Source organism: Gordonia paraffinivorans (assembly GCF_900683595.1).
Taxonomy (GTDB): domain Bacteria; phylum Actinomycetota; class Actinomycetes; order Mycobacteriales; family Mycobacteriaceae; genus Gordonia; species Gordonia paraffinivorans.
In genome coordinates, this window is the sequence record NZ_CAACYD010000006.1 from 1,204,921 (window position 1) to 1,262,591 (window position 57,671).

The window sequence follows — 57,671 nt, forward strand, 5'->3', positions numbered from 1 at the left end:
GCGGCGGGTCTGCCCTGGTAGGTGATCTGCCCGGAGCCGACGACGGCGACCTGGGCGGGGACGAGGTGGGCGGCGGTGCAGCGCCGGAGCGCGGCGACCGAACCGAATGGAGCGCCGTCCTGGCGTCCGATCACCGACAGCGCCGAGGCCGAGGAACCCGGGTCGAGCGTGTCTGCGGGTGAGGTGCGCTGGGCCAGGGTGGGTGGCGCCGGGTCGGTGGTCGGCGACATCTGGCGGACGAGGCCGAACGTGCCCGCGGCGACGACCACGACCGCGGCAGCCGCGAGCAGCATCGACAGGACGCGGCTGCGCCGTCGGGTATCGAGGTCGACGGGTGCCGGGATGGCCTCGGGCGCGGGAGTCGTGCCCTGTGGACATGCGGGCAGAGAGGACAGGGTCGCCTGGATGCCGGAGCGCACCGAGTCAGGGATGGAGGCCGGTTCGGGCGGCAGGCCTCTCAGGTCGTCGACGGTCCGGTCGAGCGCCGCCAGGATCCGCTGGGCCTCGGGATCGTCCTGGATCCGAGAGCGGATGTGCTCGGCAGCTCGCGCGGACAGTCGTCCGGCGTGGAAGTCGGCGAGTGTCTCCGCCGAGTACGGGGGCTCGGGTCGTTCACCGAAGTCGGCGTCGTCAGTTCCCCGCGGGGTCATGGTCTCAGTCTTCCATTCCGGATTCGGGCGGCGGTGGCTCGTCGGTGTGTTCTCGGTACTTGGACGCACGCGGTGCCGATCCGGTTCCCTGGAATCTGCGTTTTCGCGGAATTTTCTGTAGCGGAGAAGATTACGAGTTGTCCGGTGCTCGCAGATGTCCGAGCACCTGCGCCAGCCGGAGACGCCCGCGGGCGCATCGGCTCTTGATGGTTCCCTCGGCCACGCCGAGCATTGTCGCGGCCTCGGCCACCGAGTAACCTTCGATGTCGACGGCGACGATCGCCTGGCGCTGCCCCTCCGGGAGCACGTGCAACGCCCGTCCGATGGACACCGACAGATCGATGGACGAGATCTCGTCGGTGGGGTCGGCGATCGACAGGTCATCCCACTCCGGCAGCGGGATCGTCCGGCGGGAGTTGTTGCGCCGGATCCGGTCGAGACAGGCGTTCACCACGATGCGGTGCAGCCAGCTCGTGACCTTCGCGTCGGACCGGAAGTCGGCCGCCGTGCGGTGGGCGGCGAGCAGCGCATCCTGCAGCCCGTCGGCCGCGTCCTCCGGGTTGCGACTGGTCCGGAGGGCGACCGACCAGAGATAGTCGATATGCCGGTTGATCAGATCGGTGAATGCGTGTTGATCGCCCGCTGCGTGAGCGCGTAGCAATTGCTCGTCGGTGCGCAGATCCACTGCTTCTGTCCCCCCGGCCATTCGCTGAGACTAACCGAGAAGTCAGGGCGGCCGGCGACACGCGACCGATTGTGAACAATGGCGGCAGAAGTGTGGACAACGTTCTGCCGCAAAGCCATCGACGCGATGCCCTCGGTTATGGTGTCACCGATTCTGGGGACATGGGGTGTTCGAAGACGACTGTATGGCCTTCGTGGCTAGCCATCTCCGCGGTGCCTTTCACGGTGTCGCGACGATCCTGCCGAACACATTCCGTGGCGTGACATCCGCTCGGCAGCGAGCGGCCTCGGCGGCGGGAGATCTCGTCGGCGGACTCGACGCGGTGGATTCCATTCGCGAACGTCGTGGTTCGGGTTCCCGTGCCGGCGGATCGAACCGCCGGTCGCGCGAGCGGCTGGTATCGCACGTCGTAGTTCGCACCCGGGTCCGGTTCGCGCGCCGAAAACCACTCTGGTGCTGTGTATTTCGTCCGCTGCACATCGACTACGCCGTGATCATCGACATCGCGACGAAAATCGGCTGTCGGCACATGATCGAGCTGTCGATCTACGACCGGCGGGTGGTCCAGCTGACATCGTGGATCGCACAGGAGTCATCGCGATCCTGAAAGGTGTTGTCAGAACGAGGATCAGCACTATCGGCGAGATACGACGGGGTCCTTCGTGTCCGTCGCCCTCGCGGAGCGTCTCCCGTTCAACTTTCAAATCCGTTGCACGGAGTGATGTTTCGATCACAAAGATCTGCACCCATGTCGTGCACCGGGCGAGGGCGTCCCGGGTCAGGACAGCCGGTGAACGACACCCGGCGTCAGGTCAGCAAGCGGCCGTGTGCGGCGACGAACAGTTCGACGCAGACGTCGAGGACGTCGTCGAGAGGCTCACGGGCGATGTCCGATTCACCTTGTCCGGCGACGTACCAATCGACCATCAGCTGGGTCACCGCGCCGACGAGTCCGACCGAAGCCAGACGCTGCTTGGAGGTCGGCGGACGATTCCCCCGGGCGAGGGTGAGGACGAGATCGGCCCAGTCGTGGATCGCACGCATCCGGACCCGTTCGATCTCGGGTGAGACACCCACGACCTCGACCAGCATCACCCGGGCACGTCGGCTGTCGTCGGCGAGGGCGTGCATGAACGCGCCGAGCGTGGCGCGCGCCGCCTCCGGGATACGTGTCGGCTCGATGCCCGCCTCGACGTCGCCGAGGTCGGCCTCACCGTCGAGAAATTCCGCGGCGGCGGCCAGCGTCGCCTTTCGTGCGTGCCGGACGCAGTCGTCGTATACCGCGACGAGGAGATCGGCGCGGTCGGAGAAGGATTCGTAGAAGTACCGCTGGGTGAGGCCCGCCTGCTCGCAGATGCTCTTCACCGAGGCTCGCGCGTATCCCTCGGTCCCGAACACCTCCAGGCCGCCGGCGACGAGTGCACTGCGCCGGCGGGCCCGGCGTTCGTCCGGGTCTACTCCCCCGTACCGCCGTCCGCGGCTCGATGTGTCGGTCGGCGCCGATGCCGGGGTCGACGCGGTCGTGGCCGTCTCCGAGCTGGCGGATGTCGGCACGACCACGGGTACTCCCCTCCGACGACGGACTGCTCTCCGTCGAGCGAACTCTTTACAGGACGACTTCTGACACGATAGCTTGTCAGAACCAAACTGACATGCCCCCGTGTCAGATAGTTCGAGAGGTGTGGACGGTGCTGGAGCTGCTGCCGGATCCCATGCGCGAGCCGACCGTGCTCGCGATCCCCTTCTTCTTGACCATGCTGGCGATCGAGTGGTTCGCCGCGGCGAAACTCGAGCACGACGACCACGAGAAGGATGGGCCCGCACCCGGCGCCTACGAGACCCGGGATGCCCGGGCCAGCGTGCTGATGGGCGTCGTCTCGATTTTCACCAGTGCGTTCTGGAAGATTCTCGGCCTCCTCGCCTACACCGCGATCTTCGCCTACCTCGCGCCGTGGCACCTGCCGATGGACAAGTGGTACTCGTGGGTGATCGCCTTCGTCGGCGTGGACTTCCTCTACTACTGGACCCACCGGATCTCGCACCGCGTCCGAATCGTGTGGGCCACGCATCAGGCGCACCACTCCAGCGAGTACTTCAACTTCGCGACCGCGCTGCGGCAGAAGTGGAACATCAGCGCCGCCATCGTGATGTGGCTGCCGCTCCCCCTGTTGGGCGTACCGCCCGCCCTGGTCTTCTTCGCCTACTCGCTGAATCTGATCTACCAGTTCTGGATTCACACCGAGCACATTGGGAAGATGTGGGCGCCTTTCGAATTCGTGTTCAACACCCCGTCGCATCACCGCGTCCACCACGGCTCGGACCCGGAGTACCTCGACCGCAACTACGGTGGCGTGTTCATCATCTTCGACCGGATCTTCGGCTCGTTCACCCCGGAGCGCCATCGCCCCCGTTACGGGCTGACGAAACCGATCGACACCTACAACATCTGGACGCTCGAGACCCACGAGTACGTGTCGATCGCCCGCGACGTGAAGGCCGCCGACACCTGGCGCGCACGCCTCGGCTACATCCTCGGTCCGCCCGGGTGGACGCCCGAGAACGCCACCCGCCCCGACACCGAGGCGGCCTGCGGCGAGAAGACCGAGTCCCGGGACACCGATGCCGGGAGAGCCGACGAGAAGCTCGTCAGCCCTCCATCGTGACCTTGGAGATCTGCGCCTGGTAGCCGCCGTTCGGCGACTCCGGCAGCGAGGTGATCCACACCATCACGTACCGGGAGGTCGCGGGCTCGGCGAGCTCGATGGTCTTCGAGTCGGAATCGACACGTGCGGCGGCGACCGGCGTCGTGCGGGCGAAGGCGGGCGTCGCGCTCGGCGAGGTCCGGATCTCCACATCGAATCCCGGCGTCGGGCTGTCGATGGTCACCGACTTCACCGGACGCTCGGCGCCGAGATCGAACATCAGCCCCAGGCCCTGCTTGAGGCCGCCGAAGTCGGGCCGGCCCCGATAGTTGTCGGTCTGCCACACCGGCACCTGCCCGCTGATCACGTTCGCCACGTTGGCGGGGTTGTCCGGGGTCTGCGCCGAGAAGTCGAGGACGCTCACCGCCTGGAGCGGGATCTCCTGGGTCGGTCCGGCCGTGGGTGCATCGGCCCCGGGTGCCGGCTGACCGGCCGGAGCCGGCTCCGAGGTCGGGATGATCGAGTCGATGTCGCTGGAGCCCTCATCGCCCCCGAAGACGTTGGTCGCCCCGACGATCAGCGCGATGACCACGAAGATCGCGAGCAGCCCGGCACCGATGAGCAGTGCGGTGTTGCGTCGCTTCGGCGAGCCCTCGTTGCTGCCGATCCGCGGTGTCACCGAGACCGGAGGAGCCGCGTCGGCGTCGGTGATCGCCGGCAGCATGTCCGTGTTCAGGTCGACGACGGTTGCCTGGTCGAGGACGTGCTGGACCGTCGCCGCGGTGCGGATGCCGCGGGTTCCGTCGAGTGCGCGGGCGGCCACGGCGGAGATCTCGAAGGGGATCTCGGGGTCGACGGCGCGGGGTTCGCGGGGGCGGCCGTCGTCTCCGGGCTCGGCCACCGGGATCCCGCCGACGGGCTCGGTGACGTCGTCGGTCGTGATGAGTCGCGAACCGGTCTCCGGGTCGAGGGTCCACCGGTTCAGCAGCAGCGCGTAGAGGACGGCTCCGAGTCCGCGGACGTCGGAGGCCTTGTCGTCGCCGGCAAGTGTTCCGGGGAAGGCCAGCACGGCGTTGCCGTCGTGGCTGATGCGGATGCGGTCCGGGTGATCGATCGACAGCGCCCCACCGGAACGATGAGCGATCTCGGCGGCCGCGGCCAGCGAACGCACGGCCCGCGCCGCACCGATCGGCGACGGCTTCGTCCGCGCGACCTCGGCGAGCGAGGACCCCGGCACCCACTCGGCGACCACGATGCCGCCCGACGAGCCGCGCACGACGTCGAGGACGCGCGCGACACCGTCGTGGGTGATCTGGCCGAGTCGCAGGGTGCGGGTGAGCACGGCCTGCGGGCCCTGATCGGTGGGCCTGATCTCCTGGCCGGGCTCCGGCGGCGGCGCCAGCTGCTCGGCGTCGACGAAGGTCAGGGCGACCTCGCGGTCGAGGTTGATGTCGAGCGCCCGCCAGAACTGCAGACCGCGCGAGCCGCCGTGCCGCTCGAGGAGTCGGTAGCGGCCACCGGCCACCACCGCGCCGGGCACGAGGCGGGGTCCGCGCGGACGCACGCGGCGCGGCGGGACGGGCGGCGTCGGCGCACCGGTCGCTTCGGTGGCGGGGTTGGCGTGGACCGGGTTCTCGGGAGTCTGGACGTCGGTGGGTGAATGACCGGACGTGCTGCCTGGGCCGGAATCGGCGGGCGACCCGACGGCTGCAGTCGTGTCGAGCTCGCTGTCACTCACGCGACGGACTCCTTTCCTCCGGTATCTGATGTCACGCGGAACCGGTGCGCGCGGTGGGATGGGACGCGGACCCCGGCCGGCACCGATGGCACCACCGGTGTGTACCGAGTAGGACTGCCACGTCGCGGTTCCCCGGTCGAAGCGGCGAAGTACCTGTACCTGACCAGAGTACGGGAGCGATTCGTCGGCAGAGACCCGCGGAAATGCAACTGTGATCGCCGGGGACTGGTCGCGTTCCGGCTCCGGCGGCGGGGCGAGCGCAGGGATGAAGCGGCCGAGGACGCGGCGCACCGAGTTGCCGATGGCGACCACGTCGGGCACCTGGGCGGCGGCCAGGCCGGCGTAGGTCACGGCCAGCACCACCGCGGCGGTGAGGGCGAGGTAGATCAGCGAGCCGAGCTTGCCCGCCCAGCCGATCATCCCGTCGAGCCCGGTGGTCTTCGCGACGAACCACACCGTCGCCGAGACGCCGATCGACACCGCGAACGTCACCAGCGTCGTGCGGACGACGTTCGTCATGCGTGCGCCGCCGAGGCGACTGCGCAGCAGGAAGTGGCCGACGATCGCGCCGACGAGGTACCCGAGGCCGTTCGAGAGCGCGAGCCAGCGCACGACATTGGACGGGTTGTCGAAGAGCACCGGTCCCAGGTACGACGAGCCGACCTTGACCACGGTGATGCCGAGGGCGATGAACGTCGGGGTCCAGGCGTCCTCCCGCGCGTAGAAGACGCGCAGCTGGACCAACGTCATCGAGTACGGGATCAGCGTGAACGCGCCCCACGCGAGCACCGAACCCAGCTGGTTGGCGTCCGCGGCCTCGAACCGGCCGAAGTTGAACACCGCGATCGCGATGGCCGGTCCGAAGAACGTCATGAACGACACCACCGGCACCAGCGCGACCATCGTCAGGCGGGTGGCCAGCGAGAGGTCGTCGACCACGGCCTTCGCGTTGTCGGCGGCGGCGTTGCGCGACAGCCGGGGCATGATCGCGGTCAGGATCGTCACGCCGAGCACGCCGTAGGGCAGCTGCAGCAGCTGCCAGTGGGTGAAGTAGATGGACACGCCCGACGCCTCGGCCGACGAGGCGATCCGGTAGGTGGCGACCAGGCCGACCTGCAGCAGCGCCACGTACGCGACGATCGCCACGGCCATGTTGCCGAACTGGCGCAGGCGCGCGTCGATGCCCCACTCCAGCCGCAGGTGCACGCCCGCCTTCTTCAGGAACGGGACCAGGACCATCGCCTGCAGGACGACACCCAGCGTGCAGCCGACGCCGAGCACGAGCAGCTGCGGATCGCTCATCCGGACGGGGTTGAGGGTGATCTCGCCGGGCACGAGCGCGTACAGCACCAGCGTCGTGATCTGCACGACGTTGTTGAGCACGGGCGCCCACGCACCGGGTTTGAACAGGCCGCGAACGTTGAGGATCGCGATGAACAGCGCCGAGAGGCCGTAGAAGAGGATCTCGGGCAACAGCAGGTAGGCGAGGTGTGTGGACAGGTCCCGGTTGACCTGTCCGTCGCCGAGGTTCATGTAGGTGAGTGCCGGCGCCGCGATCACCGCGAAGACCGTCGCCGTCCCGAGGACGACGACGGTGATCGTGAAGATCCGGTTGATGAAGCCCTGTCCGCCGTCGGGGTCCTCGGCCTCGGCGCGCGCGAGCAGCGGGATGACGATCGCCGTCAGCACCGCACCGAGGACGACCTCGGCGATCATGTTCGGCAGCACGTCGGCGGCCTGGAACGCCGAGGCGATCCCCGAACCCAGCATCGCCAGGATCAGGACGGTGCGCAGGAAGCCGGTGATCCGGCTGAACAGGGTCGCGATCGCGATCGAGCCGCTGGTGCGCAGGATGCTCGAGTCGGAGTCGCGGGCCAGACCCGTCGGCGAGGCCTCCTCGTCGCCGGCGTTGCGCGACGCGCGGGAGTCGACGGCGTCGGTCTCGCCGCTGTGGCGTTGGCGGTAGCGGGTCTCGTCGATCCGGCCCGGCCGATCCGCCCGCGGCTCGACCCGGACCCCGCCCTCGGGTCCACGACCGGGATCCGGCGACGGACCGGCGGCAGGCGGTGGAACGGACCCACGGGCGTGACGGGGTTCGTGGCGGGGCCCGGGGCTCGGCGGGACCCGACGCGGGGCAGCGCGATCCGGACGCTGGGGCGGCACCCCTCCGGGTGTGCCCGGCCGCGGTGCCCGCGGCTCATCGTTCCAGTTCACGTGCTGCTTCCGCCGTCCTCGGATCGTCGTGGGTCATGGGTCGTGGGGCTCGGTCCCGGCATCCTCCCCGGGTGGAGCACCCTCGCCTTGAAGGGTACGGCGTCGCTCCTGGTACCCGCTCCCGGCCAGCATGCGTTCGAGCTCGTCGGGCTCCGGGCGGTCGGCGTCGGCGGGGTCGGGCTGGCCGCGGAATCGGTGCCACAGGCGGCGTGCGGTCAGCAGGATCAGCGCCACGCCCGCCGCGATCGTGATGTAGAAGAGCGGCTTGCCGTAGGCGTTGGTGTGGACCTGCAGGCTGATCGGGTCGCCGAGCGGCACGCCGGTGACCGTGTCCAGCCGGATGTCGATGGTGACGGCCTCGGAGCTGTCGCCCCGGGTGGGCAGCTGGATCTGGCGGGTGCCGCGGGCCGGGATCTCGATCACGCCGAGGTCGCCGATCTCGACGCCCTCGGGGGCGGAGATGCCGAGCCGGGCGCGCACGGGCAGCGCGAGGTCGTTGCGGACCGCTAGCAGCACCGGACTGCGTTCGGACGCCAGGGTGTACCGCCCGCCGGGATCGAGGATGTTCACCGAACGCGTCATGCGGTGCAGGGTGGACGCCACCGCCCGGATGCGCTCCTCCTGCTGCCGGCGCAGTTGCGTGTAGACGGCCGAGCCGGCGCTGTCCGGCGATCGGATCGCGCGCAACTGGTCCTCCCGCAGCGGCGACATGTACCGCGCGGGGGTGGCCGCCACGTCGGCGGCCCGCATGAGCGCACCCTCGAACTGCCAGCTGTCCTCGACGTTCCGGCGGATCGCATCGGTCGCCTCGGAGGTCAGCACCGAACCCACGCGGCCGACCGGTCCGATGCCGGGTGGATCGGTGAGCCGGGCCGACTCCCGTGCGGCGTCGAGCTCGCCGACGACGGCGGTCAGCGGGGTCGGGGTGGCCGCACCGGACTCCAGTAGCAGGCGGGCGGTGGCGAACAGGGCCTCGGAGTCGCCGATCGTCGGGGACCAGTAGGTCGACGGCATGAGGAATGCGGACCGGCCGACGATCGGTTCGCGCCGGTCGGTGTCGTCCGGCTGGTCGGCGCGCGGCGGGGAGATCGCCGGGTACGCGAGTGCGGCCACCGCGGTCTGACGGCGGCTGCCGATCGACTCGTCGGCGAGATCCACGCGCTGCGACGGCGGGGTCAGGGCGGGTGTGCGCGGAACCGTGCCCAGCGCGGCGAACGCCGCGGTGATGGGCGCCTCGTAGGTCTGGGCGGCGAGGCCGCCGATGCGGTAGCGGCCCGACTGGTCGCGGCGGCCGGTCGGGGTGAGGGAGCTCGAGGCGACGGCCGTCGCCTGGACCCGCGCCTGTTCGAGGACCCCGGCGCCGGCGGCGTCGATCGCGCCGAGCGCGGGGATCGACAGACCGCGGACGCTCTTGACGCCGAGGATCGCGTCCACGACGTCCGACGGGGTCTGCAGTGCGGCCGCGCCGAGGCCGGGGTTCCCGATCCGCGCCAGCGAGGTCAGGTCGGCCTGGGCGAACGGGAGTGCGACCACGCACATCCGTCCCGCGGTCCAGCGCAGGGTGTCGAGCCAGCGGGCCGCGGCCTCGGCGCCGGTGCCGGGTCGCGTCGACGACGTGGGGTCGGCCGGATTGTCCGACACCTCGTACCCGAGCGACATCGCGCGGACCGTGACCAGCAGGTCGGGATCGACCGCCAGGCACATGCTCTCGGCGAGCTTCTCCGAGCCGGGCAGCGCGGTTCCCGGGGATCGTTCGGCGGAGGTCTCGGCCGACGGGGCCTCCGAGGCGGGACCGACGGTCTCCGAGGGCGGCGCGCCGACGACCCTCTGCAGTGCGGTGAGCAGTTCGCTCAGCCGTCCGCCCGCCTTCAGCGAGCGCGCGAGGTCGTCGCTGACCAGCCGGACGGGTTCGGTGTTGCCGCCGAGCACCCCGGGTGCCAGCTGCGGCGGGGCGGCCAGCGGCCAGAGCAGGGTCATCCGGGCGGGGCTGGACAGGTTCGCCGACACCGAGCCGTCCGGTCCGAGGCCGGGTACGCCGCCGGGACCCGCCTCACCCGCGGTCGGGTCGACGTAGTCTCGCGCGCGGTTCTCGTCGGGCGGCAGCGACAGCACGGGCAGGAGCATCCGCGACCCGGCGACCTGCGCGATGCCGCCGTAGTCCGGCTTGCCGTTGACGTTCACCTGCACCGGATAGACGCCGGTCCGGGAGATGCCGAGTCCCGGCACGGTGGCGTCGGGCCCGTCCGACAGCGGCATCGACATCTGGAACTGGATGCTCTCGCCGGGCTCGAGGGAGTCGGTGAGTTCCTCGAAGGGCCCGGCGACCGCGACCGCCGGGTCGTCGTCGGCGAGCTCGGTGCGCAGCCCGGACGCGGACGCGATCGGGTCGCCGCGTTCGAGCCGGATGGTCAGGTTGCTGATCGAGCGGTCGCCGATGTTCTCCACGCGTCCGCTGACGCTGACCACCGGGCGGCTTGTCGTGGTGACGATCGACGGCGTCATCGAGTCGATGTCGATGCGCGCGAACCGCGACGGGGCCTCGGCGTCGGAACCCGCCGGACCGGAGGTGGTGGTCTCGGGGGCCGCGGAGGCCGGCCCGGCCGTCGCGGGCAGCATGAGGAGAACGAGCACGCCCAGGACGGCGGCGAGTGCGGTGGCGACCCTCAGCCGGGACTCAGCCATCGCCCGCCGCGGGCCGACGGGGACGGCGACGGCGCCGGCGCGGACGAGCCGGGGGCAGTGGCTCGTTGCGACGCTGGTTGCGCGCGGCGGCGGCTTTCTCATAGGCGTTGGGTTCGGTGCGAATGCTCTCGGCCTCGGACTGGGCCAGCCGGTTCGGGTCGGCGGCGAGCTCGGCGATCACACCGCGGGCCATCCGGGCGAGTCGCCGTTCGTCAGAGTACGTGAGACGACGGGGCAACTCGGACAACGGCACCCACGCGACCTCGCTGACCTCGTAGTCGGCGTCGGAGAGTTCGCCGCCGACGCACCGCAGCAGATAGTGGTGCACCGTCTTGTGGATGCGGCGGCCCTCACTGACGAACCAGTAGTCGATCTTGCCGAGCGGCGCCACGACGGTGCCCTGGATGCCGGTCTCCTCCTCGACCTCTCGGATCGCGGTCTGCTCGGCGGTCTCGCCGGTCTCGATGTGGCCCTTGGGCAGCGACCACATCATCCGGCCGCGACGGTCCACCCGTCCGATGAGAGCTGCGGACAGCTCGTCGATCGGCAGTCCGAGGTCGGAGATGACCAGGCCGCCGGCCGAGGTCTCGCGCACGGTGCGCAGCTTGTCGGTGGAGCGTTCGCCGCCCGGGCTTTCGGGCCGTCCCCGACGCCTGCCCTTGCCCGCGGCCTTGGATCCGCTCTTGGCGAGGCCCTTGGTGGTGATGGTCGCTGGGACCGCCGCCATGTCGGACGGCTTGGGCGGCGTCACCCGCGGGCGCGCGCGGTCGGGATCGACCGGGAGCTTCTCCACCGATTCCGCCTCGACCGGATCCGGGCGCGCGGGGTCGTTCGTCCGGGCGCGGACGAGGTCGTTCGGGGTCGGGCGGCCGGTCGTGGGAGCGGGCTGCGACGCCGGGTTGTGCTGCTTGTGCGGCGCGGGCGCGGCTCCGGGGCCGCCCTGCTTGTGGGCGCCGGCCTTGTGATCGGCCTGATCGGAGCGGCCGCCGCCCGGCTTCTTCGCGTGAGCGGGCTGTTTCGGGTCGACGGTGCGACCGTTGGTGGTGTTCGCGCGTCCGTCGCCCTTGCGCCGGCCTCGCCGACGACGGCCCCGCCGCGTCCGTCGCCCCTGGGCGGATGCGCTCTGACCTGCTTGTCCGCCGTTTTCGCCACGCGAACCCGACGAGACGTCACTCACGTCTGAAGGGTTGGTCGAGGAATCGGTGGACACTCCACGATGCTAGCGGCTGGTCACCTGCTGTTTGCCCGGACGCCTACTAGTACGGCGCGGATGTGGAAACCGCGCGCGGGCGGATGGTCCGCCGTGCGGGACCGGACACGGCGACCACCGAGGACGCGGTCGCGTGCCGGAGCCGTCCAGGGCGTCTTGGTGGCGAGGTCGACGACGGTAGGGTGACAAGCCGTGAATGACTCTTCTCCGTCGGATGCACGACCGGCGGCGTCGGATCCGGACCGCAGGGTGCGGCTGCTGGCCGCCGCGGCGATCGCGCTCCGGGAGCTCGACGACGTCCTGGCTCCCCTCGGTGAGCTCTTCGCGTCGGCGGGCCACGAGTTGTACCTGGTCGGCGGTTCGGTGCGCGACGCCGTGCTCGGCCGCCTGGGCAACGACCTCGACTTCACCACCGACGCGCGCCCCGAACAGGTCACGCGTCTGCTGAAGGGGTGGGCCGACGCGTTCTGGGACGTCGGCATCGAGTTCGGGACCGTCGGGGTCCGCAAGGGCGAACACCTCATCGAGATCACGACCTTCCGCGCCGACACCTACGACCAGGTGAGCCGCAACCCGGAGGTCACCTTCGGCGACACCCTCGAAGACGACCTGGTGCGGCGCGACTTCACGGTCAACGCGATGGCGGTCCGGATCGGCCCGAAGGGCGCCGAGGACTTCTGCGATCCCCTCGACGGCATGAGCGCGCTGCTCGCCGGCGTCATCGACACGCCGGCGACGCCGGAGCAGTCCTTCGGCGACGACCCGCTGCGCATGCTGCGCGCCGTCCGCTTCATCTCCCAGCTCGGCTTCGAGCTCGCTCCCCGCGTGTGGCAGGCGATCACCGAGATGAACGACGAGATCGAGCGCATCACCGCCGAACGCGTCCGCGCCGAACTCGACAAGCTGATCTGCGGCGAGTACCCGCTCGAGGCCATCGACGCGATGGTCGAGACCGGGCTGGCCGAGCACATCATGCCGGAGATCCCCGGCATGAAGCTGACCATCGACGAGCACCACCAGCACAAGGACGTCTACCAGCACTCGCTGACCGTGCTGAAGCAGGCGATCGACCTCGAGGACGGTGATCCTGACCTCGTCCTGCGCTGGGCGGCGCTGCTGCACGACATCGGCAAGCCCGCCACCCGACGCCACGAGCCCGGCGGCGGCGTGAGCTTCCACCACCACGAGGTCGTCGGCGCGAAGATGGTGCGCAAACGCATGCGCGCGCTGAAGTACCCGAAGGCGGTCGTCTCGGACGTGGCGGACCTGGTGTTCCTGCACCTCCGGTTCCACGGTTACGGCGACGGCGCCTGGACGGATTCGGCGGTGCGCCGCTACGTCAACGACGCCGGGCACCTGCTCGACCGGCTGAACAAGCTGGTCCGCGCCGACTGCACGACCCGCAACAAGCGGCGTGCCCGCCGGCTGCAGCAGAACTATGACAACCTCGAGAAGCGCATCGCGGACCTGAAGGCGAAGGAGGACCTGGAGAAGGTCCGTCCCGACCTCGACGGCAACGCGATCATGGAACTCCTGGGCGTGCCGCCGGGCCCGATCGTGGGCCAGGCGTGGCGGTACCTCAAGGAACTCCGCCTCGACCGCGGGCCGCTCAGCCCGGAGGAGGCCGAGCAGGCGTTGCGGGAATGGTGGGCCGCGCGCCCCGAGAACCAGGGCTGACGCCTGCTCACCGGGCGGGGGTGAACACCTCGATCGCCCGTGGGACCGCCTCGAGGACCGCCGGCAGTCCCCCGACGAGGTCGCCGTCGACCGACACGAGCGCGGGGGGATCGCTGTACAGCTCGATCTCGGCGCCCCGGAGTGTCCGCACCAGCGTGTGGTCGACGTGCTTGCCGGTGAACACCTTCGGGAACACCCGGGCCAGCGTGAGCCGCGGAATCCGGGCGGGGGTCCGAGCGAGCGTGATGTCGAGCAGCCCGTCGGACACCGTGGCCGTCGGCGTGATCCGCATGCCCCCGCCGTAGGAGGTGGTGTTGCCGATGGCGGCGAAGATGAGATCGTCCTCGATCGTCGTGTCGTCGACGCGCACCTGGTAGTGGTGCGGCCGTAGCCCGATGAGCTCCAGCAGGGCCGCGAGCGTGTACCGGGCCTGTCCCTTGGGCCACCGCATCTCGTTGGCGCGCGCGGTCACCGCGGCGTCGAATCCGGTGGCGGCGACCGTGCTGAACAGGGCGGTGCGGCCGTTGGCGAAGGTGACGCGTCCGAGGTCGACCGGTTCCCGGTGTCCGTCGAGGACGACCTGCACGGCAGAGTCGACGTCGAGGGGGATCCCCAGGTTGCGGGCGAAGTCGTTGCCGCTGCCCGCGGGGATGACGGCGAGGGGTTTCCCGGAGCCGTAGGCGGCCTCCACGGTGAGGCGGACTGTTCCGTCGCCGCCGGCGATCACCAGGACGTCGGTGTCTCCCCTGGCGGCCTTGCCGGCGCGTTCGGCTGCGTCGGCGATGTCCTCGCCGACGATCACCTCCACCTCCACGCCGTGGGCGCGCAGAAGATCGGCAGCACGATGCGCGAGTCGCAGGCCCGTGCCGTGCCTGGCATATGGGCTGGCCACGATCGTGGCGTGTCGGATGGTCATCCAGCCCCCCGCCGGTTGTGTGATCCGTTACAGTTTTACACATCATGTCAATCCGTAACGGAGAGATCGGCGATCTCGTACTGGACGCGGCGCGGGAATGCCTGCTCCGCAGCGGCGGTCGCAGGGTGACCGTCTCGGAGGTGGCACGGCGGGCCGGGGTCAGCCGTCCCACTGTCTACCGGCGTTGGCCGGACATCTCCGAGATCCTGCGCGGCCTGCTGACGCGCGAGGTGCTCTCCATCGTCGACGCGGTCGTCGGCGACGCGGGGCCGCCGGCCGATCTCGACGCCCTGGCCGACCTGATCATCGAGGTGGTCTCGGCGCTGCGGGACAGCGAACTCCTCTCATCGCTGTGGCGAGAACAGCGAGACCTGATGTCCCCCTACGTCTTCGAACGCCTGGGCACCAGCCAGCAGGGCGTCCTGGCGACGCTGTCCGACATGTTGGCCTACGCCCAGGAACAGGGGCGGGTCCGGCGCGGCGACGCCAAGCGGATGGCGTCGATGGTCCTGTTGATCGCCCAGTCCTTCCTGCAGTCGGAGCCCCTCGTCTCCGACATCCTGGCCGACGGCTGGAGCGACGAGCTCCACGACGCGATCACCGGCTACCTCCGGCCGGTCGCATGACCGGGGGACGCTGATGGCCACCCTGTCCGCCCGCACCCGCCGGCTGGCCCTCGAGGCGCTCGCCGATCCGGCCGCGCCCCTCGATCTCCTCGTCGTCGGCGGCGGCATCACCGGCGTCGGGATCGCGCTCGACGCGGTGACCCGCGGCCTGCGCGTGGCGCTCGTCGAACAGGGCGATCTCGCGTCCGGCACGTCCCGGTGGAGCAGCAAGCTCGTCCACGGCGGCCTGCGCTATCTCGCGAAGGGGGACGTCCGGATCGCCCGCGAGAGCGCCGTCGAGCGCCATCACCTGATGACCTCGATCGCACCCCACCTGATCTCGCCGATGCGTCAGATCCTGCCGGATCGCGGCGGCCGCCGCGGCAGGGTCATGTTGCTCGGGATGCGAGCGGCAGATGTGTTGCGGCGCAACGCCGGAACACCGGGTGAGCTGTTGCCGTCGCCGGCGCGGCTGTCGGTGATGGAGACCCTGGGGCGGTGCCCGGCACTCGCCCCCGACGGACTGCGCGGGGGCATCTCGACCACGGACGGCCGGCTCGTCGACGACGCCCGTCTCGTCGTGGCGGTCGCCCGCACCGCGGCCGCGTACGGCGCACTCGTCTGCACCCGCACGCGGGCCGACCGGGTCGACGGCCGCGGCGCGACGCTGACCGACCTCCGGACGGGCGAGAGCCTCGACGTCGGCGCGCGCATGGTCGTCAACGCGACCGGCGTGTGGTCGGCGACCGTCGACTCGTCGATCGCCGTCTCACCAAGTCGCGGAACACACCTCGTCGTCGACGCGGCGCGGCTGGGCAACCCGACCGCCGCTCTCACCGTCCCGCTGGGGGATTCGCTGTCGCGCTACGTATTCGCGCTGCCGGCCCAGCTGGGACGGGTCTACATCGGCCTCACCGATGTCGCGGCACCCGGACCCATCCCCGACATCCCGGCGCCCGACGACTCCGAGATCGATTTCCTGCTCGACGCGATCAACCCCGCACTTGCCCGACCGCTCGACCGCGCCGACGTCATCGGCGCCTTCGCGGGTCTGCGGCCGCTCATCCACGATCCGTCCGCGCTCGACGGCGAGTCGTCGGAGGGATTGGCCGACGTGTCGCGCCGGCATCACGTGCGCGTGCGCGGCGACGGCCTGGTGACGGTGGTCGGAGGCAAGCTCACCACCTACCGGCGGATGGCGCAGGACGCCGTCGACGCGGCGCTGTCGACCACCGCGCTGTCGGTGTCCGAGTGCGTCACCACCACGACACCCCTCGTCGGCGCGCTGCGCGATCCCCGCGAGCAGGGCCTGCCCGCATCGCTGGTGGCTCGCTTCGGGGGCGAGGCGCCGACCGTCGTCGACGCGGCGACGGTGGAGCGGCCGCTGGATCCGATCGCGCCCGGCATCGACGTCACCCGTGCGGAGGTCGAGTTCGCGGTGACCCACGAGGGTGCCCTCGACGCCGACGACGTCCTGCACCGGCGCACGCGCATCGGCCTGGTCGCCCGGGATGGCGAGGCCGCACGGCCCGCGGTCGAGGAGATCGTGGCGAGCGCGCTGGACCGGGTGGGCTGACCAAGCCGTCGCCACACGTCGATCGGACCACGAGCGGCGCGTGCCGCCTGCCCCGGGCCGGAACCCCTACCGCGCTCAGTAACCCATCGTCCGCACGGCGTCGGCGAGCCGGTCGAGATCCTCACGTTGGACGTCGAGGTGCGGGCTGAGCCGCAGGACCGGGGTCTCGGTCGACAGCGGCGCCCGCCAGACGTCGGCGGCGGTCACCAGGATGCCGAGGTCGAGGAGCTTGTCCCGCGCGGCGGCGACGTCCTCGAACTGCCACCCGGGCGGCGGGGCCAGCGTCACGATGGCCGACGGCTCGTCGATCGGCTCGAGCACCTCCCAGCTGGCGATGCCGTGCAGGCGTTCGCGAGTGGCCTTGCCGATCTTGGCGAGCTCGCGGAACACGCGCTGCTGGCCGATGTCGAGGAGCTCGCGGATGGCGACGCCGAGTCCGAGGCGGCCGGCGATGAACGCGTCCGAGCCGTCGATCTCGACCGGCCGCAGCGAGTCCCGGCGCACCGCGACGAAACCCACGCCGCGCGGGCCGGTCAGCCATTTGCGGCTGGTGCCGTAGACGACGTCGGCACCGGTGACGGTCGGGACGTGGCCGACCGACTGGGCCATGTCCACGACGACCGGGACCCCGGCGTTGTGGGCGAGCTCGACGATCTTCGTGACCGGTTGCACCACGCCCGACATCGAGCCGATGTGGCAGATGTGGATGAAGTCGGGCTGCTCGAACTGGAGCATGTTCTCCAGCGCGTCGGTGTCGACGTGGCCGTGGTAGTCGGCGTCAGGCATCGTGCGCACGACGTAGCCGCGGCGCTCGAACTCCTCGAGGTTCGGTCCGAACTCGTTTTTCGCCACCCACACCGTCGAGGTGACAGGCAGTCGCCAGTTGGTCAGCAACGCACGCAGGGCGGCTCGGGCGCTCTCGCGGAAGACGATCTCGTCCGGGGTGTGTCCGATGAGGGTGCCGAGATTCCGGGTGTCGCGGACGATCTCCTCGGACCGGTCGTCGGCGGCGACGTAGGAGCCGCGCTCGGTCTCGCGCCACAGGTGTGCGGTCATCGCGCCGATCACCGCATACGACGACCGTCCCGCAGTAGCGGAGTCGAGATGCGCCAGGGCGGGTTTCAGCCGCGCTGCGTGCCACTGCTCGCCGAGCTCGCTGACGTACATGAAGCCTCAACTTACCGGGTCGGGGCGACCCCGGTCACAGCGCGGGGGTGTCACGGCACGCATGTTCGCGGAGTCCGGTGGAACCGGAGCGGTCCCCGCTGCGTCCAAACTCTCATGGACCCGGTGATCGAGTACTTCTTCGGGCCCGGGGACGGTTCGACGACCCGTTGGACCGACCCCGCCGACACCACCGTCGGAGTGGACGCCCCGGGTCCCGACGCCATCCGGCTCGACTTCGACGGCGACGGCCGTCGCGACGATGCGATGTGGGACTCCGACGGCGACGGCATCGCCGACACGGTGGCGCTCGACCTCGACGACGACGACCGGTTCGATGCCTTCTATCGCGATTCGGGTGCCGGACTCTGGGACCGTCCGGTCGATGTCGGTGAGGTTCGCGGAGGCGGCGCCGACACCCCGTCCGCCACGCCGCGTGAGTCGCCGGAGCACCGCCCGCAGCCCTCCGAGCGCCCGGCCGACCGCGTGCTCCGTCTCGATCTCGACGCCGACGGCACCACCGACGCCGAACTCGTCGGGACGGAGAAGGCCGGTCGCCTGGCCGGCGAGCGGCTCTACGTCGACTCCGACGGCGACGGGACGACCGACGTGGTGCTGGTGGATCGCGACGGCGACGGCACCGCCGATGCCGCCTACGACCGCCGGGATCCGAGGTTCAGCCGGCGCGGTCGGTGATGGCCCGGCCGTCGGTCGCGGGCTCCTCCGGGGTGAGGGCGGGTATGGTCACCCGCCGGTAGAGGGCGCGCACGGCGATCATGCCGAGGATGTAGAGCACCACCCCGAACGCCACCAGAACCGGCGCGTGCCCGTCGGCCGGGATCGCCAGGGCGGCGGCGGTCACCGCGACCACGTAGGCGACGTTGAACACCGCGTCCTGCACCGAGAAGACCTGGCCGCGAACCATGTCGCCGACGTCGACCTGCATCGCGACGTCGCCGCAGAGCTTGGCCACCTGGCCGATCAGCCCCAGCACGAACGCCGACCCGCAGAGCACCGCGAACTCGAAGCCGAACACCGTCGCCTCGGCGACGGCACCGACAGCCAACGCGCACATCAGCGTCCGGTAGCGACCGACGCGGTCCACCGCGATCGGCGTCACCAGGGCGGCGAGCAACGCCCCCGCACCGGTGAAGCCGATGATCAGGCTGACCCGGTCGAGGCCGTCCCCCGGTCCCATCTGCTTGGTGAAGACCAGGATCATCAGGGTGTTCATGCCGAACACGAGCCGGTGCGCGCCGATGGCCGACAGCGCCGCGGCGACCGTCTTGTGCTCGGCGACCGCGCGGGCGCCGTGCCACAGCCCGACCGAGACCGCATGGAACGCCGACCGTCCGGGATCGTCGGGTTCGTCGGGGCCGAGCTGCAGCGGCGGGAAGCCGTGCGCGAGCGCTCCCGACACCAGCGCGAGCACGATCCCCGCGATCATCGTGAGCGCGCTGCCGGAGTTGTCGTCGCCGAAGATCGCCCGCAGCCCGAGGGTGATGCCGAGTCCGACGGTCAGCATCGCCCCGCCGAGGGTGGTGAACAGCGCGTTCATCGCGACGATGACCTCCCGCCGCGCGACGTGTGGCAGACCCGCGGACAGGCCGGCCGCCACGAATCGGCTCGCGCCGGTCGCCGCGAGGGCCGAGATCAGCACCACCACGTCGGGGGCTCCCGAGGCGACCGAGATCGCGACGAGCCCGATGATCGCCGCCCGCAACACGTTGGCGTACAGGAGCACGTTGCGCCGATCCCAGTGATCGAGGAGTGCACCCGCGAACGGGCCGATGAGCGAGTAGGGCAGCAACAGGACCGCGAGGCCGCCGGCGACGGCGAGCGGATCGGCGTGCCGCTCGGGGTTGAACAGGATGCTGCCGACCAGTGCGGCCTGGAAGATGCCGTCGGTGATCTGGCTGGTGAGACGGACCGAGAGGAGGCGTCCGAGGCCCGGGGAATGCCGAAGCGAGTCGACGAACACCGACCACCCTCTCGGGCGGTCCTCCTCGGTGCGGTTCACCCGTTCAAGCGTACTCAGCGGCACCGGTCCGTCCCGAACGTGTGGGTCCCCTCCGGCGCCGGTCGTGCGATGATGGTGACGTGGCCGGCGGTGACGACGCAGACGATCCCACACCGGAATTCCGTCCCGGAGACTTCCCGGCGGGAAGCGGTGGCGGTGGCCGCATGCCCGGCGTGCCGTGGGACGAGGATCCGACGCAGCGCGTCCGTCCCGGAACACTGCTGATCGCCTCGACCGATCTCATCGAGCCGACCTTCGCGCGGACCGTCGTCTACATCATCGAACACAACGAGGAGGGCAGCCTCGGCGTCGTCCTCAACCGCATGAGCCAGACCGCGGTGCACAACCTCCTCCCCCGGTGGACCGACATCGCCGCGTCGCCGCGGGCGCTGTACGTGGGGGGTCCGGTCAAGCAGGACGCGGCCCTGTGCCTCGGCGTCTGCAAGCACGGCGTCGACGTCGAGGCCCATCCGGCGTTGCGGCCCGTCGACGGCCGCGTCGTCCTGGTCGATCTCGACGCCGACCCCGAGTCGCTGGAGAACCTGCTCGAGGGCGTGCGCATCTTCGCCGGTTACGCGGGCTGGGGTGCGGGGCAGCTCGACGACGAACTCGACCGGTTCAGCTGGATGCTCGCCTCGGCCCTCCCCCGCGACGTGCTGGTCCCGCCCGGCACCGACATCTGGTTCGACGTCCTGCGTCGACAGCCCTGGCCGTTGCCGCTGCTCGCGACCCATCCGATCGACCTCAGCCTCAACTGACCGCCCACCGGTCCCCGGTCGTTCCCCGAGGTGCGCCGATCGCCGGCGACGAGCCGATCTGGTCGCAACCGCGACTGCCGAACCGCCCCCTCCCGAAACCGACCCGTGACCCGCGTCACCGCCAGTGCTACGTTGTGAGCGCTTGAACGGTTCTGCCGCGGCGATGCGAACGCCGCCGCGGCGCTCACACGCGGGGGATGTGAATGAGCAGGTCGTCGAGAAGTGTCCGTCTGCTGGCGGGGGTCGTGGCGCTCGTGGCGGTGCTGGTGGCGCCGACGGTCGTGGCCGGCGCCGCGCCGACCGGCCCCACCGGAGGGGCGGCCGCAGCACGCTGGCAGGCGAGCCACGACGGACCGCAGCCGTATGCCGGGGTGAACACCACCTGGGACGTCCCGATCCGCATGAGCGACGGCACCGTCCTGCGCGCCAACGTCTACCGGCCCGCCGACGCCCGCGAGCGGCCGACCTCGAAGAAGACGCCGGTCATCGTCACCATGACCCCGTACACCAAGCTGGTCACCGCGCTGAGCGCGGCGGTCATCCAGCACCCGGTGCTCGAGCCGTGGCTGCTGCAGATCGCGCGGTCGATCAACCTGCGGGGCACGCCGATCGACGGCATCAACGACATCGCCCACACCATCCGCGACGGCGGCGCCAAGACCTTCGCCGTCGACTTCGACCTCGTGCGCAGCGGTTATACGCAGGTGGTGGTCGACGTCCGCGGGACCGGCTTCTCCCAGGGCAAGTGGGACGTCTTCCAGAACCGCGAGCAGCAGGACACGGTCGAGGTCATCGACTGGGCGTCGAGGCAACCGTGGTCCGACGGCAAGGTCGGCATGTCAGGCGTCTCGTACTCGGCGATCAACCAGATCCAGGCGGCCAACAAGAACCCGAAGGCGCTCAAGGCGATCTTCCCGGTCGAGCCGGGCGGCGACCTCATCCGCGACATCGTCGCTCCCGGTGGCGGACTGGGCGTCGGCTTCCTGCCGATGTGGCTGGGACTCGTCAACGGCACCAAGATGATCCCCAACGTCGCGTCGATGCTCAACGGCACCTTCGACTGGAAGTGGCTGGCGGACAGGATCTCCGACCCCCTGACCTTCTACCCGCAGCTGATGGCGGCGCTGCTGACGCCCGACATCCCCTCGGTGCCGGAGAACCTGAAGGCGTTGCTGGAGAAGAACTCCGAACCCCGCACCGCCTGGCTCGACCGGGCGGAGAAGATCACCACCCCGACGTTCATCTACGGCGGGTGGTTCGATCTCTTCACCAACTCCGAGGTCCGGATGTACAACAAGATCCCGCTGCCGCCGGGCAAGAAGCAGCTGATCATGGGCGACGGCTACCACCTCACCATCGGTGGCGGCCAGCAGGGCCGCGCGGGCACTCCCCCGCGTCTCGACGTCCTGCAGAAGGCGTGGTTCGACAAGTGGCTCAAGGGAATCGACAACGGGATCGACGAGTACGGGCCCGTTCAGCTGAAGCAGGTGGGCGACTCCTGGATCACCGCGCAGCAGTTCCCGCGCGCCGGCATGGAGCGCCAGCGCCTGTACCTGTCGGATCGTCGTAGCGGCACCGCGCCCCATGCGGTCCGCGACGGCAGCCTCAGCCCCGCCGCCCCGAAGTCGCATGCGCGGCTGACCGTGTCGCCGGGTCTCGCGCCCATGTGCTCCCGCGACGCCGCGCAGCAGTTCGCCGGCGCCCTGGCGATCTTCCCGTTCTGCTCCGACGATGCGCGCATCTCCGAACGCGCGGCGCTGTCGTTCACCACAGCACCGCTGACCAAGGCGCGCAGCGTGTCCGGATACGCGAACGTCCGTCTCAACGCGGTGCTCGACGCCACCGACGGCTATTGGACGGCTACCCTCAACGACGTCGCGCCCGACGGCACGTCGAAGGTGATCAGCTCTGGTCAGGTGATGGCCTCGCTGCGCGGATACGACCGCGCCGCTTCGCAGTTCGCCCCGAATGGGGACGTGATCGATCCGGTCTACCACCTCACCCTGTCGTCGCGGCAGCGCGTCGCGCCGGGCCGCCCGGTGGCCGTCGACATCGGCCTGCTGCCCACCGAGGCGATCGTGAAGCCGGGTCATCGTCTCCGGGTGGACGTGTTCGCGATGAACTTCCCGCGGGCACTCCCGCTGCGCCCGCTTCTCAACGAGTCGGGGTTGAAGCCGCAGCACATTCAGCTGGACCCGAGCCGCCCGAGCTTCGTGAACCTGCCGTTGTCGGAGCCGATCGGCGGATGAGCCCGGCGGTGCCGAGGGCGCTTCGTCAGGCCGCCTCGAGCTGCTCCGCCTCGCGCCCGTACCGGCCGGCGAGCCAGGAGCAGATGATGAGCTGGATCTGATGGAAGATCATCAGCGGTAGGACGATGAGGCCGACGGTGGAGCCGGCGAAGAGCACGGTGGCCATCGGCAATCCGGTGGCGAGGCTCTTCTTGGTGCCGCAGAACTGGATGGCGATGGTGTCGGCGCGGTCGAAGCCGAGGCGCTTGGGCACCCAGCCGGACAGCACGAGCATGAACGCGACGAGCAGCAGCGAGATCACCGCGACCCAGATCATCTGCGCGGCGTCGACGCTGGACCAGATGCCGTGGTCGACGCCCTCGCTGAACGCGACGTAGACGACGAGCACGATGGTGCCGCGGTCGGCGAGCTTGGTGATCTTGGCGTGCCGGGCGAAGAACGGCCCGACCCACGGGCGCACGAGCTGCCCGACGATGAACGGGACGAGGATCTGGCCGACGATCTTGAGGATCGACGACGCGTCGATGTGGGCGTCGCCGGTGTTGGCCATCAGCGCGACCACCAGCAGCGGCGTCAGGAACACACCGAGGATGTTCGACGCCGAGGCGCTGACGATGGCGCCGGCGATGTTGCCCCTGGCGATCGAGGTGAACGCGATCGAGGACTGCACCGTCGACGGCACCAGGCACAGGAAGAGCAATCCGGCGTAGAGGTCGTCGCCGATCAGCGGCTCGGCGACGGGTTTGAGCGCCAGGCCGATGATCGGGAACGCGACGAAGGTGAACGCGAGGATCAGCAGGTGCAGGCGCCAGTGCTTGAGGCCGTCGAGCGCCTCGCGCGGATGCAGCCGCGTCCCGTAGAGGAAGAACAGGGCGCCGATCGCGACCACGACCACCCAGTCGAAGGCCTCGGCCACCGAGCCCCGGATGGGCAGGAACGCGGCCACCACGACGGCGGCGACGATCGCGAGGATGAACCCGTCGATCGGGGAACGGTCGAGCAGGTTCTTGAGAGTGCGCATCGGGACGCGGGCGGGCGGCCGGTCAGGCCTGGGCGTTCTCGCTGGAGCAGATGCCCTTCAGCGAGCACGCGCCGCAGCTGCTGGTCCCACAGTCGGCGGCCGGATCGGAGGGGGTCTCCCCACCCGTGGGGGTGTGCTCGTGACCGGCGCCCTCCTCGTGGCCCGAGCAGCAGGAACACCCCGCCTCCTCGACGGGCACGGTGGCGGCGGCCCGCACCGCGATACCGCTGACCAGACCGACGATGACGAGGGCGGCGACCAGGGCGACGCCGGCGAACAGAATCCACCAGGCGCTGTCCACGGCGAGGGAGGCGACGGCTCCCAGGGCGAGGATGGCGCTCGAGCCGAGCATTCCGGGTGCGGCGATCCGGTTGGCGACCCGGAATGCCTCCTCCGACCGCATCGTCTCGTCGGCGCGGACGCCGAACCAGCGGTTGCGTTCGAGTGAGCCTCGGAGGCCGCGCACACCCACGACGGCCCACAGCCCGGCCAACGCGAGAAGCAGTACGGCGACGACGATGGACAGGGCGTTCACGCCCACGAGCATACGACCGCCCGGTGGCCCGAACCGAATCCGGCGACCTGGGCCACTCCCCCGACCAAGCAGGTCGTCGCGGCCGACGAGGCGGATTTCAGGACCATCGGTCCCAGGATTTACCCTGGTCGGGTGACTTCAGTCGACACCACCAGCACCAACGGCTCCGCGGGGGCCACCGCTCATCGCTACACCGCGGAGGTCGCGGGCGAGCTCGAGCAGCGCTGGCAGAAGGCCTGGTCCGAGCAGCACGCCTACGAGGCCCCCAACCCCGTCGGACCCCTCGCCGGTGACCTGAGTCCCTACGGCGGCGCGTCGGCCGACGCCCCCGACAAGCTCTTCGTGCAGGACATGTTCCCGTACCCGTCGGGCGCGGGCCTGCACGTCGGCCACCCGCTCGGCTTCATCGCCAGCGACGTCTACGCGCGCTTCCAGCGGATGACCGGCAAGAACGTGCTGCACACGATGGGCTTCGACTCGTTCGGCCTGCCGGCCGAGCAGTATGCGGTGCAGACGGGCACGCATCCGCGCACCACGACCGAGAAGAACATCGAGCGCTACCTCGGCCAGATCCGGCGCCTGGGCCTCGGCCACGACGAGCGTCGCCGAGTGGCCACCACCGACGTCGAGTTCTACCGGTGGACGCAGTGGATCTTCCTGCAGATCTACAACGCCTGGTTCGACCCGGAGCAGAAGAAGGCCCGCCGCATCTCCGAGCTGGTCGACGAGTTCGCGTCGGGCGCGCGCGAGCTGCCCGGCGAGCACGCCGGCAAGTCATGGGCCGATCTGTCGCAGGCCGAGCGCAACGAGATCCTCGACGACCATCGTCTGGTCTACCTGAGCGACTCGCTGGTCAACTGGTGCCCGGGTCTGGGCACCGTGCTGGCCAACGAGGAGGTCACCGCCGACGGTCGCAGCGATCGCGGCAACTTCCCGGTCTTCCGCAAGCACCTGCGCCAGTGGATGATGCGGATCACCGCCTACTCCGACCGTCTGCTCGACGACCTGGACCTGCTGGATTGGCCGGAGAAGGTCAAGACCATGCAGCGCAACTGGATCGGCCGCTCGCGCGGTGCGCAGGTCCGGTTCAGCGCACCCGGCGTCGGCGACATCGAGGTCTTCACCACGCGACCCGACACCCTCTTCGGCGCCACCTACATGGTCCTGGCGCCCGAGCATCCGCTGGTCGACGAGCTCATCGCCGACGCCTGGCCGGAGGGCACCGACGAGCGCTGGACCTTCGGGCAGGGCGATCCGTCGTCGGCCATCGCCGCCTACCGCGCGTCGATCGCCGCGAAGTCGGATCTCGAGCGCCAGGAGAACAAGGAGAAGACCGGCGTCTTCACCGGCTCCTACGCGGTCAACCCGGTCAACGGCGAGCAGGTCCCGGTCTTCGTCGCCGACTACGTGCTGATGGGGTACGGCACCGGCGCCATCATGGCGGTCCCGGCCCACGACACCCGCGACCACGAGTTCGCGACCGTCTTCGGCCTGCCGATCCGCGAGGTCATCGGCTCCGACACCGACGTGCAGGCCGAGGCCTACGTCGGCGACGGCCCGCTGGTCAACTCCGACTTCCTGAACGGCCTGAACGTCGAGGACGCCAAGAAGGCGATCGTCGAGCGACTCGAGGCCGACGGCGTCGGTACCGGCAAGATCCAGTACAAGCTGCGTGACTGGCTGTTCGCCCGCCAGCGCTACTGGGGCGAGCCGTTCCCGATCGTCTACGACGAGGAGGGCCGGCCGCACGCCCTGCCGGAATCGATGCTGCCCGTGGAGCTTCCGGAGGTCGACGACTACGCGCCGGTGTCCTTCGACCCCGACGACGCCGACAGCGAGCCGTCGCCGCCGCTGGCCAAGGCCACCGACTGGATGACCGTCGAGCTGGATCTGGGTGACGGACCCAAGACCTACACCCGCGACGCGAACGTCATGCCCCAGTGGGCGGGCAGCTCCTGGTACCAGCTGCGCTACATCGACCCCACCAACGACGAGACGTTCTGCGCCAAGGAGAACGAGGCCTACTGGATGGGCCCGCGCCCGGCGCTGCACGGCCCGAACGATCCGGGCGGTCTGGACCTGTACATCGGCGGTGTCGAGCATGCGGTGCTGCACCTGCTGTACTCCCGCTTCTGGCACAAGGTGCTGTTCGACCTGGGTTACGTGTCGAGCCGCGAGCCGTACCGAAAGCTGTTCAACCAGGGCATGATCCAGGCGTACGCCTACACCGACTCGCGCGGCATCTACGTGCCGGCCGAGGAGGTCGTGGAGAAGGACGGCAAGTTCTTCTACAACGGCGAGGAGGTGCGCCAGGAGTACGGCAAGATGGGCAAGTCGCTGAAGAACTCGGTGGCGCCCGACGATATCTGCCGCGACTACGGTGCCGACACGCTGCGCGTGTACGAGATGTTCATGGGTCCCCTGGACCAGTCGCGCCCGTGGGCGACCAAGGATGTCGTCGGTTCGCAACGGTTCCTGCAGCGCATCTGGCGGCTGGTCGTCGACGAGGAGACCGGCGCCCTCCGCGTCACCGACGCCGAGCCCGACGACGACACGAAGCGGCTGCTGCACAAGACGATCGCCGGTGTCCGCGAGGACTACGAGGCCCTGCGCAACAACACCGCGGTCGCCAAGCTGACGGTGCTGACCAACCACCTCACCAAGAACTTCGAGAAGACCGGCGCCCCGCGGGAGGCCGTCGAGTCCCTGGTGATCATGCTGGCACCGTTGGCGCCGCACATCGCCGAGGAACTGTGGCACCGGCTGGGCCACGACACCCTCGTGGTGCGCACCGCCTTCCCCACCGCCGACGAGAAGTGGCTGGTCGAGGATTCGATCGAGATCCCGGTTCAGGTGAAGGGCAAGGTCCGCAGCCGCATCACGGTCGCCGCCGATGCCGACGAGGACACTCTGCGCACCGCTGCGCTGGCCGACGAGAAGATCGCCGCGATCCTCGACGGGGCCGAGCCGCGCAAGGTCATCGTCGTGCCTGGGCGATTGGTGAACGTCGTTCCCTGACAGCAATTCCGAGTATTGGGGCACTGTGATCCGGTATGCGGGTCACAGTGCCCGACTCTTTTCCGCGGGACGCCGACACGGTCGCGTCCGGGGGGTACGCGGCCCGTCGATCACTTCGGCGGGAGCTTCCGCGCATAGTCCGACCCGATCGTCACCCACCGGCTGAGCTGTCGGTCGGTGGCCACCCCCTCGTCGAACACGCGCAGCCATCCGAGGGTCTCCCGGGACGACATGTACATCGGGGCCGTGTGCGGGTACTCGAGCAGGGTGCTGGTCTGCTCCGGGGGCACGCGAACCATGACGCCGCCCTTGCCGCTGACGGCGATGGCCATGTTGCCGTTGATCAGGAACGCCAGGCCGCCGAACATGGGCACCTCGTCGACGCCGCATTCCGCTGCGAGAAGAGCGCGGATGCGGAAGGCGAGCTCCTCGTCGTAGGCCACGTCTCCAGGCTATTCCCCGGCTGCGACGGGGAGGGACTTGGCAACTATCTTACCGCGCAGTAAGGTAGCGCCATGGCGATCAACCTGGAGCTCCCGAAGAAGTTCGATTCGACGGTCGAGCGCACCCACCTCGCTGCCGAGCACATCTTCCGACCCATCTCGCGCAAGTACGACAAGGCAGAGCACGAGTACCCGGTCGAACTCGACGAGCTCGCGAAGCTGGCCAAGCAGAACCGCGGCGCCGAGAAGTCCGCCGACGAGGGCGCCGGGGGCGACGCCCCGTCGAAGAACGGCGCGAACATGCGGGGCCTGCTCTCGGCGCTGGAGATGAGCTGGGGCGACGTCGGCCTGCTGCTCTCGATCCCGGGCCAGGGCCTCGGCAACGCCGCCATCGCAGCCGTCGCCAACCCGGAGCAGCTCGAGAAGTTCTCCGACGTCTGGGCGGCGATGGCCATCACCGAGCCCAGCTTCGGGTCGGACTCCGCGGCCGTGTCGACCACCGCGACCCGCGACGGCGACGACTACCTCATCAACGGCGAGAAGATCTTCGTCACCTCCGGCTCGCGCGCCGACCACGTCGTCGTGTGGGCGACCCTCGACAAGAGCCTCGGCCGCGCCGCCATCAAGAGCTTCGTCGTCCCGATGGACACCGAGGGCGTCACCGTGGTGCGCCTGGAGAAGAAGCTCGGCATCAAGGCCTCCGACACCGCCGTGATCCGTTTCGAGAACGCCCGCGTCCCCGCCGAGAATCTGCTCGGTTCGCCGGAGATCGACACCAAGAAGGCCTTCGGCGGGGTCATGCAGACCTTCGACAACACCCGTCCCGTCGTCGCGGCCATGGCGATCGGCCTGGGCCGCGCCGCCCTCGAGGAGCTCCGCCGGATGCTCCACGAGGCCGGCCACGAGATCGACTACGACCGGCCGGCAGCCGCCCAGCATGCGACCGTCGCCGAATTCATCCGCCTCGAATCGGAGTGGGAGGCCTCGTGGCTGCACACGCTGCGGGCCGCCTGGATGGCCGACAACGCCCAGCCGAACTCCACCGAGGCCTCGATGTCGAAGGCCAAGGCGGGGCGCACGGTCACTGAGATCACCAACAAGGCCGTGGAAATCGGTGCGACAGCAGGCTTCTCGGAGACCTCTCTCCTCGAGAAGTGGGCACGTGACTCGAAGATCCTCGACATCTTCGAGGGCACTCAGCAGATCCAGCAGCTGATCATCGCCCGCCGCGTTCTGGGAAAGTCCAGCACCGACCTGAAGTGAGGTCTTGGGCAGTCCTACGACGCTCGGGTTCCCAAACCGGCACGGACGAGAACAGCTGCGTGTGACGATGGAGGCTGGGCCGGAATTCGGTCCGGACGACTCCCGTCGGAAGGTCCTGACATGACCGCACCTGCAGGCATTCGCATCGATCCCTCGTTGGAGGACCTCTACAAAGACCTTCACCGACACCCGGAGCTCGGCTTTCAGGAGCACCGCACCGCCGGTCTGGTGGGCGATCGGCTCCGAGCGTCGGGGTTCGACGTGACCACCGGCGTCGGCGGAACCGGTGTGGTCGGTGTCCTGCGTAATGGTGACGGTCCGACGATCGCGATGCGCGCGGACATGGATGCCCTACCCGTCCGCGAGGACACCGGGCTCGACTACGCCAGCACAGTCACGGCCACCGACGACACGGGTAAGACGGTTCCGGTCGCACACGCCTGCGGCCACGATCTGCACACGACATGCCTGCTGGGCGCGGCGGACATCCTCGCCTCCGCTACGTCGGAATGGTCGGGCACGGTTGTCCTGGTGTTCCAGCCCGCCGAGGAGCTGGGTGCCGGCGCGCAGGCGATGGTCGACGACGGCTTGTGGGACCGTTTTCCCAAGCCCGACGTCGTGCTCGGTCAGCATGTCTCACCGCTGCCGGCCGGCAAGATCGCCGGACACCCGGGGGCTTCGTACGCCGGGTCGGATTCACTGCGGGTGAAGCTGGTGGGCCGGGGTGCACACGGCTCGATGCCCGAGGCCTCGGTGGATCCCATCGTGCTGGCCGCGGCCACGGTGCTGAGGCTGCAGACCATCATCTCGCGGGAGATCCCGAGTACCGCAACTGCGGTGCTCACCGTCGGATCGATCCACGCGGGTGACGCCGCGAATGTGATTCCGGGTGAGGCCGAGATCCAGCTGAACATCCGCAGCTACAACGAGACCGTGCGCGGCAAGATCCTCGACAGCGTCGAGCGCATCGTGCGTGGCGAGGCGGCGGCGTCGGGCGCGCCGGACGAGCCGACGATCACCGAGATCGAACGCTTTCCCGTGGTCACCAACGACCCGGACGCGCTGCGCACGACCCTGGATGCCTTCACGGACTGGTTGGGTGCGTCCAACATCCTCGACCCGGGGGCAGGTGCGGGAAGTGAGGACGTAGGCATCCTGGCCACGAGTTGTGGTGCACCTCTTTCGTACTGGCTGCTGGGCGGAGCCGATCCTTCTCTGTTCACCACCGGCGACCTGACGGACCCGGCGCTGCTGAAAGTGCCGTCGAACCACTCTCCGCATTACGCTCCGGTGATCGATCCGACGCTGGGTACGGGAGTACGGGCGCTGGTCGTCGCGGCTCGTACCTGGTTGGGCCGCTAGCCGTCTCGGTGACGAGAGGCTGAGGCAACCGGCCCGCTCGGCTCAGCGCAACAACCGTTCCCGTAGCCGTGCCTCGCGTTCCAGGCGTTCGGTATCCCGACGTCGACGTTCGGCCATGATCGCGCACAGCACGTCCTCGAAAGGCGCCGCCGGCGGCGGTGCCGGGGCCACGAACGGAGCCGCCGCGAAGACGAGCCGACGAGCGGCGTCGGCCCTCGGTTCCGGCTTCATCTCGTGCCGGCCGTTGAGGAACTGGCGGATGACGACGGCCAGCCCGCCCGGCAACGACGCCATGTCGGCGGAGGCGGCCCACGACTCGAGCTCCGGCGGCATGTCGATCGGGTGCTGTTCGGCGATACGGTGCCGATCCCGGATCACGTAGGTGCCGGCCAGGAGATCGCCGATCCGCTTGTGCTTCCGGGAGATCGCGGCGCTGATGAGTGCCGGGATGCCCAGGCACCCGAACTTCTCCACGAAGCCGACGAGCGCGCGGGTGAGCGCGTGCCGGAACGCGATGGGTCCGGCGTCGTCACGAACGGTGCGCAGGCCCATGGCCAGGTGACCGATCGTCTTGCCCGAGGTGAGCGTCTCGGTGACGGCGGGGAGCGCGACGATGGCGAGAACGGGGAGGAGCGTGTTGATCGTCCCGCGCCAAGCCGCGTTGACGCCGAACGCCACCTTGTAGGACAGCCACAACAGCAGCAGCCACAGAGCGATGCCGAGGACGACGTCGATCATCCCGGAGAGGATCCGGTACCCGAGCCCGCCCGGTGGGAGGGCGAGGGCGACGGCCTCGCCGGAGACGAGGTCGTCGCGGCCGACACCGACGGTGGCCGATGCCCCGGCGCCCCAGACCGCAGGCGCATGGGCGGCGGGTGCGGAGACGACAGGTGCGAACCCCGCCGGCATCGGCGGCGCGGCGGGCGGCCCCGGCGGTCGGGTGGGCGGTGGTCCGAACGACACGCCTCACCATACGACGGGATCCGAGTGTGCTGCGGTACCCCGTCCACATCATGGGGTCCGTTGAATGACGGTCACTGAACCCGCTCTGGACGCGGTTAGGCTGGCCGCGTGGATCTCGACGCGTATGTGTTCGCACATCGGGCGACCTGGGAGCGGTTGGACGAGCTGTCGCGTCGTCGTCGGCTCACGGGTGCCGAGGCCGACGAACTCATCGACACCTACCAGCGGGTGGCGACGCATCTGTCGGTGATCCGCTCGTCTGCGCCCGATGCCTCACTGGTGGCGTACCTGTCGACACTGCTCGCCCGTGCTCGCGGCCGGGCGACCGGTACCAGGGCCGATGCGTGGTCGACCCTGGTGCGCTTCTTCGCGGTGTCGTTCCCGGCCGCCCTCTACCGGATGCGTTGGTGGTGGCTGACGGTGACGGGGGTGTCGCTGCTGGCCACGGTCGTGATGACCTGGTGGGTTCTCGACCACCCCGGGATCGAGAGTTCGTTCGCCTCCCAGCAGGAGATCGAACATCTCGTCACCAACGACTTCGAGAACTACTACAGCGAGTACGAGGCGACGTCGTTCGCGGCGCGGGTGTGGTCCAACAACTTCTGGCTCGCCGCGATGTGCATCGTGGTGGGCGTCTTCGGCTTTCCCGTCGTCTGGATGCTCTACACCAACATCCTCAACCTCGTCGTCGTCGGCTCGATCATGATCCGCCACGGTCGAGGCGATCTGTTCTTCGGCCTGATCCTTCCCCACGGCATGTTGGAGCTGACCTGCCTGTTCGTCGCCGCCGGTGTGGGACTGCGACTCTTCTGGTCGTGGGTGTCCCCGGGAAACCGAACGCGCGCAGCCGCTCTCGCCGAGGAGGGGCGCGCCGCGATCGGTGTCGCGCTGGGTCTGGTGGTCGTGCTCCTGCTCTGCGGCGTCATCGAGGCCTTCGTGACCCCGTCCCCGCTCCCGACCTGGGCGCGCATCGGGATCGGGGTCGCCGCGTGGTCGCTGTTCATGGCCTACGTCTTTGTCGTCGGCCGCCGTGCGCACGAGGCGGGCGAGACCGGCGACCTCGACGAGTACGAACGAGGCCTTGCCCGACCGACTGTGTAGGAATGATGGCGTAGCAATGGTTGCGCAGCTCCGACGGAAGGAACATCGAACATGGCAGGCAAGGACAAGTCCCTGGACGCGGTCTCGCTGATCGGCCTGGGAACGGCTGCGGTGGGTGTGGCCCACTTCGTCAAGCCGGAGGCGTTCGCCCCGATCACCGCCCCGGTGTTCCCGGAGGACACCACCACGTGGACCTACCGCAACGGAGCGTGCGAGACCGCGATCGGGCTGGCGCTGGTGTCGCCGCGCACCCGCCGGCTCGGCCTGGCCGGGCTCGCGGGGTACGTCGGGTTCCTCGGCTACCGCGCGGTGAAGTCCAAGGCCTGAACCGGCCGGTCCCACCCGCGGCCGGCCGCTACAGCAATCCCTGTGACTTGAGCAGGAGGTAGTGGTCGGCCAGCCGGGCCGGAAGCTTGTCGGGTGGGGCGTCGACCACGTCGACGCCGAGACGACGCAACGCGATCGCCGTCCGGTTCCGCAGGGTGATCGTCCGGGCCGCGGCGGCCGCGTCGTAGACCGACGCCGGGTCGTCGCGGTCGGCGACCATCTCCTCGAGGGCCGGATCGGCCACCGACCCGATGACGACCTTGTACCGCTGGGCCAGCACGGAAAGCGGCGGCAGGAGGGACTCCTCGACGGCGGCCGGTTCGAGCGGGGTGAGCAGCACCAGCAGCGCGCGCTGGCGGCCGATCTTGGCGACCTCCGCACCGAGCAGCGGCCAGTCCGCCTCCAGCAGAGCGGGTTCCAGATCGGCCATGGCCGTCACCAGGCTGTTCATCAGCCGCGTCCGGTCGACTCCGACCACCCGGCGGTGCACGCGGCGGTCGCCGGCGATCAGGTCGACGCGGTCACCGGCGTGCGACGCCAGCGACGCGAGCAGCAACGCGGCATCCATCGCGGCGTCGAGACGCGGGGAGTCTCCGACCCGGCCCGCCGAGGTGCGCGAGGTGTCGAGCACGATCACGATGTGCCGGTCCTTCTCCGGCTGCCAGGTACGCACCACGACCGAGCGGCGCCGCGCGGTCGCCCGCCAGTCGATGCTGCGGACGTCGTCACCCTCGACGTAGTCGCGCAAGGAGTCGAATTCGGTGCCCTGCCCTCGGGTTCGGACCGCGGAGCGGCCGTCGAGCTGACGGAGATGGGCGAGCCGCGACGGCAGAAGGCGACGCGCACCGAACGGCGGAAGCGCGCGAACCCGTCCGGGTAGCACGACGCTGCGTTGGCGACCTGCGAGCCCCAGTGGACCGAGGCGACGGATCGTCACCCGGGCGGCGAGCCGGTCGCCCCGCCTCGTCGGGGTGAGAGTCGTTGTCACGGTGCGGGTCTCGCCCGACGGCACGGTGATGCGGTGGGCGGCGTCCCGGGCTCCGGCCGAGGGCTGCCAGCTGTCGCGGAGAAGTCCGCGGAAGGTGCCCGTTCCGGTGTTGGTGACCGTGATCGGACACGACGTCGTCTCCCCCAGGCGGACTGGACCGGGATCGGAGCGGGCCAGGGCGAGCGACTTCGTGGTCCCGGCCAGCGCGAGGTCGAGGCCCATCAGCACGACGCAGAACAGCACCCAGAGGAACGGGACGGCGTAGTTCGGCCACACCAGGATCGGCACCGCGCCCAGCAGCACCAGGATCAGGAACCGGCCGGTGAGGAACATCAGCGCGGAACGGGGACCGACCGGACGGCGGCGTCGAGGACCGAACCCACGGAGACGCCCTCGAGTTCGGCCTCCGGTCGCAGCGTCAGGCGATGGGCCAGGGTCGACTGCGCGAGGGCCTGGACGTCGTCGGGCGTCACGAAGTCCCGCCCGTTGAGCCATGCCCAGGCGCGGCTGGTCGCGAGCAGCGCGGTCGCGCCGCGGGGACTCACACCCAGCGACAGCGACGGCGAGAACCGGGTGGCCCGGGCGATGTCGACGATGTACGCGGCGACCTGCGGTGCGACCGTGACGCGCCGGACCTGCTCGATCCCGGCCTCGACGTCGGCCGCGGACGCGACCGCGCGCAGCCCGGCGGCGCGGAGGTCGCGCGGATCGAAACCGGCGGCGTGGCGCGTGAGCACGGTGATCTCGTCCTCGCGCGGGGGAACGGGCAGGGTCACCTTCACCAGGAACCGGTCGAGCTGGGCCTCCGGCAACGGGTACGTGCCCTCGTACTCGACGGGGTTCTGGGTGGCGGCCACCAGGAACGGGCTCGGCAGCGGCCGGCCCACGCCGTCGATGGTCACCTGCCGCTCCTCCATCGCCTCCAGCAGGGCCGCCTGCGTCTTGGGTGGGGTCCGGTTGATCTCGTCGGCGAGCAGCAGGTTGGTGAACACCGGCCCCTCGCGGAAGGTGAATTCCGAAGTGGCCGAGTCGAACACCAGTGACCCGGTGACGTCACCGGGCATGAGGTCGGGGGTGAACTGGACGCGTTTCATCTCGACGTCGAGGGTCGCCGCGACGGCCCGGACGAGCAGGGTCTTGGCCACACCGGGCACTCCCTCGAGCAGGATGTGGCCGCGGCACAGCAGCGCGATGAGGATGCCCGCGACCGCCGGGTCCTGTCCGACAACGGCTTTGGCGACCTCGGCGCGCACCGCCGCCAGCGCGTCGCGCGCCCGTCCCGACGCGGGTCCGGGATGTGCGCCGTGCGGCGGTGCGGCCGCCTCGTCGAGCGGACCTGGGCCAGGGTGCTGATTCGGATCGACTGTCATGGCGTCTGTCGGACTTCCTTCTCGAGGGCGGTCAGGTCGCTGGTGAAGAGCATCAGGCCGTCGGCGGTGGAGGGCAGCGGTCCGGCGAGCAGGGCACGGACCTGGTCGGGGTCGCGGCCGGTCACGGAGACGACCGTCGTGATGATGGCGTCGACCGCTGGGTCCGGCGGATCGGCCCGGCCGTCGGCGAGTTCGTGATCGGGTGCCGCGAGGGCGTCGGTGGCGCGTCCCGCGTCGTACGGGAGTCCGAGGTAAGAGGCCAGCGACGACAGCGTGTGGATGCGGAGTGCGGCCGCGGCCCGGGCGTCGGCGCCGGCCTTCTGGTACATCCGGCCGCGCGCCCGCGTGGTCTCGACCGCCTTCACCACGGCGGGCAGGGGCTCGGCGACCAGGGCCCCGAAACGGCGTCCGCGCCACAGCATCAGCGCCAGCACGGCGAAGACGGACAGCACGACCAGCGGGCCGAGAGCCGCGGGGATGTCGGACTCGGAGCCGTCGGCGGCGATCTGATCGGTGACGAACGGCACGTACCAGAGAACCTCACCCGACCCGGCGAGCAGGCGCACCGCGACACCGGCGTCGTCGTGGGCGGTGAGTTGGGCGTTGGTGAACATCCGGCCATTCGCCACCACGACCTCCGGGCGGTCGGCCGTGCGCGGCAGGACGACCACGGTCGAGCCGTCTCCGGCCGGGAAGCACTCCCGGGCGTCGGCCTCGGTGGCGCGGTAGACGGTTCCGTGGCTGGTGACGGTGTCCGTCGGCTCGATGCCGGGGGCATCGCATCGGGCCTGTGTCACGACGAAATCCGCGGCCCAGGCGACCCGAACGGGTAGGCCGAGCAGTTCCAGCGCGGCGGAGTCCGGTGCCACCAGCACGACGCGACCGGCGCCGGAGACCCGTTCGAGGAACTGCCTGGCGGTCCCCTCGTTCAATGCGCCGGTCGACGACACGACGACGGTGGTGTCCGAATCCGGTTGCGGTGCGTCGGTGAACCGGGCGAGACCGCGTACGACGCGCACCTGCCCGCCGTGGTCGTCGATGATGTGCGCGAGCGCGCGGGATCCGTCGGGTCGGGCGTTGTCGGGGTCGTACCAGACCCCGGGCGTCTCACGGGGCGTCAACCCGGTGACGGCGGTACCCGCGATCAGCACGAAGGCGCCGATCAGGAGGACCGCGAACACCCCCACGAGCAGCCAGATCCAGCCGGGGGTGGCCCGCTTCGGACGCGCGGGGGCGACCGGGGTGGCAGGAGTGGTCGTCATCGCGGCACCGCCAGGCGACGCGGACGCGCGGGATCGGGGCCGGAGGGCTTCGCCGAGTCGATGGTCCGCTCGAGATCGATGACCGCGCGCGCCGCCGACGCGGACGCGTGCCGGTCGCCGTAGGCGACCGCATCGAAGAGGTCGGCGGCGGCGAGCAACTCGACGCGGTGCCCGGCGAACCGCTCGGCCAGCTCGACGGCCACCTCGTGGGCGGTCAGGGACGGCTCGTCGGCGAGCAGCGACCTCTCGATCGCGCGTCGGGCGAGTGCCCGGACCGCGGCGATGACCGCGGCGTCGTGATCGCCCGCCGCGAAGCGGTTCTCGGCGTCCGCACGTAGCTCCCGTGCCGACTGTGGCGCGCCGGTCACGACGACCTCGGTCCTCGACGACGGTGCCGTCCTGGGGAGGCGGGGCCTGCGTCGGACGTAGCGGACCACCACGAGCACCAGACCGAGCACGAGGAGCGCGGCGAGCACGATGACGACCGTTCGGAGGGTGTCCGATCCGCGGAAGATCTCCGACAGGTGCTCGGCGATCCACCCCCACACCCGCTCGTTGAATCGGTCCCACCAGGAGGGTTCGGGTGGCTGGTATGCCTTCTTCGACAGTTCTTCCTCGGCCCATCGGCGAGCCTCGCCGTTGCCGGGATCCAGGGGTGCGGCGAGCGACGACGTCACCGGAGGACCTCCGCTGCGGAACCGGTCGAGAATCGTTCGCGGACCCCGGATCGCGGCGCGCCGGAGAGCAGCGGACGGGAGGGCATCGGCTCCTGCGGTGACTCGGACATCGTCACGGATACCGGCCTTTCCGCACTACTGGACCTGTGGTCGATTCGCCCTCGGCGCAACGCGAGATGCCGTCGGCACGATGCCGGGGGATCCGTCGGCGTGACGACGCCGTGGACCACCTGTCGATCGACTCTGCGGCCGAACGTACCAAAACGAACGCCTCGTCTTGCGGCCCGAAGCCCCCGCTGTGGACAACCCGGCCGCAAAACCATGTGATCGACCGATCCCAGCGGCCGGTGACCGCTCGCCGGGCATCTACCGCGAGGTACCCGAAGCGGGAGTCGGCACCGGTCGGCATCGGAGGCCGAGACCCCGTCGTGGCCGCAGGACGCGTTCCTCGCCGACCCGGGCGGCGTCCGGCGGTAAACGGGCTCGGACGGGCGGAGCGGCGTGCTACGGTCCGAAATAGAACACGTTCTAATTCCTGGAGGGCACATGACCGTGGAGCAAGCGAGCCTCGCCGACAAGATCGACGCGGCGGTTGATTCCTACATCGAACTGCTGAACTCGGGAACGGCCGAGCAGATCGCCGATCTGTACGCCCCCGATGCGACGGTGGAGGACCCCATCGGCGCCGACATCCGCGACACGCGCGAGCAGCTCGTCGAGTTCTACTCGGTCATCACCGGCATGGAGGACCGCACCGCCACCCTCAAGTGGAAGAAGGTCGCCGGCGACACCGCGGTCTTCGAGTTCACCCTCGTCACCAAGACCTCCGGGCTCGCGTTCGAGATCACCCCGGTCGACATCATGGTCTTCGACGAGAACGGCAAGGTGAAGTCCATGCGCGCCGTGTGGCGCCAGGAGGACCTCAAGCAGCTCTAGCCGGACGAGACTAGCCCCGGCCGGTCGGTCGCAGCACGATGTCCTGCGGATGCGCGTCCTCGGGGGTGTGGATCGCGTGGACGACGGCGGCCGCGACCGACTCCGGCCGCAGGAACTGCGAGGCGTCGTAGTCCCGGCCCTCGATCGCGACGAGTTCGCGCTGCATGTCGGTGTCGATCCGGCCGGGATAGACCGAGGTCACCCGCAGGGTCGGCTCCTCGCCGCGCAGCGCGTCGGCCAGCGCCCGCAGTCCGAACTTGCTCGCGGCATACGGCGCCCAGCGGGGCTTCGACGTGCGGCCGGAGCCCGAGTTGATGAACACGACGTGTCCCTCCGCGGACCGGAGGGCCGGTAGCAACAACCGGGTCAGCTCGGCGACGGCCACGAGATTGACCTCGAGGACGTGGTGCCACTCCTCCACCGGGGTGTCGGCGATGCGTTCCAGGCTGCTGCCGACGCCGGCGTTGTGCACCAGGACGTCGAGTTCGGTGACGGACTCGACCGCGGCCGCGACCGCGTCGTAGTCGGTCAGCTCGACGGCGAACGTGCTCGCCCCGTCGAGTTCCATCGCGAGTGCATCGAGTTCGGGCGAGGGACGCCCGCCCAGCAACAGGTCGTGGGTGGGTGCGAGCTGGCGGGCGATCTCGGCGCCGAGGCCCCGGCTCGCTCCGGTGATCAACGCGGTGGGCACGTTCCCAACCCTACTGTCGCGGCGTCGGCGCGGGGCCACCTCGGTGAGCGGACCCGGGCACGGCGGGGCACAATCTTCGGCGTGGCCAGGTACGGATTCACCCCAACGCAGCTGTCGGCACGTGCCGCGTACCTGCTGCGCGGCAACGACCTGGGCACGATGACCAGTGCGGCGCCCAAGCTCTACCCCCACATGTGGAGCTGGGACGCCGCGTTCGTCAGCGTCGGGTTGGCGCCGTTGTCGGTCGAGCGTGCGGTCATCGAGATGGACACCTTGCTGTCGGCGCAGTGGCGCAACGGCATGATCCCGCACATCGTCTTCGCCAACGGCCGCGACGGCTACTTCCCGGGCCCGTCGCGGTGGGAGTGCGCGCGCCTGGCCGAGGTGGCCCCCGACTTCCCGGACACCTCGGGGATCACCCAGCCGCCCGTGCACGCGATCGCGGTGCAGCGCATCCTCGAACACTCGCGACGCCACGGCCGGACCACCCGCGCGGTCGCCAACGAGTTCATCGACCGCCGGTGGGGTTCGCTCATGCGCTGGCACCGGTGGCTCGCCCATGCCCGGGACCCGCAGGGGCGCGGTCGGATCACCATCTACCACGGCTGGGAATCCGGCATGGACAACTCGCCGCGCTGGGACTCCTCGTACGCCAACGTGGTTGTGGGAGATGACCTCCCGCCGTACCAGCGCGCCGACCTCGACCACGTCTCGGACCTGTCGATGCGGCCCACCGACCTCGAATACGATCGCTACATCTGGCTCGTCGAGCAGATGAAGCGGGCGAACTACGACGACGAGTTGTTGCCCGGGGTCATGAACTTCGCCGTCGAGGACGTGTTCGTCAGCGCGATTTTCTCGGTGGCCTGCGACGTCCTCGCCGAGATCGGCGAGGACTATTCCAAACCGCTGGCCGACGTCCGGGACCTGCGGGCCTGGGCAGACCGCTTCCGGGCCGGCGTCGTCGCCGCGACCAGCGACCGCAACGGCGCTGCACGGGATTTCGACATCCGGGCCAACAAGTGGATCACCACCGAGACGATCGCCGCGTTCGCGCCGCTGCTCTCCGGCGGCCTGCCGCGTGACCGCGAACGTGCCCTGCTCCGCCTGTTCGACGGTCCGCGCTTCTGCGGCCATCCCGACCTCCGCTACGCGGTCCCGCCGTCGACGTCGCCGATCTCCGTGGACTTCCGGCCGCGCGAGTACTGGCGCGGCCCGGTGTGGCCGGTGATGACGTGGCTGTTCAGCTGGGCGTTCGCGCGTCGTGGGTGGACCGAGCGATCGGCGCGCCTGCGCGAAGAGGGCCTGCGGCAGGCCACCGACGGATCGTTCGCCGAGTACTACGAGCCCTTCACCGGCGAGCCGCTCGGCAGCATGCAGCAGAGCTGGACCGCCGCAGCGGTTCTCGACTGGCTGGACTGACCAGGGTTCGTCCCGCCGTGGCGTAGCGTGGACGTCGGACCCGACGACCCGCCGCACGGAGGACCGGTGAGCGAGAAGGACATCCTGCACCGCTACCTGGACGAGGCGCGGGAAGCGTTGCGGTGGAAGCTGGACGGACTCTCCGAATACGACGTCCGGCGGCCCCTGACACCGCACGGCACCAACCTGCTCGGACTGGTCAAGCACCTGTCCGGTTGCGAGATGGGCTACTTCGGCGCGGTGTTCGGCCGCCCCTTCCCCGATCCTCCCGCCTGGTTGTCGAGCGATGTCCCCGACGGCGACATGTGGGCGACGCCCGACGAGTCACGGGAAGGCATCGTCGATCTCTATCGGCGGGCCTGTGCTCACGCCGACGAGACCATCCGGACACGGGATCTCGACGCGGTGGGCGAGGTTCCGCCGTGGCCTCCCGAACGCCGCCGGGTCACGCTGCACCAGATCCTGGTCCACATGATCGCCGAGACCTCCCGTCACGCCGGGCACGCCGACATCGTGCGCGAACTCGTCGACGGCTCGACCGGTCGCCTGCCCGGGGAGCGTCAGACCGCCGATCCCGCCTACTGGTCGCGCCTCCACCGATGCATCGAGGATTCCGCCCGCCGATTCCGGTAGCCGCCCCGCCGGCGATTTACCCGCGAGGTAGTGGTCGGGAACCCGGGATGGGCGGAGTCTGGAGGTACCGCAGGTTCTCCAGGAGGTACCCGATGACCACCCTCCCGACCGACACGACTGCACGCCCGACACCCCGCTGGCTCGCCGCGGTGATGCGATGCGACCAGGAACTCTCGTCGTGGTTCGTCGGCGTCGGCTTCTTCTTCGCCCCCGTCCTCCTCGTCCTGGAGCCGTGGCCGATCGCCCGGACCGTCGCCATCGTCGCGATCTCCCTCGCGGGTCTGTGGCTGGGGCTCCTCGGGGCATTCATGGCCGCGGGTCTCGCCCGGGTGCTCCGCGCCGGCGGAGAGCTGCCCGACGAGTACTGGGCGAAGTTGCTCGGATACCCGAATCGTCCCACCACCCGGTAGGACGACGCTCACGAGTTCCGTTCCCGCTCACGCGAACCGGGTGCGCGGGAACGGAATCCGTGAGCGATGGCGTCAGCCGCGAGTCGACAACCCCTTCAGGTGCTTCGCCAGCGTTCGCCTCGCCGTCGGTCCGTGCCGGTCGTCGATCAGCATGTGCATCGCCATCCCGTCGACGAGGGCGTGGAGGCGGACCGCCTCGCTCTTTAGGTCGGCCCCCGTGGCGACGAGCCCGTGCTCTCGTAGATCGGTCAGCACGCCCAGGCACAGCAGCCGAAGCCCCTCGTAGGCCTCGCGCGCGGCGGCGGCAAGTCCGGGGTGGGCCACCGATTCGGTGAGCAGGGCGAGATTGACGTGCATCTCGACGCGCCGGTTGTCGTCGAAGGGCATCAGTTCGGCCAGGATCGCCTCCGCCCGCCGCAGCGGGTCACGCATACGAGCATGCGCCCGCACCCGCTCCTCCACGCGGTCGTAGATCAATCGCATCGAGAATTCGAGCAGTTCGGACTTGTCGGCGAAGACGTGCCGCAACGATCCGACCGAGATCCCCGCCTCGGCCGCAACCTCGCGGACCGAGACACCCGAAACCCCGTCGCGCAGCACGATTCGCCACAGCGCCTCGGCGATCTCGGCCCGCCGCTCGGCACGGTCGATGAGTTTGGGCATTGGCCCATGCTAGTACACCTGTGCTACCTTGGCCCCATCGTTTACTAGCACAGTCGTGATACCAAACGACGGAGACCGCAATGCCCACCCGTTATGCCTCGCTCGACGTCCTGCGCGGATTGGCCATCCTCGGCACCCTCGCCACCAACATCTGGATCTTCACCGATCCCGAAGGCCTGGTCGGTTACATCCAGGGGGTCGGTCGGGCGTCCGGTGCCTGGGCCCCGGTCGAGGCGGTCCTACAGCAGCTCGCACAGGGCAAGTTCCTCGGTCTGCTCACGATCATGTTCGGCATCGGACTGGCCATCCAGCAGCGTTCGGCCCTGAGGCGCGGACGGGCCTGGCCCGGTCGCTACGCCATGCGCGGGGTTCTGTTGTTCATCGACGGCCTCGTCAACTACTTCCTGTTCACCGAGTTCGACGTCCTGATGGGTTACGCGGTGACCGGCATCATCGTCGCGTACCTCCTGTCGATGCGGATCAGGCGGCAGCACGTGGCGCTGATCGTCGCGATCGTGGTCCACCTCGCATTGCTGTCCCTGGTCACCCTGGCGCTCGCCTCCGCCCCGGTCGGTCAGGGTGCTCCGCTCGAACCGAATCCATATGAGGGCAGCAGTTTCTGGGGTCTCGTGTTGTTCCGCGCCGAGAACCTGGCCCTGTTCCGCGCCGAGGTGATCTTCATCCTGCCGATGTCGATCGCGCTCTTCCTGGTGGGTGCTGCGCTGTTGCGCGCCGGCGTGCTGGAACCGCGGGGTGCGGCGCTGCGTCGACGACTGATGATCGTCGGATTCGGCGTCGCGCTCCCGCTGGATCTCCTCGTCGGGATGCTCGGCGGCGACGCGGGCGTGGTGCTGGGCCGCTACGGGATCGCACCTGTCGTCTCGCTCGGCCTGCTCGCCTGGGTGGCGGGGTTGTACGCCGACGGACGCCGGCCGGGATTCTGGGGACGCGCGGTGACACCGGTCGGACGAATGGCACTGAGCTGCTACGTGTTCCAGAACATGGTCGCCGGCGCGGTCTGTTACGGCTGGGGACTCGGCCTGACGCAGCGTCTCGACTCCGAGACCGTCGTGCCCGTGACGGTCCTTCTCTATCTGTCGATCTGCGTGATGATGATCGCGGTGTCCCGGGCCTGGCTCCGCCGCTTCGATCGCGGCCCCCTGGAGTGGCTGTGGCACAGGGGTTATGCGGTTCTCGGTGGGGAGTCGTCGCGTCATGATCGCGGTGAGCTCGCCGGCGCCCGCCGCGGGATGGGATGACCCCGGGCGATGATCTCGCGCCGGTCGCCGAATCGGACGATCATACCTGTCGGCCGACCGATCGAAACCATTCTGGATACACTTTCTGTGCGGAACCCCAACTCTGAGACGGGAATTCCCGTGTAGCACTCCATTACAAAGTCGTCATATTCCTGAAACAGACCACTTGTTTCATATCAGGGGACGGCGTCCACTCAGATGAGTCACACCGATCCTGGATCGACTCGACAGAGGTGGCTCCGGACGCCGAGCACCGTCGCACGCATCGCGTGCACGACCCGAGTGAGATATGGAGGAACATCGTGACGATCGAGAGTGCCAAGGCGTTGGAGTTCCGCGTGACCAGCGGCGCCTGGAAAGACCTGCCGAAGATGTCGGAGGAGGAGTACCCCGACACCGAGGGTTTCATCGGTGACGTCTACGAGAATCCCGACGACAGCCCGATGTGCAGCGGGTACTTCGAACTCCGTCACACCGACGAGCCGCTCTACTACGAGTACGAGTACGACGAGATGAAGGTCGTTCTCGAGGGTGAGTTCCTCCTGGAGAACAAGGAGACCGGCCAGAAGCTGGTGGCCAAGGCGAAGGATGCGATCTTCTTCCCCAAGGGCTCGAAGATCTACTTCAGCACCCCCGACTACGCGCTCGCCTTCTACACCGGCCTGCGCGACGCGACGCTTCTCTGATCAGGCGGCGCCATGTCGCAGATCACGTACTCCAGCGTGCCGGCGTGGGCGCGCCCCGGCGATCTGGCCGAGACGACGACGCCCGCGCCGACCGGCAGCGCATACCTGCTGGTCGGCGTGGGGTCCGTCGACGAGGTCCTCGATCGCTGGGAGTCCGACCTCGCGCCGCGTGCCACCACGAGGATCACCGGTGACGTCGACTCCGCGGGCGACGCGCTCGCCGAGGCGTTGTCGTCCGCGACGGTCGGCGTCCGGGTGTGGATCGCCGACGATGCCGGTGCAGCGCTGCAGCTTCGGGCCATCGCGCTCGCCGCGGGACTCGAAGACGACGAGATCGACGTCCTGGTCGCACCGGAGACGACGGGCGAGATCGACGTCTTCTGCGTGCACTGCCGCGCGGTGAACCGCGTGCGGGCACAGGTGGACGACGTCGTCGCGTGCGCTGGCTGCGGACGCGACCTGCTCGTCTACCACCACGTGTCCCGACGGACCGGTCAGTACCTGGGCTTCCAGGTCGACGCCGAGACAGCCCCGTTCGAGCCGGCCCCCCAGGAGGTCGAAGCATGAGTACTCCGGTCGCAGAGACCGCTGCGGTCGTCGAATCCGGGACCGGGTCGTCGCGGACCGATCGCGCGACGACACTGGAACTGGTCGTCACCGCGATCGACGTCCCCGCCGAGGGCATCCGCAGCATCACGCTCGCAGACCCCGCCGGCCGGCTCCTCCCGGGCTTCGTCCCGGGCAGCCACCTCGTGGTGCACGCGGGCCCGCACACCAATGCCTACAGTCTGACCGGCGACGGCACCCACCCGACCCACTACTCGATCTCGGTGCTCCGGGTCGAGGACGGGAACGGCGGATCGCGCTGGCTGCACGACGAACTCGCCGTCGGCGACACCCTCACCGTCGGGCTTCCGCGTAGTGCGTTCGCACCGATCGCCCGCGCACGCAAGCACCTGCTCATCGCCGGCGGGATCGGGATCACCCCGATGGTGTCCCACCTGCGGGCCGCCGCCCGGTGGCGTCGCGACGTGCAGATCCTGTACACCTTCCGCGAGAACGCGGGGGCGCACCTGCAGGATGTCGCCGAACTCGCCGGAGGCGACGCCGAGCTCTTCACCGAGCAGGACGCGTTCGTCGCCCGCCTCGGGGAGGCCCTCCGGGAGCAGCCCATCGGTACCCACCTCTACGTCTGCGGCCCGGCCGGGATGATCGACGCCGTCATCGACGCCGCCCACGAGGCGGGGTGGCCTGACTCGCGAATCCACTTCGAGCGCTTCGGGATCGACGCGCTCGACGCCGGTGACCCGTTCCGCGTCCGACTGACGGCGTCGGGCCGCACCGTCGACGTGCCGTCCGGGACCAGCATGCTCGAGGCCCTCGAGGAGCAGGGCATCGAGATCCCCAACCTGTGCCGTCAGGGCGTGTGCGGTGAATGCCGCATCCCCCTGTCCGGCGGTTCACCCATCCACCGCGACCTCTACCTCAGCGCCGAGGAGAAGGACGCCGGCGACGCCATCATGCCGTGCGTCTCCCGCGCCGGCGAAGGTTGCACCCTGGAGGTTCACCTGTGACCACCCTCGAGAACACCACCGGGACGACGCCGGTCGCATCCGACCTGATCGCCGGCTTCCCGTTCCCCTTCCCCGAGGACCGCTACCGATACAGCACCAACGTCGAGCCCGCCGAGCAGCCGGTCGTCACCCCGGCCGGCCAGTGGGGTGCCGCGGTCGTCGACATCGACTCGGAGTACCGTTCCGAACTCGACCAGCGGGCGGCGATCCTCGCCGCCGACCCGAGCCGCCACGCGGTCCTCCCGCACATGGTTCCCGCGGCCTGGGACACCATGCTCACGCTCATGCGCGAACTCGACGCGGTCTACCCCGAGCAGATGCACCTCGAGAACCTCGGCGGTGACGAATGGTTGTGGCGCAACGACATCCTCGGCATCGAGCAGCGCTTCCGTTACGCCGACGCCGCGACACTGCCCGACGAGCCGCTGCGCTACATCGCCTCGCAGGTCCAGGAGGACATCGCCCTCCTCGACCAGCGCAACGACCAGCTGTTCGTCGACGCGGGTGTCGTGACCTTCGCGGCGGACTGGAGCTTCGGCTTCGACGTGGGGATGAGCTTCCTGGAGATCCACGGCCCGGTGCCGCGGATCCGCAAGGAAGGTGTCATCACCCGCGCTCATGAGTTCCTCAAGCGACTCCAGCCGCATCAGCCGTACCGGCGGACCAACTGGACGCTGACGATCGACCGCCGCCTCGACGTGTCGACGGAGATCTACCACGAGTGGGGCCCGGACCGGGAGACCATCCAGCACGTCGACGACGAGGAGTTCGGCCGTCGCGTCCACCTGCGCGTGGAGGTCCAGCACCTGATCCGGCTCCCCGACTCGGGCGCGATCGTCTTCCTGATCCGCACCTACCTGCTCCCGTTGGACCAGCTCGCGACCGTGGAGCCCTGGCGTCGGCGCGCCGCGGAGGTGCTGGCCGAATTGCCCGCCGACATGGCCGAGTACAAGGGCATCATCAAGTACCGCGACCGGGCCGCGCAGTACCTGCGCGACGCCGCGCCCGTCGCGCCGCTGCCGTCCGGACCCGGCATGCCGGAGTGGCCCACCACTCCCCCGCCGGTCGACACCACCGGCGCCGCGTTCCTCGTCGTCGCGATCGGCCGCGACCCGGAGACCGCCCACGTCTCGCGGAACTGGGTGTCCACCGCGGAGGCGGCCGGCACCACGCGGCTGCTGGTCCTCGACTCCCTCACCGAGGAAGAGGACCGGACGGCCCTCGCCGCCGCCCTCGACGATGCGGTGATCGGGACGCGCATCATGGTCGCGGGCGGCCAGTACGACGTCATGACCGCGCTCGCACTCGCTCGCGAGGCAGGGGCGGTGCCGGCCGAACTCGCCGCGTACGTCACCGATTTCGGCGATCTGCCGATGTATTGCGCACACTGCCGGGACACCTTCCGCGTCGAAGCCGTCCCAGGAGGCGTCGTCGCCTGCCCGGGTTGCGCCCGCGACCTGGAGATCCACGAACACCATTCGCCGACGATGGGCAGCTACCTCGCGTCGGCCGCAGGAGGTGATGAATGACCGCTGCCGCAACAACTCCGGCACACCTGCACCCCGGATACACCACCGCGGCGCGACCCATGCGCGTGGTGAAGGTGCAGCAGCTCACCGACGAGATCAAACACTTCCGGTTCGCCCCGGTCGACGACGCGCCGCGGGCGCTGACGCCCTACCAGCCGGGCAGCCACCTGATCGTGAGCGCCGGCGAGCACCGCAACGCCTACTCGCTGGTCGACGACGGTATGTTCCCCGACACCTACGGGATCTCGGTGCTGCGGCGCGGTGCCGGAGGCGGATCGGCCTGGCTGCACGACAACCTGACCGAGGGCACCATCGTCGAGGTGGAGGGCCCGCGGTCGATGTTCGGTCCGGTCCTCAACCAGCGCGGGGCCCTCCTCGTGGCCGGCGGCATCGGAGTGACCCCGGTGCTCTCGCATGCGCGGGCCCTGGCCCGCGAAGGCCTGCGCGCCGACATCGTCTACTCCTATCGGCCCGGCGCCGCAGCACATCTCGACGATCTGCGCGCGCTGGCCGGGCAACCGAACATCACCCTGCACGAGGTCTCGGGCATCGACGAGACCACCGAGTTGCTGCGGGACCGGTTCCGTTCGCAGCCGCTCGGCACACACGCCTACGCGTGTGGTCCGGGACCGATGCTCGAGGCCTACACCGAACTCGCCGCCGAGCAGGGGTGGCCCTCGGCACGAGTGCATCTCGAACGGTTCACCGCACCCGAGCAGGACCCGGGCGAACCGTTCACGGTGACCCTCGCATCCAGCGGCGCCACGATCGTGGTGCCCTCCGGGGTGTCACTGCTCCAACGACTCCTCGACAACGGCGTCGAAGTCTCGAACCTCTGCCGGCAGGGCGTGTGCGGGGAATGCCGAATCCCCGTGCGCAGCGGCACCATCGAGCACCGCGACCTCGTTCTCACCGACGAGGAGAAGTCGCTCGGCGACGCCATGCTCTGCTGTGTCTCCCGCGGCCAGAACATCGAGGTGGACCTGTGACGACCGAAGCGATCCCGACGACACCCGCCGAGCTCTTCCTCAGCGCGCCGGTGGACCATCTGAGCAATCTCCCCTGGCCTTTCCCCGAGGACCTCGAGCAGTTCACCTACAGCGTCAACGTCGAACCCGCACGCATTCCCCGCCGCACCCGCGGGGGCGAATGGGGCAGGCACCTCGTCGATCTCGGCGGTGCCGAGTACCCGGCGATCATGGCCGAGCGGCGTCGCATCCTCGACGCCGACCCGTCACGGGTGCGGATCAGACCCGGCATGGAGATCGCCTGCTGGGACCTGCTCCTCTACTACCTCCGCGATCTCGCCATCTCTTATCCGGAGGTGATGCATCTCGACGAACACGGCGACGGCCGGTTCCATTGGCGCAACGACCTTCTCGGCACCGACCAGGAGTTCGTCCTGGATGACCCGAGCTCGCTGCCGTACGGACCGATGGAGTTCCTCGCCCGCGAGGTGCCCGACGACCTGCTGCTCGTCACCGAGCGCGACGGCCACCTCTACTTCGACGCCGGCATCGTCACCTTCGCCGCCGCCTGGTCGGTGTCCTTCGACGTGGGCATGGACATGTACGAGATCCACGCACCGGTTCCGCGCATGCTGCGCGAGGGCATCGTCGCGCGCGCCGAGCAGTTCCTGCGTAGGCTACCGGCAGATCAGGTGTACCGCAGGGTGAACTGGACTCTGTCGGCGTCTGATTCGCACAAACTCGACGTGAGCTTGGAAGAGTTGCCGGAGTGGGCCGGCGACGTTCCGGGCATGGTGGCCGACGGTGATTTCGCCAGGGCGCGCCTGCGAATCGAGCTCGAACACTTCGTCCGGTTGCCGATGTCGGGTGCCGTGACGTTCAATATCCGCACATTCATGGCCTCGCTGGAGGACGTGAAGCGCATACCCGAGTGGGCCGAGCAGTTGGCGACCGTCATCGAGACACTCGGTGAGGACATCGCCGCCTACAAGGGATTCCTCGACTACCGCGACAACGTCGTCGCATATCTACGCGGTCAATGACGCCCGTGAGCTGAGCAATGTGACCCCGACTTCCGAGTCTCCGAACCGAAAGATCGCCCATGGAACCGATACTCGCGACAAATGCCGACCTGGCCTGGATGCTCGCGGCATTCGTCTTCGTCCTGTTGATGTTCCCCGGCCTCGCCTTCTTCTACGGCGGCATGGTCGGCTCGAAGAACGTGCTGAACACCATGTCGATGGTCATGTCGACGCTGGCCATCACCGCGGTGCTGTACGTCCTCGTCGGATACGGACTCGTGTCCGGACCCTCGGTGGGCGGATGGGGCCTCATCGGCAACCCGACCGACTTCATCGGCCTCACCAACTGGCTGACCGATGACGAGTCCGGTGCCACCCAGACGCTGTACTTCGCAGCCTGGTTCATCCTGTTCGCGGCCATCACCATCGCCATCGTCGCCAGCGGAGCGGCCGGCCGCATGAAGTTCTCGGCCTGGCTCGTCTTCGCGCCGATCTGGCTGCTGGTGGTGTACTTCCCGCTCGCCCACTGGGTCTTCGCGGCCGACGTCGACGACGACTACAAAGGCGGCTTCCTGCTGAACAAGCTGCAGATCGTCGACTACGCGGGCGGAACCGCGGTCCACATGAACTCCGGTGTCGCGGCGCTCGCCCTGGCCGTCGTCCTCGGCGCCCGCAAGCGGCGTATGGAGCGTCCGCACAACGTGCCGATGGCCATGCTCGGCGGCGGCATCCTGTTCTTCGGCTGGTTCGGCTTCAACGGCAGCTGCGCCCTCGGCGCCAACTTCCTCGCGCAGTCGGTCATCCTGAACACCCTGCTCGCGGGCTCGGCCGGCATGATCGGCTTCGCCATCGTCGAGAAGTGGCGTGAGGGTCACGTGACCTCGCTGGGCCTGATCACCGGCGTCGTCGCCGGCCTCGTGGGCATTACCCCGGCAGCCAGCAGCATGACCCCGATCGGCGCCCTGCTCGTCGGCATCTTCGCCGCCGCGGTCGTCGCCTTCCTGCTCAGCTTCAAGGCCCGCCTCAAGGTGGACGAGACGCTCGACGCGTTCATGGTCCACGGCATCGGCGGCATCGTCGGCACCATCTGCATCATCCTGTTCGCCAGCGAGGTCGCGCCCGCCGGTGTCCAGGGCGTGCTATTCGGCGGTGATCCCGACATCATCTGGCGCGAGTTGCTCGGCATCGCCATCACGTGCACCTACTCCTTCGTGATGACCTGGATCATCGCGAAGGCGATCGACAAGATCATGGGCCTGCGGGTCGACGAGGAGACCGAGATGGTCGGCCTCGACACCACCATCCACGCGGAGACCGCCTACGAGATCCCCGCCTCGAGCGCGGGTCACGCAGGTGGCGGCCTGGGCGCTTTGTCGCCGGCGGTCGCGGCCGAGTCGGTGGAGAAGTCGATGCCGCCGTCGAAGCCGTCCGCTCAGGTCTGATCGGCCACCGACAGGACCTCCACGGACACCGAGAAGAAACGAACACCCGGCCCGGGGGCTCGCCGAGAACGGCGGGCCCCCGGGTCTTTTCGTGTCCGCCCTCCGGGCGACGCCCGGTTTGCCATCGGATGAAACAACCGCTCGCGGAACGACACTGACCGCTCACAGTTCGGAAACAGCGCCGAAACATACAGCCGGTCTACTAACGGTAGACAAAGATTCACACGAGTGGACAACCCCGATAGGCAAATCCCAGAGTCGATCCACGGAGCGCAGCATGACCATCAACGACACCACCGAGAACGCCACCCTCGCCGAGCTGTGCGCGGCCAACGACACCAAGTTCATCCTCGCGATGTTCGTCGATCTCCGCGGCAAGCCCTGCGCCAAGCTGGTCCCCGTCGAGGCCGTCGACGAACTCGCCACGGAGGGAGTCGGTTTCGCCGGCTACGCGGTCGGCGCGATCGGTCAGGAGCCCAAGGATCCCGACCTCATGGCGATCCCCGACGTCAACTCCTTCCTGCCGATCCCGTTCATCAAGGAGGGCCTCGCGGTCGTCCAGTGTGATCCGCACGTCGAGGGTAAGCCGTGGCCGTTCGCCCCGCGCAACATCCTCAAGAGCCTGATCGCCCAGACCGCAGACGCCGGCTTCGAGCCGTGGGTGGGGGCCGAGGTCGAGTACTTCCTGCTCAAGCGCGCCGAGGACGGTTCGCTGGTCACCGCCGACGCCGCCGACGACTCCGACCAGCCGTGCTACGACGTCCGCGGCCTGACCCGGATGTACGACCACCTCACGACCGTGTCGACCGCCATGAACCAACTCGGCTGGAGCAACTACGCCAACGACCACGAGGACGGGAACGGCCAGTTCGAGCAGAACTTCAAGTACGCCGACGCGCTGACCACCGCCGATCGGGTCGTCACCCTCCGCTACCTGCTCTCGGCCATCGCCGGCGAGAACGGCATGATCGCCACCTTCATGCCGAAGCCGTTCGCCGATCGGACCGGCTCGGGACTGCACTTCCACCTCTCCCTGACCAAGGGCGGCGAACCGGTGTTCCCGCAGGTCGGCGAGGACCTCCGCGGCCTGGGCCTGTCGGAGACCGCCTACGGCTTCATCGGCGGCATCCTCGAGCACGCGCCGGCCCTGCAGGCCGTGATCGCCCCGACGGTCAACTCCTACAAGCGAACCGGCGCCACCGCGACCCGCTCCGGCGCCTCGTGGGCGCCGCGCAAGGCCACCTACGGCGGCAACGACCGCACCCATTACATCCGCGTCCCCGACGACCAGCGCGTGGAGCTCCGCGGCGGCGACGGATCGGCCAATCCCTACCTCGCGGTTGCCACGCTGCTCGGCGCCGGCCTCGACGGCATCAAGCGCAGTCTCGATCCCGGTGAGGTCGGTGCGGCACCGAGCCACGTCGCCGAGCTGCCGCTGACCCTGCTGCACGCGGTCGAGGCACTCGAGTCCGACGCGGTGGTCACCGGCGCGCTCGACGCCGCGATCCCGCAGGACTGGCCCGCCGACCAGCCGACGGTCTCGACCTACTTCTCCAACCTCAAGCGCGAAGAGTTCTTCCACTGGCACTCGGCGGTCTCCCCCTGGGAGGTCGACAAGTACCTCACCGCCTTCTGACCCGGTACTCCGCCCCGGCGCCGGCAGCGGCGCCCGGGACAGCATCCACTCCCCCTTCGAAGAAAAGGAATTCGACCATGTGCGGAATCGTCGGATTGCACCTGCGTAATCCGGAACTCCATCCCCGTCTCGGTGCGATGCTCGCCGAAATGCTCGGCGAGATGCAGGACCGCGGCGCCGACTCGGCCGGCATCGCCGTCTACGGGAACCCAGAGTGGGCCCCGCCCGGCCACGGCTGCGTCTCCCTCCTCGAACTCGACGTCGTGCCCGACGAGGTCGCCTCGACCCTGGGTGCGGCCGTCGGCGTCCCGGTTGCCGCGCAGCTCGTCGACACCACCCTGGTCGTCTCCGCCCCGGTTCCCGCCGAGGAGCTGCTCGGCGCCGCCCGGGCCGCCTACCCCGATGCGCTGATCGCCGGCTTCGGCGCCGACCTGACCGTCCTGAAGGGCGTCGGCGCCCCCCGCGACCTCACCGAATCCTGGGGCCTGGCACACGCTTCCGGCTGGCAGGGCGTCGGCCACACCCGCATGGCGACGGAGTCGGCGGTGACCCCGTCCGGGGCGCACCCGTACGCGGTCGGCCCGGAGCAGTGCCTGGTCCACAACGGGTCGTTCTCCAACCACGCCACCATCCGTCGTGAGCTCCGCGCGGAGGGCGTCGAGTTCGACAGCGAGAACGACACCGAGGTCGGCGCCCGGTTCGTCGCACACCAGCTCGCCGCGGGCAAGGACGTGGAGACCGCCCTGAAGGAGGTCTGCGCGACCTTCGACGGCTTCTACACCCTGGTCGTTTCCAACCACGACTCCTTCGCGGTCGTCCGCGACGCCATCGCCTGCAAGCCGGCGGTGATCGCCGAGACCGACGACTGGGTCGCGATCGCCAGCGAGTATCGCGCGTTGGCCAAGCTCCCCGGCGTCGAGAACGCCCGCATCTGGGAACCGGAGCCGGAGGTGGTCTACGCATGGACACGCTGACCATCGACAACTCCCCTGCCCCTTTCCCCACCGACACGGCGAAGGCTGAGACGATGAGCCCCAATCACCACTTCGATCTCGCGGCCACACCCCTGCGAGAGGTCAATTCCGCACTGCACGGCGACATCTCGGGAGAGATCGTCATCGACAACCCGGCGGGCGCGCACGCCGTCGCAGCCGGTGTCAACGCCCCGGTGAAGATCACCGTCAACGGTCATGTCGGCTACTACGCGGCCGGGATGAACCAGCAGGCCGAGGTCGTCATCAACGGCAACGCGGGCACGGGCGTCGCGGAGAACATGATGAGCGGCACCGTCATCGTCAAGGGCAACGCCTCCCAGTCGGCCGGTGCGACCGCCCACGGCGGCCTGCTCGTGGTCGAGGGCGACGCGGCCGCGCGCTGCGGCATCTCGATGAAGGGCGTCGACATCGTCATCGGCGGAAACGTCGGCCACAACAGCGCTTTCATGGCGCAGGCCGGCCGCCTGGTCATCCGCGGCGACGCGGGGCACGGCCTGGGCGACTCGATCTACGAGACCCGCATCTACGTCCGCGGCGACGTCGCATCGCTGGGCGCCGACTGCATCGCCAAGCCGATGCGCGAGGAGCACCTCGAGGAGCTCGCCGGCCTGCTGAAGGCCGCCGGTTTCGCCGACGACGACCTGAGCGCCTACACCCGCTACGGCTCGGCCCGGGAGCTCTATCACTTCAAGGTCGACAACGCTTCCGCGTACTGACCCGCAGCCCGAACCTTTCGCGTATACCCCGTCCGAGGCGCCCGTCGACCTCGGACCCGCACACCGGAGACATCACCATGACCGAGAACCTCAGCATCGAGCAGCGCGGCCTCCGCGAATCGGCCACCTTCGACCGCACCACGATCGCAGCCATCCAGCGTGCCGCCGAGACCGGCATCTACGACATCCGCGGCTGGGGCGCCAAGCGCAAGCTCCCCCACTTCGACGACCTGCTGTTCCTCGGCGCGTCGATGTCGCGGTACCCGCTCGAGGGTTACCGCGAGCGCTGCGACACCGATGTGTGGCTGGGCACCCGCAACGCGAAGTACCCGTTGCACCTGTCGACGCCGGTCACCATCGCGGGCATGAGCTTCGGCGCGCTGTCGGCCGGCGCCAAAGAGGCCCTCGGTCGCGGCGCGTCGGAGGTCGGCACGTCGACCACCACCGGTGACGGCGGCATGACGCCGGAGGAGCGCGGCCAGTCCAAGCACCTCGTCTACCAGTACCTGCCCTCGCGTTACGGCATGAACCCCGACGACCTGCGCAAGGCCGACGCCATCGAGGTCGTCCTCGGCCAGGGCGCCAAGCCCGGCGGCGGCGGGATGTTGCTGGGGCAGAAGATCTCCGAGCGCGTCGCGGCGATGCGGACCCTGCCCGAGGGCATCGACCAGCGCAGTGCGTGCCGGCACCCGGACTGGACCGGCCCGGACGATCTGGCCATCAAGATCAACGAGTTGCGTGAGATCACCGACTGGGAGAAGCCGATCTACGTCAAGGTCGGCGCCAGCCGCACCTACTACGACGTGAAGCTGGCCGTGCACTCCGGCGCGGACGTCGTCGTGGTCGACGGTATGCAGGGTGGCACCGCAGCCACCCAGGAGGTCTTCATCGAGCACGTGGGCATCCCGACGCTCGCCGCGATCCCGCAGGCCGTCCAGGCGCTGCAGGAACTCGGCGTCCACCGCGAGGTGCAGCTGATCGTCTCCGGCGGCATCCGCAACGGCGCGGACGTCGCCAAGGCGATGGCTCTCGGCGCCGACGCCGTGGCCATCGGAACGGCCGCGCTGATCGCCCTGGGCGACAACGATCCTCGCTACGCCAACGAGTACGAGGCCATCGGCTCGGCCGCCGGCTACTACGACGACTTCCAGGACGGACGCGACCCCGCGGGCATCAGCACCCAGGACCCGGAGCTGTCCGCCCGGTTCGACCCGGTTCTCGGCGGCAAGCGCCTGGCGAACTTCCTGCGCGTCATGACGATGGAGGCCCAGACCATCGCCCGGGCCTGCGGCAAGGCGCACCTGCAGCACCTCGAGCCCGAGGATCTGGTGGCCATCTCGATCGAGGCCGCCGCGATGGCCCGCGTGCCGCTGGCCGGCACCGGCTGGATTCCGGGGAGTGGACTGTGAGCGATCAGGTCTCGACCGCATCGGTCGTCATCGTCGGCGGTGGCCTGGAGGGCGCGGCCACCGCCTGGGCCCTCGGACAGCGCGGCGTCACCGATGTCGTGGTCTGTGAGCGCGACACCGTGGGCGGCGGCATGACCGGAAAGTCGTCGGGCATCGTCCGTTGCCACTACGGCGTCAGCTCACTCGCCGCGATGGCCGCCTACGGTCTCGAGGTCTTCGAGAAGGCCGAGGAGATCTTCGGCACCGACATCGGCTTCCGGCAGACCGGCTACGTCGTGGGTGTGGGGGAGGCGAACGCCGAGAATCTCCGCAAAAGCCTTGCGGCACAGCGAGAAGTCGGTGTCCAGACCGAGGAGATCGACGCCGCCGAGGTCGCCGCGCTGTGGCCGGCGGCCGATCTCGAGCCCTTCGCGGCCTTCGGCTGGGAGGAACGCGGTGGATACGGCGACGCCTATCAGACCGCCCAGGCGTTCGCCGCGGCCGCCCGCTCCACCGGGATCAAGATCCGCCAGGGCACCGCGGTGAGCGAACTCGTCGTCGACGGGGACCGCGTCACCGGGGTCCGCCTGGCCGACGGATCGACGATCTCGGCCGACACCGTCGTCGTGGCGACGGGCGTGTGGACCAAGCCGTTCCTCGCGCGGCACGGCATCGACGTGCCGATCTCGGTGCACCGCGAACAGATCATGATGATCCACCCGGGCGAGGATCTCGGACAGGTCCCGGTCTTCTCCGACCTGGTGTCGCTGCAATACGTCCGTCCGGACGTCCGCGGCGAGATCCTGTTCGGCAACAGCGATCTGAAGGAGTTGGAGATCGCCGACCCGGACAGCTACAGCAACCAGGTCACCGGCGATTTCATCGATCTGACCGTCGAGAAGGTCGGCACGCGTTTCCCCGGCTTCACCGAGCCGACGATCACGACGAGCTACGCCGGCTGCTACGACGTGACGCCGGACTGGAACCCGATCATCTCCCGCGGCCCGCTCGACGGCCTGGTGCTGGCCTGCGGATTCAGCGGGCACGGGTTCAAGATCTCGCCCGCCGTGGGTCGCCTCGTCGCCGATCTCGTCGTCGACGGGCACAGCTCGGACCCGCGGATCCCGGAGTCGGACTTCCGATACACGCGATTCGCCGAGGACGACCTGCTCAAGACGAGGTTCCCGTACGTGGGGGCGGGCGAGATGCGCTGAGCGTCCTGTGACGGGCGTCGACCGACGAAAGGACGCGAACCATGTGTCAACTGACAGTGAACGAGCTCGCGCATTATGGTGGCGGGGTGACCGACGAGGAACTGATCCGGAACCAGTCCGGCATCGCTCGGGAACGGCCGGTGGATCAGTCGGTCGAGGAGCTCGAGCTGGAGACGGCGATCGCGCACAACGTGCGCCGACTCCGGCGGCAGCAGGGACTGTCGGTGGGCGACATGGCCTCTCGGGTCGGCATCTCCAAGGCGATGCTCTCGAAGATCGAGAACGCCCAGACCTCGTGCAGCCTGAGCACCCTCGCCCGCCTCGCCCAGGCCTTCGACGTCTCGGTGACGTCGTTGTTCCGCGGCGCGGAGATGGAGCGGTCGGCCGTCTTCGTGAAGGCGGGCGAGGGATCGGCGATCATCCGCGAGGGTTCACGCGAGGGTCACGAGTACGAGTTGCTCGGTTCCCTTCGGGGAGAACACAAGCGACTCGAGTGCCTGCTGGTGACCCTCACCGAGAAGTCGGTGACGCAGCCTCTGTTCCAGCACGCCGGTACCGAATTCCTGTACGTCCTCGAGGGCGTGATGGACTACGCGCACAGCCGCTCGGTGTACCGGATGCACCCGGGGGACGCACTCCAGCTCGACGGAGAGGGAGCGCACGGGCCGGTCGAACTGGTCGAACTGCCCGTGCGCTTCCTCTCGGTCATCGCGTTCCCGGATTCCGCCGTCTGACGCGGGTTTCGCTTGCTCAGAACTCCTCGGCGCCGATGAGGGCCGCGTCCTCGGCGACCTTGCGCTTCTTGGTCCGCACCATCGCCACCGCACCGAGCGCGACGGCGCAGTAGCCGACGGCGAACCACCACGGCGCGACCTCGCCGAACCACTCGGCCAGGTAGGAGACCAGCACCGCGGCGATGGCGGCACCCGCCCAGCGCAGGAAGCTGAAGCCGGCACTGGACACCGACCGCGGGGTGTCGGTTCCGCCCGACGCCATGGCCAGGTCGGTGAACAGGGTGTTGAGGATGCCCGACGGCAGGCCGGACAGGACGACGGCGAGGCCGATGAGCCAGACCTCGCCGGTCAGGGTCCCGATCCCGGCGAGCGCCATCACGACGCCGTAGCCGGTGATCGCGGTGAGGACTCCGCCCTTCTCGCCGATCGCCCGGGCCAGCGGTGTGGCCAGGAAGACTCCGGCGACGGCGGTCAGCAGACCCCAGCCGAAGAAGATCATGCCGGCGTGGATCGGGCGCAGTCCCATGGCGATCGGGGCCCACGCGATGACCGTGAACAGCGCGCCGGTGTAGAACGCGGACCCGATGCCGGCGATGGTCAGGGTGCGGTTCTTGAGGGCCTTGAGCGGGTCGCTGAT

At 69.5% G+C, this 57,671-nt stretch carries 51 protein-coding genes (2 of these 51 only partly in view); 31 read left to right on the forward strand and 20 right to left on the reverse strand.

All coding sequences use genetic code 11. The features are described 5' to 3' along the window. Window positions 1-650, reverse strand: partial view of an anti-sigma factor family protein gene (locus E1P53_RS12450; protein ID WP_131734453.1) — the 5' portion only. Its footprint begins 112 nt before the window's first position; only the first 650 of its 762 coding nucleotides appear in the window; its start codon is at window positions 648-650; the stop codon falls past the left edge of the window. Between the two features lie 130 nt (window positions 651-780). After that, entirely contained in the window at window positions 781-1,356 is a 576-nt protein-coding gene (gene sigM, locus E1P53_RS12455; RefSeq protein WP_131734454.1) for an RNA polymerase sigma factor SigM, read from the reverse strand. Between the two features lie 145 nt (window positions 1,357-1,501). Between sigM and E1P53_RS12460 the strand changes: the two genes are divergently transcribed. Then, a complete protein-coding gene (locus tag E1P53_RS12460) occupies window positions 1,502-1,942 on the forward strand; it encodes a hypothetical protein (protein WP_131734455.1) in 441 nt (146 codons plus the stop codon). A 200-nt stretch (window positions 1,943-2,142) separates the two neighbouring features. On the opposite strand, the gene E1P53_RS12465 is transcribed toward E1P53_RS12460, so the two are convergent. Next, entirely contained in the window at window positions 2,143-2,895 is a 753-nt protein-coding gene (locus E1P53_RS12465; RefSeq protein ID WP_131734456.1) for a TetR/AcrR family transcriptional regulator, read from the reverse strand. Window positions 2,896-3,023: 128 nt separating this feature from the next. Between E1P53_RS12465 and E1P53_RS12470 the strand changes: the two genes are divergently transcribed. Continuing rightward, a complete protein-coding gene (locus E1P53_RS12470; protein WP_181954845.1) occupies window positions 3,024-3,998 on the forward strand; it encodes a sterol desaturase family protein in 975 nt (324 codons plus the stop codon). Here E1P53_RS12470 and E1P53_RS12475 read toward each other — a convergent pair. The 3 genes from E1P53_RS12475 to E1P53_RS12485 are packed head-to-tail and all read right to left on the reverse strand — an operon-like array spanning window position 3,982 to window position 11,821. Continuing rightward, the gene (locus tag E1P53_RS12475) at window positions 3,982-7,929 is read right to left on the reverse strand and encodes a murein biosynthesis integral membrane protein MurJ (RefSeq protein ID WP_131734458.1); all 3,948 of its coding nucleotides are present in this window, start codon (window positions 7,927-7,929) and stop codon (window positions 3,982-3,984) included. The two genes, E1P53_RS12470 and E1P53_RS12475, sit on opposite strands and share 17 nt — an antisense overlap. A gap of 33 nt (window positions 7,930-7,962) precedes the next feature. Further along, window positions 7,963-10,596 (reverse strand): DUF6049 family protein, encoded by a 2,634-nt coding sequence (locus E1P53_RS12480; protein WP_131734570.1) that lies wholly within the window; start codon window positions 10,594-10,596, stop codon window positions 7,963-7,965. 7 nt (window positions 10,597-10,603) lie between these two features. Then, entirely contained in the window at window positions 10,604-11,821 is a 1,218-nt protein-coding gene (locus E1P53_RS12485; RefSeq protein ID WP_131734459.1) for an NUDIX hydrolase, read from the reverse strand. A 192-nt stretch (window positions 11,822-12,013) separates the two neighbouring features. On the opposite strand from E1P53_RS12485, the gene E1P53_RS12490 reads away from it, so the two are divergent. Then, complete coding sequence (locus E1P53_RS12490) at window positions 12,014-13,498, forward strand: CCA tRNA nucleotidyltransferase (RefSeq protein WP_131734460.1); 1,485 nt, start codon at window positions 12,014-12,016, stop codon at window positions 13,496-13,498. A 7-nt stretch (window positions 13,499-13,505) separates the two neighbouring features. Here E1P53_RS12490 and E1P53_RS12495 read toward each other — a convergent pair whose 3' ends face one another. Beyond that, entirely contained in the window at window positions 13,506-14,414 is a 909-nt protein-coding gene (locus E1P53_RS12495) for a diacylglycerol/lipid kinase family protein (protein WP_131734461.1), read from the reverse strand. Between the two features lie 44 nt (window positions 14,415-14,458). Between E1P53_RS12495 and E1P53_RS12500 the strand changes: the two genes are divergently transcribed. Next, the gene (locus tag E1P53_RS12500) at window positions 14,459-15,040 is read left to right on the forward strand and encodes a TetR/AcrR family transcriptional regulator (RefSeq protein ID WP_131734462.1); all 582 of its coding nucleotides are present in this window, start codon (window positions 14,459-14,461) and stop codon (window positions 15,038-15,040) included. 13 nt (window positions 15,041-15,053) lie between these two features. Beyond that, complete coding sequence (locus tag E1P53_RS12505) at window positions 15,054-16,595, forward strand: glycerol-3-phosphate dehydrogenase/oxidase (RefSeq protein WP_131734463.1); 1,542 nt, start codon at window positions 15,054-15,056, stop codon at window positions 16,593-16,595. Window positions 16,596-16,670: 75 nt separating this feature from the next. Here the strand turns inward: E1P53_RS12505 and E1P53_RS12510 are convergent, their stop codons facing one another. Further along, entirely contained in the window at window positions 16,671-17,762 is a 1,092-nt protein-coding gene (locus tag E1P53_RS12510; RefSeq protein ID WP_006900218.1) for an aminotransferase class V-fold PLP-dependent enzyme, read from the reverse strand. Between the two features lie 114 nt (window positions 17,763-17,876). On the opposite strand from E1P53_RS12510, the gene E1P53_RS12515 reads away from it, so the two are divergent. Then, window positions 17,877-18,455 carry a hypothetical protein gene (locus E1P53_RS12515; RefSeq protein ID WP_131734464.1) on the forward strand — a complete coding sequence of 193 codons (579 nt, stop codon included), beginning with the start codon at window positions 17,877-17,879 and terminating at the stop codon, window positions 18,453-18,455. Here the strand turns inward: E1P53_RS12515 and E1P53_RS12520 are convergent. Further along, window positions 18,436-19,740: an MFS transporter gene (locus E1P53_RS12520; RefSeq protein ID WP_181954846.1), complete on the reverse strand. Its 1,305-nt coding sequence runs from the start codon at window positions 19,738-19,740 to the stop codon at window positions 18,436-18,438. The genes E1P53_RS12515 and E1P53_RS12520 overlap by 20 nt on opposite strands. A gap of 203 nt (window positions 19,741-19,943) precedes the next feature. On the opposite strand from E1P53_RS12520, the gene E1P53_RS12525 reads away from it, so the two are divergent. Next, complete coding sequence (locus E1P53_RS12525) at window positions 19,944-20,537, forward strand: YqgE/AlgH family protein (RefSeq protein WP_006900215.1); 594 nt, start codon at window positions 19,944-19,946, stop codon at window positions 20,535-20,537. A gap of 203 nt (window positions 20,538-20,740) precedes the next feature. Continuing rightward, entirely contained in the window at window positions 20,741-22,786 is a 2,046-nt protein-coding gene (locus E1P53_RS12530) for a CocE/NonD family hydrolase (protein WP_006900214.1), read from the forward strand. A gap of 25 nt (window positions 22,787-22,811) precedes the next feature. Here E1P53_RS12530 and E1P53_RS12535 read toward each other — a convergent pair whose 3' ends face one another. Both E1P53_RS12535 and E1P53_RS12540 read right to left on the reverse strand, forming a co-directional pair. Next, window positions 22,812-23,807: a bile acid:sodium symporter family protein gene (locus E1P53_RS12535; RefSeq protein WP_131734466.1), complete on the reverse strand. Its 996-nt coding sequence runs from the start codon at window positions 23,805-23,807 to the stop codon at window positions 22,812-22,814. Window positions 23,808-23,829: 22 nt separating this feature from the next. Continuing rightward, entirely contained in the window at window positions 23,830-24,354 is a 525-nt protein-coding gene (locus E1P53_RS12540; protein WP_131734467.1) for an SdpI family protein, read from the reverse strand. A 120-nt stretch (window positions 24,355-24,474) separates the two neighbouring features. Between E1P53_RS12540 and leuS the strand changes: the two genes are divergently transcribed. Beyond that, the gene (gene leuS, locus E1P53_RS12545) at window positions 24,475-27,360 is read left to right on the forward strand and encodes a leucine--tRNA ligase (RefSeq protein ID WP_131734468.1); all 2,886 of its coding nucleotides are present in this window, start codon (window positions 24,475-24,477) and stop codon (window positions 27,358-27,360) included. Window positions 27,361-27,470: 110 nt separating this feature from the next. On the opposite strand, the gene E1P53_RS12550 is transcribed toward leuS, so the two are convergent. After that, window positions 27,471-27,803, reverse strand: a complete 333-nt coding sequence (locus E1P53_RS12550) for a TfoX/Sxy family protein (RefSeq protein ID WP_006901090.1) — start codon at window positions 27,801-27,803, stop codon at window positions 27,471-27,473. Between the two features lie 72 nt (window positions 27,804-27,875). On the opposite strand from E1P53_RS12550, the gene E1P53_RS12555 reads away from it, so the two are divergent. Continuing rightward, on the forward strand, window positions 27,876-29,066 hold the full coding sequence (locus E1P53_RS12555) for an acyl-CoA dehydrogenase family protein (RefSeq protein ID WP_131734469.1): 1,191 nt from the start codon (window positions 27,876-27,878) through the stop codon (window positions 29,064-29,066). 120 nt (window positions 29,067-29,186) lie between these two features. Next, the gene (locus tag E1P53_RS12560; RefSeq protein WP_131734470.1) at window positions 29,187-30,428 is read left to right on the forward strand and encodes an amidohydrolase; all 1,242 of its coding nucleotides are present in this window, start codon (window positions 29,187-29,189) and stop codon (window positions 30,426-30,428) included. A 42-nt stretch (window positions 30,429-30,470) separates the two neighbouring features. Here E1P53_RS12560 and E1P53_RS12565 read toward each other — a convergent pair whose 3' ends face one another. Next, window positions 30,471-31,337, reverse strand: coding sequence for an RDD family protein (locus E1P53_RS12565; RefSeq protein WP_131734571.1), 867 nt, complete (start codon window positions 31,335-31,337; stop codon window positions 30,471-30,473). A gap of 162 nt (window positions 31,338-31,499) precedes the next feature. Here E1P53_RS12565 and E1P53_RS12570 point away from each other — a divergent pair, with 162 nt between their 5' ends. Both E1P53_RS12570 and E1P53_RS12575 read left to right on the forward strand, forming a co-directional pair. Further along, window positions 31,500-32,492: a stage II sporulation protein M gene (locus E1P53_RS12570; protein WP_131734471.1), complete on the forward strand. Its 993-nt coding sequence runs from the start codon at window positions 31,500-31,502 to the stop codon at window positions 32,490-32,492. 51 nt (window positions 32,493-32,543) lie between these two features. Continuing rightward, window positions 32,544-32,819 (forward strand): DoxX-related protein, encoded by a 276-nt coding sequence (locus E1P53_RS12575; protein WP_006901094.1) that lies wholly within the window; start codon window positions 32,544-32,546, stop codon window positions 32,817-32,819. 28 nt (window positions 32,820-32,847) lie between these two features. On the opposite strand, the gene E1P53_RS12580 is transcribed toward E1P53_RS12575, so the two are convergent. The 4 genes from E1P53_RS12580 to E1P53_RS12595 are packed head-to-tail and all read right to left on the reverse strand — an operon-like array spanning window position 32,848 to window position 37,116. Next, window positions 32,848-34,140, reverse strand: a complete 1,293-nt coding sequence (locus E1P53_RS12580; RefSeq protein ID WP_131734472.1) for a DUF58 domain-containing protein — start codon at window positions 34,138-34,140, stop codon at window positions 32,848-32,850. Continuing rightward, on the reverse strand, window positions 34,140-35,177 hold the full coding sequence (locus E1P53_RS12585) for an AAA family ATPase (RefSeq protein ID WP_006901096.1): 1,038 nt from the start codon (window positions 35,175-35,177) through the stop codon (window positions 34,140-34,142). The genes E1P53_RS12580 and E1P53_RS12585 overlap by 1 nt, the downstream gene beginning before the upstream one ends. Further along, a complete protein-coding gene (locus tag E1P53_RS12590) occupies window positions 35,174-36,439 on the reverse strand; it encodes a DUF4350 domain-containing protein (protein WP_006901097.1) in 1,266 nt (421 codons plus the stop codon). The genes E1P53_RS12585 and E1P53_RS12590 overlap by 4 nt, the downstream gene beginning before the upstream one ends. Beyond that, window positions 36,436-37,116 (reverse strand): DUF4129 domain-containing protein, encoded by a 681-nt coding sequence (locus E1P53_RS12595; protein WP_131734473.1) that lies wholly within the window; start codon window positions 37,114-37,116, stop codon window positions 36,436-36,438. The genes E1P53_RS12590 and E1P53_RS12595 overlap by 4 nt, the downstream gene beginning before the upstream one ends. 546 nt (window positions 37,117-37,662) lie before the next feature. Here E1P53_RS12595 and E1P53_RS12600 point away from each other — a divergent pair. Continuing rightward, the gene (locus E1P53_RS12600; RefSeq protein ID WP_006901099.1) at window positions 37,663-38,052 is read left to right on the forward strand and encodes a nuclear transport factor 2 family protein; all 390 of its coding nucleotides are present in this window, start codon (window positions 37,663-37,665) and stop codon (window positions 38,050-38,052) included. A 10-nt stretch (window positions 38,053-38,062) separates the two neighbouring features. On the opposite strand, the gene E1P53_RS12605 is transcribed toward E1P53_RS12600, so the two are convergent. Continuing rightward, on the reverse strand, window positions 38,063-38,743 hold the full coding sequence (locus E1P53_RS12605) for an SDR family oxidoreductase (RefSeq protein WP_006901100.1): 681 nt from the start codon (window positions 38,741-38,743) through the stop codon (window positions 38,063-38,065). Between the two features lie 81 nt (window positions 38,744-38,824). Between E1P53_RS12605 and ggh the strand changes: the two genes are divergently transcribed. From ggh to E1P53_RS12620, 3 genes are all read left to right on the forward strand, one after another. Continuing rightward, entirely contained in the window at window positions 38,825-40,165 is a 1,341-nt protein-coding gene (ggh, locus tag E1P53_RS12610; RefSeq protein ID WP_006901101.1) for a glucosylglycerate hydrolase, read from the forward strand. Between the two features lie 66 nt (window positions 40,166-40,231). Next, the gene (locus E1P53_RS12615) at window positions 40,232-40,798 is read left to right on the forward strand and encodes a DinB family protein (RefSeq protein ID WP_131734474.1); all 567 of its coding nucleotides are present in this window, start codon (window positions 40,232-40,234) and stop codon (window positions 40,796-40,798) included. A 92-nt stretch (window positions 40,799-40,890) separates the two neighbouring features. Next, on the forward strand, window positions 40,891-41,208 hold the full coding sequence (locus E1P53_RS12620) for a hypothetical protein (RefSeq protein ID WP_006901103.1): 318 nt from the start codon (window positions 40,891-40,893) through the stop codon (window positions 41,206-41,208). 72 nt (window positions 41,209-41,280) lie between these two features. Here E1P53_RS12620 and E1P53_RS12625 read toward each other — a convergent pair whose 3' ends face one another. Continuing rightward, window positions 41,281-41,871, reverse strand: a complete 591-nt coding sequence (locus E1P53_RS12625; RefSeq protein ID WP_131734475.1) for a TetR/AcrR family transcriptional regulator — start codon at window positions 41,869-41,871, stop codon at window positions 41,281-41,283. Between the two features lie 80 nt (window positions 41,872-41,951). Here E1P53_RS12625 and E1P53_RS12630 point away from each other — a divergent pair, with 80 nt between their 5' ends. The 14 genes from E1P53_RS12630 (at window position 41,952) to relB (ending at window position 57,034) form a co-directional block, all read left to right on the forward strand. Continuing rightward, window positions 41,952-43,130 carry a DUF418 domain-containing protein gene (locus tag E1P53_RS12630; protein WP_131734476.1) on the forward strand — a complete coding sequence of 393 codons (1,179 nt, stop codon included), beginning with the start codon at window positions 41,952-41,954 and terminating at the stop codon, window positions 43,128-43,130. Between the two features lie 302 nt (window positions 43,131-43,432). After that, the gene (locus tag E1P53_RS12635; protein ID WP_131734477.1) at window positions 43,433-43,816 is read left to right on the forward strand and encodes a cupin domain-containing protein; all 384 of its coding nucleotides are present in this window, start codon (window positions 43,433-43,435) and stop codon (window positions 43,814-43,816) included. Window positions 43,817-43,828: 12 nt separating this feature from the next. Beyond that, a complete protein-coding gene (locus tag E1P53_RS12640) occupies window positions 43,829-44,383 on the forward strand; it encodes a dimethylamine monooxygenase subunit DmmA family protein (RefSeq protein ID WP_131734478.1) in 555 nt (184 codons plus the stop codon). Then, window positions 44,380-45,390: a PDR/VanB family oxidoreductase gene (locus E1P53_RS12645; protein ID WP_131734479.1), complete on the forward strand. Its 1,011-nt coding sequence runs from the start codon at window positions 44,380-44,382 to the stop codon at window positions 45,388-45,390. Before E1P53_RS12640 ends, E1P53_RS12645 begins: the two co-directional genes overlap by 4 nt. Further along, window positions 45,387-46,919, forward strand: coding sequence for a heme-dependent oxidative N-demethylase family protein (locus E1P53_RS12650; RefSeq protein WP_131734480.1), 1,533 nt, complete (start codon window positions 45,387-45,389; stop codon window positions 46,917-46,919). Before E1P53_RS12645 ends, E1P53_RS12650 begins: the two co-directional genes overlap by 4 nt. Continuing rightward, window positions 46,916-47,908 carry a PDR/VanB family oxidoreductase gene (locus tag E1P53_RS12655; protein ID WP_131734481.1) on the forward strand — a complete coding sequence of 331 codons (993 nt, stop codon included), beginning with the start codon at window positions 46,916-46,918 and terminating at the stop codon, window positions 47,906-47,908. Before E1P53_RS12650 ends, E1P53_RS12655 begins: the two co-directional genes overlap by 4 nt. Further along, entirely contained in the window at window positions 47,905-48,930 is a 1,026-nt protein-coding gene (locus E1P53_RS12660; protein ID WP_131734482.1) for a heme-dependent oxidative N-demethylase family protein, read from the forward strand. The genes E1P53_RS12655 and E1P53_RS12660 overlap by 4 nt, the downstream gene beginning before the upstream one ends. Window positions 48,931-48,989: 59 nt before the next feature. Beyond that, window positions 48,990-50,351, forward strand: a complete 1,362-nt coding sequence (locus E1P53_RS12665) for an ammonium transporter (RefSeq protein WP_109237952.1) — start codon at window positions 48,990-48,992, stop codon at window positions 50,349-50,351. A gap of 277 nt (window positions 50,352-50,628) precedes the next feature. Further along, a complete protein-coding gene (gene glnT, locus E1P53_RS12670; protein ID WP_131734483.1) occupies window positions 50,629-51,987 on the forward strand; it encodes a type III glutamate--ammonia ligase in 1,359 nt (452 codons plus the stop codon). A gap of 77 nt (window positions 51,988-52,064) precedes the next feature. Further along, a complete protein-coding gene (locus E1P53_RS12675; protein WP_006901114.1) occupies window positions 52,065-52,961 on the forward strand; it encodes a class II glutamine amidotransferase domain-containing protein in 897 nt (298 codons plus the stop codon). After that, complete coding sequence (locus tag E1P53_RS12680; protein WP_181954831.1) at window positions 52,949-53,698, forward strand: GltB/FmdC/FwdC-like GXGXG domain-containing protein; 750 nt, start codon at window positions 52,949-52,951, stop codon at window positions 53,696-53,698. Before E1P53_RS12675 ends, E1P53_RS12680 begins: the two co-directional genes overlap by 13 nt. Before the next feature lie 77 nt (window positions 53,699-53,775). Then, on the forward strand, window positions 53,776-55,107 hold the full coding sequence (locus E1P53_RS12685; protein WP_131734484.1) for an FMN-binding glutamate synthase family protein: 1,332 nt from the start codon (window positions 53,776-53,778) through the stop codon (window positions 55,105-55,107). Next, on the forward strand, window positions 55,104-56,300 hold the full coding sequence (locus E1P53_RS12690) for an NAD(P)/FAD-dependent oxidoreductase (protein WP_109237954.1): 1,197 nt from the start codon (window positions 55,104-55,106) through the stop codon (window positions 56,298-56,300). Before E1P53_RS12685 ends, E1P53_RS12690 begins: the two co-directional genes overlap by 4 nt. A gap of 41 nt (window positions 56,301-56,341) precedes the next feature. Continuing rightward, window positions 56,342-57,034, forward strand: a complete 693-nt coding sequence (relB, locus tag E1P53_RS12695; protein WP_006901118.1) for a type II toxin-antitoxin system RelB family anti-toxin — start codon at window positions 56,342-56,344, stop codon at window positions 57,032-57,034. A gap of 16 nt (window positions 57,035-57,050) precedes the next feature. On the opposite strand, the gene E1P53_RS12700 is transcribed toward relB, so the two are convergent. Then, on the reverse strand, window positions 57,051-57,671 hold the final stretch of the coding sequence (locus E1P53_RS12700; protein ID WP_131734485.1) for an MFS transporter. It continues 654 nt past the right edge of the window; only the last 621 of its 1,275 coding nucleotides appear in the window; the start codon falls outside the window, past its right edge; it ends in the stop codon at window positions 57,051-57,053.

Excerpts from the sequence above, each read along its gene's own strand:
- E1P53_RS12675 (WP_006901114.1), top strand. The coding sequence starts at position 52,065 with ATGTGCGGAATCGTCGGATTGCACCTGCGTAATCCGGAACTCCATCCC.
- E1P53_RS12685 (WP_131734484.1), top strand. The coding sequence starts at position 53,776 with ATGACCGAGAACCTCAGCATCGAGCAGCGCGGCCTCCGCGAATCGGCC.
- E1P53_RS12630 (WP_131734476.1), top strand. The coding sequence starts at position 41,952 with ATGCCCACCCGTTATGCCTCGCTCGACGTCCTGCGCGGATTGGCCATC.
- relB (WP_006901118.1), top strand. The coding sequence starts at position 56,342 with ATGTGTCAACTGACAGTGAACGAGCTCGCGCATTATGGTGGCGGGGTG.
- E1P53_RS12555 (WP_131734469.1), top strand. The coding sequence starts at position 27,876 with ATGGCGATCAACCTGGAGCTCCCGAAGAAGTTCGATTCGACGGTCGAG.
- E1P53_RS12580 (WP_131734472.1), bottom strand. The coding sequence starts at position 34,140 with ATGTTCCTCACCGGCCGGTTCCTGATCCTGGTGCTGCTGGGCGCGGTG.
- E1P53_RS12560 (WP_131734470.1), top strand. The coding sequence starts at position 29,187 with ATGACCGCACCTGCAGGCATTCGCATCGATCCCTCGTTGGAGGACCTC.
- E1P53_RS12565 (WP_131734571.1), bottom strand. The coding sequence starts at position 31,337 with ATGCCGGCGGGGTTCGCACCTGTCGTCTCCGCACCCGCCGCCCATGCG.
- E1P53_RS12515 (WP_131734464.1), top strand. The coding sequence starts at position 17,877 with ATGGACCCGGTGATCGAGTACTTCTTCGGGCCCGGGGACGGTTCGACG.
- E1P53_RS12590 (WP_006901097.1), bottom strand. The coding sequence starts at position 36,439 with ATGACGACCACTCCTGCCACCCCGGTCGCCCCCGCGCGTCCGAAGCGG.
- E1P53_RS12645 (WP_131734479.1), top strand. The coding sequence starts at position 44,380 with ATGAGTACTCCGGTCGCAGAGACCGCTGCGGTCGTCGAATCCGGGACC.
- E1P53_RS12525 (WP_006900215.1), top strand. The coding sequence starts at position 19,944 with ATGCCCGGCGTGCCGTGGGACGAGGATCCGACGCAGCGCGTCCGTCCC.
- E1P53_RS12640 (WP_131734478.1), top strand. The coding sequence starts at position 43,829 with ATGTCGCAGATCACGTACTCCAGCGTGCCGGCGTGGGCGCGCCCCGGC.
- E1P53_RS12535 (WP_131734466.1), bottom strand. The coding sequence starts at position 23,807 with ATGCGCACTCTCAAGAACCTGCTCGACCGTTCCCCGATCGACGGGTTC.
- E1P53_RS12665 (WP_109237952.1), top strand. The coding sequence starts at position 48,990 with ATGGAACCGATACTCGCGACAAATGCCGACCTGGCCTGGATGCTCGCG.
- E1P53_RS12530 (WP_006900214.1), top strand. The coding sequence starts at position 20,741 with ATGAGCAGGTCGTCGAGAAGTGTCCGTCTGCTGGCGGGGGTCGTGGCG.
- E1P53_RS12540 (WP_131734467.1), bottom strand. The coding sequence starts at position 24,354 with ATGCTCGTGGGCGTGAACGCCCTGTCCATCGTCGTCGCCGTACTGCTT.
- E1P53_RS12585 (WP_006901096.1), bottom strand. The coding sequence starts at position 35,177 with ATGACAGTCGATCCGAATCAGCACCCTGGCCCAGGTCCGCTCGACGAG.
- E1P53_RS12655 (WP_131734481.1), top strand. The coding sequence starts at position 46,916 with ATGACCGCTGCCGCAACAACTCCGGCACACCTGCACCCCGGATACACC.
- E1P53_RS12510 (WP_006900218.1), bottom strand. The coding sequence starts at position 17,762 with ATGTACGTCAGCGAGCTCGGCGAGCAGTGGCACGCAGCGCGGCTGAAA.
- E1P53_RS12620 (WP_006901103.1), top strand. The coding sequence starts at position 40,891 with ATGACCACCCTCCCGACCGACACGACTGCACGCCCGACACCCCGCTGG.
- E1P53_RS12600 (WP_006901099.1), top strand. The coding sequence starts at position 37,663 with ATGACCGTGGAGCAAGCGAGCCTCGCCGACAAGATCGACGCGGCGGTT.
- E1P53_RS12495 (WP_131734461.1), bottom strand. The coding sequence starts at position 14,414 with ATGACCATCCGACACGCCACGATCGTGGCCAGCCCATATGCCAGGCAC.
- E1P53_RS12505 (WP_131734463.1), top strand. The coding sequence starts at position 15,054 with ATGGCCACCCTGTCCGCCCGCACCCGCCGGCTGGCCCTCGAGGCGCTC.
- E1P53_RS12575 (WP_006901094.1), top strand. The coding sequence starts at position 32,544 with ATGGCAGGCAAGGACAAGTCCCTGGACGCGGTCTCGCTGATCGGCCTG.
- sigM (WP_131734454.1), bottom strand. The coding sequence starts at position 1,356 with ATGGCCGGGGGGACAGAAGCAGTGGATCTGCGCACCGACGAGCAATTG.
- glnT (WP_131734483.1), top strand. The coding sequence starts at position 50,629 with ATGACCATCAACGACACCACCGAGAACGCCACCCTCGCCGAGCTGTGC.
- E1P53_RS12680 (WP_181954831.1), top strand. The coding sequence starts at position 52,949 with ATGGACACGCTGACCATCGACAACTCCCCTGCCCCTTTCCCCACCGAC.
- E1P53_RS12500 (WP_131734462.1), top strand. The coding sequence starts at position 14,459 with ATGTCAATCCGTAACGGAGAGATCGGCGATCTCGTACTGGACGCGGCG.
- E1P53_RS12625 (WP_131734475.1), bottom strand. The coding sequence starts at position 41,871 with ATGCCCAAACTCATCGACCGTGCCGAGCGGCGGGCCGAGATCGCCGAG.